Origin of the sequence: Micromonospora sp. NPDC049900, from assembly GCF_044461025.1 — a bacterium.
Taxonomy (GTDB): domain Bacteria; phylum Actinomycetota; class Actinomycetes; order Mycobacteriales; family Micromonosporaceae; genus Micromonospora.
Window position 1 is genome coordinate 281,403 of the sequence record NZ_JBITKM010000003.1, and the last position, 56,076, is coordinate 337,478.

General features: G+C 72.5%; 52 protein-coding genes, 1 tRNA gene and 2 pseudogenes (2 of these 55 running past the window's edge). 32 read left to right on the plus strand and 23 right to left on the minus strand.

The features are described from left to right. Positions 1-1,130 carry the 3' end of a type I DNA topoisomerase gene (gene topA, locus ACIBMZ_RS09610; protein WP_396692723.1) on the plus strand. The gene continues 1,723 nt to the left of window position 1, outside the view, so 1,130 of the gene's 2,853 nt are visible here — the last part of the coding sequence; the start codon falls outside the window, past its left edge; the stop codon is at positions 1,128-1,130. Between the two features lie 569 nt (positions 1,131-1,699). On the opposite strand, the gene ACIBMZ_RS09615 is transcribed toward topA, so the two are convergent. Beyond that, positions 1,700-3,022: a D-arabinono-1,4-lactone oxidase gene (locus tag ACIBMZ_RS09615; protein ID WP_396692142.1), complete on the minus strand. Its 1,323-nt coding sequence runs from the start codon at positions 3,020-3,022 to the stop codon at positions 1,700-1,702. A 223-nt stretch (positions 3,023-3,245) separates the two neighbouring features. Here ACIBMZ_RS09615 and ACIBMZ_RS09620 point away from each other — a divergent pair, with 223 nt between their 5' ends. After that, a complete protein-coding gene (locus ACIBMZ_RS09620) occupies positions 3,246-3,893 on the plus strand; it encodes a TetR family transcriptional regulator (protein ID WP_396692143.1) in 648 nt (215 codons plus the stop codon). 119 nt (positions 3,894-4,012) lie between these two features. On the opposite strand, the gene ACIBMZ_RS09625 is transcribed toward ACIBMZ_RS09620, so the two are convergent. Next, positions 4,013-5,221: an amino acid deaminase/aldolase gene (locus ACIBMZ_RS09625; protein ID WP_396692144.1), complete on the minus strand. Its 1,209-nt coding sequence runs from the start codon at positions 5,219-5,221 to the stop codon at positions 4,013-4,015. A 148-nt stretch (positions 5,222-5,369) separates the two neighbouring features. On the opposite strand from ACIBMZ_RS09625, the gene tmk reads away from it, so the two are divergent. From tmk to ACIBMZ_RS09655, 6 genes are all read left to right on the plus strand, one after another. Continuing rightward, positions 5,370-7,691: a dTMP kinase gene (gene tmk / locus ACIBMZ_RS09630; RefSeq protein ID WP_396692145.1), complete on the plus strand. Its 2,322-nt coding sequence runs from the start codon at positions 5,370-5,372 to the stop codon at positions 7,689-7,691. Then, positions 7,691-8,953 carry a DNA polymerase III subunit delta' gene (locus ACIBMZ_RS09635; RefSeq protein WP_396692146.1) on the plus strand — a complete coding sequence of 421 codons (1,263 nt, stop codon included), beginning with the start codon at positions 7,691-7,693 and terminating at the stop codon, positions 8,951-8,953. Before tmk ends, ACIBMZ_RS09635 begins: the two co-directional genes overlap by 1 nt. 159 nt (positions 8,954-9,112) lie before the next feature. Further along, positions 9,113-9,442: a YbaB/EbfC family nucleoid-associated protein gene (locus ACIBMZ_RS09640; protein WP_396692147.1), complete on the plus strand. Its 330-nt coding sequence runs from the start codon at positions 9,113-9,115 to the stop codon at positions 9,440-9,442. A gap of 1 nt (position 9,443) precedes the next feature. Further along, positions 9,444-9,749: a hypothetical protein gene (locus ACIBMZ_RS09645; RefSeq protein ID WP_396692148.1), complete on the plus strand. Its 306-nt coding sequence runs from the start codon at positions 9,444-9,446 to the stop codon at positions 9,747-9,749. Next, the gene (locus ACIBMZ_RS09650) at positions 9,749-10,444 is read left to right on the plus strand and encodes a hypothetical protein (RefSeq protein ID WP_396692149.1); all 696 of its coding nucleotides are present in this window, start codon (positions 9,749-9,751) and stop codon (positions 10,442-10,444) included. The genes ACIBMZ_RS09645 and ACIBMZ_RS09650 overlap by 1 nt, the downstream gene beginning before the upstream one ends. 340 nt (positions 10,445-10,784) lie before the next feature. Further along, positions 10,785-11,651, plus strand: coding sequence for a stage 0 sporulation family protein (locus tag ACIBMZ_RS09655; RefSeq protein WP_396692150.1), 867 nt, complete (start codon positions 10,785-10,787; stop codon positions 11,649-11,651). 125 nt (positions 11,652-11,776) lie between these two features. On the opposite strand, the gene ACIBMZ_RS09660 is transcribed toward ACIBMZ_RS09655, so the two are convergent. After that, positions 11,777-13,621 (minus strand): metallophosphoesterase family protein, encoded by a 1,845-nt coding sequence (locus ACIBMZ_RS09660; protein ID WP_396692151.1) that lies wholly within the window; start codon positions 13,619-13,621, stop codon positions 11,777-11,779. A gap of 125 nt (positions 13,622-13,746) precedes the next feature. Between ACIBMZ_RS09660 and ACIBMZ_RS09665 the strand changes: the two genes are divergently transcribed. Next, a tRNA-Thr gene (locus ACIBMZ_RS09665) sits at positions 13,747-13,820 on the plus strand. Between the two features lie 198 nt (positions 13,821-14,018). Here the strand turns inward: ACIBMZ_RS09665 and ACIBMZ_RS09670 are convergent. Next, positions 14,019-14,273 (minus strand): hypothetical protein, encoded by a 255-nt coding sequence (locus ACIBMZ_RS09670; RefSeq protein ID WP_396692152.1) that lies wholly within the window; start codon positions 14,271-14,273, stop codon positions 14,019-14,021. A gap of 302 nt (positions 14,274-14,575) precedes the next feature. On the opposite strand from ACIBMZ_RS09670, the gene ACIBMZ_RS09675 reads away from it, so the two are divergent. Next, positions 14,576-14,995 (plus strand): VOC family protein, encoded by a 420-nt coding sequence (locus ACIBMZ_RS09675; RefSeq protein WP_396692153.1) that lies wholly within the window; start codon positions 14,576-14,578, stop codon positions 14,993-14,995. Here the strand turns inward: ACIBMZ_RS09675 and ACIBMZ_RS09680 are convergent. Continuing rightward, complete coding sequence (locus ACIBMZ_RS09680) at positions 14,983-15,603, minus strand: pyridoxamine 5'-phosphate oxidase family protein (protein WP_396692154.1); 621 nt, start codon at positions 15,601-15,603, stop codon at positions 14,983-14,985. The genes ACIBMZ_RS09675 and ACIBMZ_RS09680 overlap by 13 nt on opposite strands. A gap of 168 nt (positions 15,604-15,771) precedes the next feature. On the opposite strand from ACIBMZ_RS09680, the gene ACIBMZ_RS09685 reads away from it, so the two are divergent. The 3 genes from ACIBMZ_RS09685 to ACIBMZ_RS09695 are packed head-to-tail and all read left to right on the plus strand — an operon-like array spanning position 15,772 to position 17,909. Then, complete coding sequence (locus ACIBMZ_RS09685) at positions 15,772-16,278, plus strand: DUF2231 domain-containing protein (RefSeq protein WP_396692155.1); 507 nt, start codon at positions 15,772-15,774, stop codon at positions 16,276-16,278. Further along, entirely contained in the window at positions 16,275-16,793 is a 519-nt protein-coding gene (locus ACIBMZ_RS09690; protein WP_396692156.1) for an Hsp20/alpha crystallin family protein, read from the plus strand. Before ACIBMZ_RS09685 ends, ACIBMZ_RS09690 begins: the two co-directional genes overlap by 4 nt. Positions 16,794-16,802: 9 nt before the next feature. Beyond that, entirely contained in the window at positions 16,803-17,909 is a 1,107-nt protein-coding gene (locus tag ACIBMZ_RS09695; protein WP_396692157.1) for a glycosyltransferase family 9 protein, read from the plus strand. 66 nt (positions 17,910-17,975) lie between these two features. Here ACIBMZ_RS09695 and ACIBMZ_RS09700 read toward each other — a convergent pair whose 3' ends face one another. Then, positions 17,976-18,827 carry a glycosyltransferase family 2 protein gene (locus tag ACIBMZ_RS09700; RefSeq protein WP_396692158.1) on the minus strand — a complete coding sequence of 284 codons (852 nt, stop codon included), beginning with the start codon at positions 18,825-18,827 and terminating at the stop codon, positions 17,976-17,978. After that, complete coding sequence (gene rfaE2 / locus ACIBMZ_RS09705; protein ID WP_396692159.1) at positions 18,824-20,782, minus strand: D-glycero-beta-D-manno-heptose 1-phosphate adenylyltransferase; 1,959 nt, start codon at positions 20,780-20,782, stop codon at positions 18,824-18,826. The genes ACIBMZ_RS09700 and rfaE2 overlap by 4 nt, the downstream gene beginning before the upstream one ends. 103 nt (positions 20,783-20,885) lie before the next feature. On the opposite strand from rfaE2, the pseudogene ACIBMZ_RS09710 reads away from it, so the two are divergent. Together ACIBMZ_RS09710 and ACIBMZ_RS09715 are read left to right on the plus strand one after the other, a co-directional pair. Beyond that, positions 20,886-21,082, plus strand: a pseudogene (locus ACIBMZ_RS09710) (DJ-1/PfpI family protein); the annotation flags it as partial. Between the two features lie 107 nt (positions 21,083-21,189). After that, a complete protein-coding gene (locus ACIBMZ_RS09715; RefSeq protein WP_396692160.1) occupies positions 21,190-22,866 on the plus strand; it encodes an MDR family MFS transporter in 1,677 nt (558 codons plus the stop codon). 32 nt (positions 22,867-22,898) lie between these two features. Here ACIBMZ_RS09715 and ACIBMZ_RS09720 read toward each other — a convergent pair whose 3' ends face one another. The 7 genes from ACIBMZ_RS09720 to ACIBMZ_RS09750 all read right to left on the minus strand — a co-directional run bounded on the left by ACIBMZ_RS09720 (position 22,899) and on the right by ACIBMZ_RS09750 (position 29,418). Further along, complete coding sequence (locus ACIBMZ_RS09720) at positions 22,899-23,390, minus strand: NUDIX domain-containing protein (RefSeq protein ID WP_396692161.1); 492 nt, start codon at positions 23,388-23,390, stop codon at positions 22,899-22,901. Between the two features lie 240 nt (positions 23,391-23,630). Beyond that, a complete protein-coding gene (locus ACIBMZ_RS09725) occupies positions 23,631-24,641 on the minus strand; it encodes an NADPH:quinone reductase (protein WP_396692162.1) in 1,011 nt (336 codons plus the stop codon). Between the two features lie 70 nt (positions 24,642-24,711). After that, the gene (locus tag ACIBMZ_RS09730) at positions 24,712-25,848 is read right to left on the minus strand and encodes a glutathione-independent formaldehyde dehydrogenase (RefSeq protein ID WP_396692163.1); all 1,137 of its coding nucleotides are present in this window, start codon (positions 25,846-25,848) and stop codon (positions 24,712-24,714) included. A gap of 40 nt (positions 25,849-25,888) precedes the next feature. Next, positions 25,889-26,542, minus strand: a complete 654-nt coding sequence (locus tag ACIBMZ_RS09735) for an HAD family hydrolase (RefSeq protein WP_396692164.1) — start codon at positions 26,540-26,542, stop codon at positions 25,889-25,891. A 135-nt stretch (positions 26,543-26,677) separates the two neighbouring features. Continuing rightward, positions 26,678-27,496 carry a hypothetical protein gene (locus tag ACIBMZ_RS09740; protein WP_396692725.1) on the minus strand — a complete coding sequence of 273 codons (819 nt, stop codon included), beginning with the start codon at positions 27,494-27,496 and terminating at the stop codon, positions 26,678-26,680. A 48-nt stretch (positions 27,497-27,544) separates the two neighbouring features. Further along, the gene (locus ACIBMZ_RS09745; protein WP_396692165.1) at positions 27,545-28,192 is read right to left on the minus strand and encodes an FKBP-type peptidyl-prolyl cis-trans isomerase; all 648 of its coding nucleotides are present in this window, start codon (positions 28,190-28,192) and stop codon (positions 27,545-27,547) included. A 170-nt stretch (positions 28,193-28,362) separates the two neighbouring features. Next, positions 28,363-29,418: a Ku protein gene (locus ACIBMZ_RS09750; RefSeq protein WP_396692166.1), complete on the minus strand. Its 1,056-nt coding sequence runs from the start codon at positions 29,416-29,418 to the stop codon at positions 28,363-28,365. Positions 29,419-29,504: 86 nt separating this feature from the next. Here ACIBMZ_RS09750 and ligD (ACIBMZ_RS09755) point away from each other — a divergent pair, with 86 nt between their 5' ends. From ligD (ACIBMZ_RS09755) to ACIBMZ_RS09765, 3 genes are read left to right on the plus strand one after another with little or no spacing between them, the layout of a single operon-like run. Then, complete coding sequence (ligD, locus tag ACIBMZ_RS09755) at positions 29,505-30,446, plus strand: non-homologous end-joining DNA ligase (RefSeq protein ID WP_396692167.1); 942 nt, start codon at positions 29,505-29,507, stop codon at positions 30,444-30,446. Beyond that, entirely contained in the window at positions 30,436-31,350 is a 915-nt protein-coding gene (gene ligD, locus ACIBMZ_RS09760; protein WP_396692168.1) for a non-homologous end-joining DNA ligase, read from the plus strand. Before ligD (ACIBMZ_RS09755) ends, ligD (ACIBMZ_RS09760) begins: the two co-directional genes overlap by 11 nt. 51 nt (positions 31,351-31,401) lie before the next feature. Further along, positions 31,402-32,154 (plus strand): TIGR03089 family protein, encoded by a 753-nt coding sequence (locus tag ACIBMZ_RS09765; protein ID WP_396692169.1) that lies wholly within the window; start codon positions 31,402-31,404, stop codon positions 32,152-32,154. 73 nt (positions 32,155-32,227) lie between these two features. Here the strand turns inward: ACIBMZ_RS09765 and ACIBMZ_RS09770 are convergent, their stop codons facing one another. Then, a complete protein-coding gene (locus ACIBMZ_RS09770; RefSeq protein WP_396692170.1) occupies positions 32,228-33,907 on the minus strand; it encodes a DNA repair helicase XPB in 1,680 nt (559 codons plus the stop codon). 447 nt (positions 33,908-34,354) lie between these two features. On the opposite strand from ACIBMZ_RS09770, the gene ACIBMZ_RS09775 reads away from it, so the two are divergent. Then, complete coding sequence (locus ACIBMZ_RS09775; RefSeq protein WP_396692171.1) at positions 34,355-34,594, plus strand: hypothetical protein; 240 nt, start codon at positions 34,355-34,357, stop codon at positions 34,592-34,594. A gap of 62 nt (positions 34,595-34,656) precedes the next feature. On the opposite strand, the gene ACIBMZ_RS09780 is transcribed toward ACIBMZ_RS09775, so the two are convergent. Beyond that, positions 34,657-37,128 carry a helicase-associated domain-containing protein gene (locus ACIBMZ_RS09780; protein ID WP_396692172.1) on the minus strand — a complete coding sequence of 824 codons (2,472 nt, stop codon included), beginning with the start codon at positions 37,126-37,128 and terminating at the stop codon, positions 34,657-34,659. Positions 37,129-37,211: 83 nt separating this feature from the next. Here ACIBMZ_RS09780 and ACIBMZ_RS09785 point away from each other — a divergent pair, with 83 nt between their 5' ends. Together ACIBMZ_RS09785 and ACIBMZ_RS09790 are read left to right on the plus strand one after the other, a co-directional pair. Next, positions 37,212-37,835, plus strand: a complete 624-nt coding sequence (locus ACIBMZ_RS09785; protein WP_396692173.1) for an HAD family hydrolase — start codon at positions 37,212-37,214, stop codon at positions 37,833-37,835. Positions 37,836-37,863: 28 nt separating this feature from the next. Next, positions 37,864-38,250, plus strand: a complete 387-nt coding sequence (locus tag ACIBMZ_RS09790) for a cold-shock protein (protein ID WP_131052567.1) — start codon at positions 37,864-37,866, stop codon at positions 38,248-38,250. Here ACIBMZ_RS09790 and ACIBMZ_RS09795 read toward each other — a convergent pair. After that, a complete protein-coding gene (locus ACIBMZ_RS09795; RefSeq protein ID WP_396692174.1) occupies positions 38,211-39,059 on the minus strand; it encodes a 1,4-dihydroxy-6-naphthoate synthase in 849 nt (282 codons plus the stop codon). The genes ACIBMZ_RS09790 and ACIBMZ_RS09795 overlap by 40 nt on opposite strands. Before the next feature lie 799 nt (positions 39,060-39,858). Between ACIBMZ_RS09795 and ACIBMZ_RS09800 the strand changes: the two are divergent. Both ACIBMZ_RS09800 and ACIBMZ_RS09805 read left to right on the plus strand, forming a co-directional pair. Further along, a pseudogene (locus ACIBMZ_RS09800) lies at positions 39,859-39,960 on the plus strand (helix-turn-helix transcriptional regulator); the annotation flags it as partial. A gap of 330 nt (positions 39,961-40,290) precedes the next feature. Beyond that, positions 40,291-40,944: a GNAT family N-acetyltransferase gene (locus ACIBMZ_RS09805; protein WP_396692727.1), complete on the plus strand. Its 654-nt coding sequence runs from the start codon at positions 40,291-40,293 to the stop codon at positions 40,942-40,944. A gap of 52 nt (positions 40,945-40,996) precedes the next feature. Here ACIBMZ_RS09805 and ACIBMZ_RS09810 read toward each other — a convergent pair whose 3' ends face one another. Next, positions 40,997-41,647: a futalosine hydrolase gene (locus tag ACIBMZ_RS09810; protein WP_396692175.1), complete on the minus strand. Its 651-nt coding sequence runs from the start codon at positions 41,645-41,647 to the stop codon at positions 40,997-40,999. Then, on the minus strand, positions 41,644-43,287 hold the full coding sequence (locus tag ACIBMZ_RS09815) for an MFS transporter (RefSeq protein ID WP_396692176.1): 1,644 nt from the start codon (positions 43,285-43,287) through the stop codon (positions 41,644-41,646). Before ACIBMZ_RS09815 ends, ACIBMZ_RS09810 begins: the two co-directional genes overlap by 4 nt. A gap of 87 nt (positions 43,288-43,374) precedes the next feature. Between ACIBMZ_RS09815 and ACIBMZ_RS09820 the strand changes: the two genes are divergently transcribed. After that, positions 43,375-44,211 carry a DUF3027 domain-containing protein gene (locus tag ACIBMZ_RS09820; RefSeq protein WP_396692177.1) on the plus strand — a complete coding sequence of 279 codons (837 nt, stop codon included), beginning with the start codon at positions 43,375-43,377 and terminating at the stop codon, positions 44,209-44,211. 28 nt (positions 44,212-44,239) lie between these two features. Here ACIBMZ_RS09820 and ACIBMZ_RS09825 read toward each other — a convergent pair whose 3' ends face one another. Continuing rightward, entirely contained in the window at positions 44,240-44,440 is a 201-nt protein-coding gene (locus ACIBMZ_RS09825) for a DUF2530 domain-containing protein (protein WP_396692729.1), read from the minus strand. Positions 44,441-44,568: 128 nt separating this feature from the next. Between ACIBMZ_RS09825 and ACIBMZ_RS09830 the strand changes: the two genes are divergently transcribed. The 4 genes from ACIBMZ_RS09830 (at position 44,569) to ACIBMZ_RS09845 (ending at position 48,578) form a co-directional block, all read left to right on the plus strand. After that, complete coding sequence (locus tag ACIBMZ_RS09830) at positions 44,569-46,044, plus strand: NCS2 family permease (RefSeq protein ID WP_396692178.1); 1,476 nt, start codon at positions 44,569-44,571, stop codon at positions 46,042-46,044. A 130-nt stretch (positions 46,045-46,174) separates the two neighbouring features. Then, positions 46,175-46,624 (plus strand): MarR family transcriptional regulator, encoded by a 450-nt coding sequence (locus tag ACIBMZ_RS09835; RefSeq protein ID WP_350700359.1) that lies wholly within the window; start codon positions 46,175-46,177, stop codon positions 46,622-46,624. Between the two features lie 76 nt (positions 46,625-46,700). Then, positions 46,701-47,978 (plus strand): MFS transporter, encoded by a 1,278-nt coding sequence (locus ACIBMZ_RS09840; protein ID WP_396692179.1) that lies wholly within the window; start codon positions 46,701-46,703, stop codon positions 47,976-47,978. A gap of 96 nt (positions 47,979-48,074) precedes the next feature. Continuing rightward, a complete protein-coding gene (locus ACIBMZ_RS09845) occupies positions 48,075-48,578 on the plus strand; it encodes a hypothetical protein (protein ID WP_396692180.1) in 504 nt (167 codons plus the stop codon). Positions 48,579-48,693: 115 nt separating this feature from the next. On the opposite strand, the gene sepH is transcribed toward ACIBMZ_RS09845, so the two are convergent. The 3 genes from sepH to ACIBMZ_RS09860 form a co-directional block, all read right to left on the minus strand. Next, positions 48,694-49,773, minus strand: coding sequence for a septation protein SepH (sepH, locus tag ACIBMZ_RS09850; protein ID WP_396692181.1), 1,080 nt, complete (start codon positions 49,771-49,773; stop codon positions 48,694-48,696). 260 nt (positions 49,774-50,033) lie between these two features. Next, positions 50,034-51,161 carry a phosphoserine transaminase gene (serC, locus tag ACIBMZ_RS09855; protein WP_396692182.1) on the minus strand — a complete coding sequence of 376 codons (1,128 nt, stop codon included), beginning with the start codon at positions 51,159-51,161 and terminating at the stop codon, positions 50,034-50,036. A gap of 317 nt (positions 51,162-51,478) precedes the next feature. Continuing rightward, on the minus strand, positions 51,479-52,585 hold the full coding sequence (locus ACIBMZ_RS09860) for a citrate synthase 2 (protein WP_396692183.1): 1,107 nt from the start codon (positions 52,583-52,585) through the stop codon (positions 51,479-51,481). 280 nt (positions 52,586-52,865) lie between these two features. Here ACIBMZ_RS09860 and pdxH point away from each other — a divergent pair, with 280 nt between their 5' ends. The 4 genes in view from pdxH to ACIBMZ_RS09880 are tightly spaced (at most 19 nt apart) and all read left to right on the plus strand, a layout consistent with a single transcriptional unit that may run on beyond the window. After that, positions 52,866-53,492, plus strand: coding sequence for a pyridoxamine 5'-phosphate oxidase (gene pdxH / locus ACIBMZ_RS09865; protein ID WP_396692731.1), 627 nt, complete (start codon positions 52,866-52,868; stop codon positions 53,490-53,492). Beyond that, entirely contained in the window at positions 53,489-54,829 is a 1,341-nt protein-coding gene (locus ACIBMZ_RS09870) for an MFS transporter (protein WP_396692184.1), read from the plus strand. Before pdxH ends, ACIBMZ_RS09870 begins: the two co-directional genes overlap by 4 nt. 11 nt (positions 54,830-54,840) lie before the next feature. Then, positions 54,841-55,770 carry an aldose 1-epimerase family protein gene (locus ACIBMZ_RS09875; RefSeq protein WP_396692185.1) on the plus strand — a complete coding sequence of 310 codons (930 nt, stop codon included), beginning with the start codon at positions 54,841-54,843 and terminating at the stop codon, positions 55,768-55,770. Positions 55,771-55,789: 19 nt separating this feature from the next. Next, positions 55,790-56,076 carry the start of a nitroreductase family protein gene (locus ACIBMZ_RS09880; RefSeq protein ID WP_396692186.1) on the plus strand. It continues 316 nt past the right edge of the window, so only the first 287 of its 603 coding nucleotides appear in the window; its start codon is at positions 55,790-55,792; the stop codon falls past the right edge of the window.

Consider the following 56,076-nt stretch of genomic DNA (forward strand, 5'->3'; position numbering starts at 1 on the left):
AGCTGGACGAGATCGCCGGTGGTGACCACGCGGCGGTCGACTTCCTCACCGCGTTCTACTTCGGCACCACCAACGGTGCCGGAGACCAGGACATCGCCCGTTCCGGCGGCCTCAAGAAGCTGGTCACCGAGAACCTCAGCGACATCGACGCGCGCAGCGTCAACTCGATCCCGCTGTTCACTGACGACGAGGGACGCGAGGTCGTGGTGCGGGTCGGCCGGTACGGGCCGTACCTCCAGCGTCGGGTGCCCGGCGAGGAGCAGGCACCGGTCGCCGAGGGCGAGGAGGGCGCGGCCCCGGGCGACCGGGCACCGATCCCCGAGGGCCTCGCGCCGGACGAGCTGACCCCGGAGAAGGTCCACGAGTTGTTCCTCGGCGGCGGGGGCGAGCGCAAGCTCGGCGACGACCCGGCGACCGGCGAGCCGATCGTGCTCAAGTCCGGCCGCTTCGGTCCGTACGTGGCCAGCGGCGAGCGCAAATCCTCGCTGCTGCGCTCGCAGTCGCCGGACTCGCTCACCTTCGACGAGGCGCTCAAGCTGCTCAGCCTGCCCCGGGTGATCGGCGTGGCACCGGACGGTGCCGAGGTGGTCGCCAACAACGGCCGCTACGGACCGTACGTCAAGCGCGGTGACGAGTTCCGTTCGCTGGACTCCGAAGACAAGATGTTCACCGTCACCATGGACGAGGCGTTGGCCCTGCTGGCCGCCCCGAAGAACCGGCAACGACGGGCCGCCGCGCCGCCGCTGCGGGAGATGGGCGCCGACCCGCTGACCGAGAAGCCGTTGGTCATCAAGGACGGTCGGTTCGGCCCGTACGTCACCGACGGGGAGACGAACGCATCGCTGCGACGCGGCCAGACCCCGGAGGCGCTCACTCTGGAGGAAGCCTCCGAGATGCTCGCCGAGAAGCGGGCGAAGGGTCCGGCGCCGAAGAAGAAGGCCGCCGCGAAGAAGGCGCCCGCGAAGAAGGCACCCGCCAAGGCCGGTGCCACCAAGGCCGCCGCCTCGAACTCCACCACCAAGGCCGCTGCCTCGAAGACGGCGTCGAAGGCGGCAGCCTCGAAGGCCGCACCGAGGAAGGCGGCGCCGAAGAAGGCCACCGCCGCCAAGAAAGCACCCGCGGCCGACTGACCGCGGTCCGCTGACGGACCTCGTCCCGTCGCTGATGGAGGCTGGTCGAAGGAGCAGGGCTGACCAGCCGCTTCAGACATCGCTGCCCTACCCATCCCGGCCACCTGGCCTGCCTGCCGCCGCCACTCCAGCTCACCTCGGTGGACAACCACGTGATCTCGGGGTCCGACTCGGTGGTGTGCTGGTGATCCCGGGGACGGTGGGTAGATCTGTTGTCGCTCCGACGACAACAGATCTACCCACCGCCCTTGACCAAGGAGTTTGCGCCCTCAGACGTGCTCCTCCGAGACCAAAACTCCTTGATCAACTCGGCGGGCGTCAGCGTGTGGGTGGTGTGCGTGCGCGTGGAGACGGGCAAGATCCGCGCGACGTCAGCGATGTTGCTGTCTCCGAGGGTGCCTGAGGCGAGTTGTGTGGCTCGTGATGAGCCGCGAGGGAGGGGGTGGACACGGTGGTTTCGGGCGGGATCGCAATCCACCACGTCACGTCCCGTGCAGATCGCACCTCTTCGACATCGTGAAGCGCCAGGATCGCTGGCCCGGCCAGGATCGGTCGACGGGTGAGCTCGCTCAGGTTGTGGGGTGTGGGCCCAGGAGGGTGTCCAGGTAGGGGGTGGTGAAGGTGCGGTGCGGGTCGAGTCGGGCGCGGACCTGCTGGAACTCCTGCCAGCGGGGATAGGCGTCGGCCAACGAGGCGGCCTCGCGCCAGTGCAGCTTGCCCCAGTGAGGGCGTCCGGTCAGGCCGGTCGCCACCTGCTCGAAGGCCCGGAAGTACGGCTCGTACGGCATCCCGACGTACTGGTGTACGGCGATGTACGCCGACTCGCGACCGTACGAGTGGGACAGCCAGATGTCGTCGGCGGCGGTGAAGCGGACCTCGACCGGGAACAGCACCTTGAACGGCAACCCGTCGATGATCCGGCGTAGCGCGCCGAGCGCCTCGGGAAGGGCGTCGCGGGGTAGTGCGTACTCCATCTCCGTGAAGCGGACGCGGCGCGGGGTGCAGAAGACGGTGTCGGAGCGACCGGTGTAGGCCCGCTCGCTGAGCACCCGTGCGCTGACCGCGCTGATCGGCGGGGCGAGGGCCGGTGCGGCGCGGCCGAGGCGGCAGGCGGCGGCGAAGACGCTGTTGGCCATGAAGTCGTCGTCCAGCCAGCTCCGCCAGCGGGGCAGCGGCCGGTCGTCGGCGGTGGTGCGGTCGTTGGTCTTGAGCTGCACCCGGGTGGTGTACGGGAACCAGAAGAACTCGACGTGGTCGTGCCGGTCGATCAGGTCGGGCAGTTCGGCGAGCACGTTGTCCAGGTGTGCGGGGCGTTCGTGGGCCCGCAGCACGAAGGCGTCCACGCAGCGCAGGGTGACCTCGACCAGGACGCCGAGGGCGCCGAGTGAGATCCGGGCCGCGTCGAACACGTCGGGATGCTGCTCGGCGGAGCAGTGCAGGATCTCGCCGGTTCCGGTGACCAGGGTCAACGCCTCGACGAAGGTGGCCAGTCCGCCGTGTCCGGCACCGGTGCCGTGGGTGCCGGTGGAGATCGCCCCGGCCACGGTCTGCGCGTCGACGTCGCCGAGGTTCGGCAGTGCCAGGCGGTGCGCGGCGAGCAGCGAGTTCAGTTCCCGCAGCGTCATCCCGGCCGGTACGGTGACGAGGCGTCGATCGGCGTCCACCTGTACGCCGACGGCCAGTCGGCTCAGGTCCATCCGCCGCCCGTCGGTGACCGCGACGGGCGTGAAGGAGTGTCCACTGCCGACCGGTCGGATCCGTTCGCCGGTGGCGGAGCGTACCTGCTCGGCCACCTCGGCGACGGTTGTCGGGCGCAGGACGGCGGTCGCCACGCTGTGCTGGTTGCCGCCCCAGTTGGACCAGGCGGTGGGGGTGCGTCCGGTTCCGACCATGGCGCGCTCCTCAAGATGAATATGAACCGAGTTCATATCAGGAACGTTCTTCCTGGTAAATACCGCAATCGAGGTCCGCTCGTTGTACCGGTAGTCACGAACTCGTGACGTGCAGATATGTTCATCCGTCGAAGGGGGGTGGCGAGTGTCAACTTCAGCCGCCACGACCGGCCCACTGCGTCGCGTGCCAGTGCAGGGTCGTAGTGTCGCGCGCGTTCAGCGCATGCTGGACGCCTGCGCCGAGCTCGTCGACGAGGTGGGGTACGAAGGGCTGACCACCACCTTGCTCGCCGAGCGGGCCGAGGTGGCGATCGGGTCGGTCTACCAGTTCTTTCCGGACAAGCGGGCGATCGTGCAGGCGCTCACGCTGCGCACGATGGAGTCCTACCTCCAGCGGCTCGACGAACGCTTCGCCTCGGACGACCTGACACACTGGTGGGACGGGGTCGACGCGGGCATCGACGAGTACATCACGATGCACCGTACCGTTCCCGGTTTCCGTACCCTGCACTTCGGCGACGTGGTCGACCTGCATCTGCTCGATGAGCAGCGCGACAACAACGGGGTGATCGCCGACCAGTTGGCCCGGGTGCTCACCGAGCGGTTCGGGCTCGCCGACGTCCCCGACCTGCGTTTCCACCTGGAGATCGCGGTGGAGGCGGCGGACTCGCTGATCAAGCTCGCGTTCCGGCGCAGGCCGGACGGCGACGATCGGGTGCTGGCCGAGGCGAAGGCGTTGATCCGGGAGTACCTGCACCGCCAGATGGAGGCGCGCGGCGACAGCGGCCGTCGGCCGGTCGGGCAGCCCGCGAAGCCGGGCGACGACAAGATCGCCGAATCCACCGAGGCGTCGGCCAAGCAGCCGGCCTGACCTCGCCCGGCCCGGCGACGGAGCCCGTGGGGAACCCGCACGGCCCGCCGGACCGGCAGCTCTGAGCACCATGCCGCGACCGCGGTGGAGAACCTCGCCGTGGTCCCGGCTCGGCGTGTTCAGAGGAAGGCGTGTCCCTCGCCCCGGTAGGTCGGTACGGTGCCCGCCACGTGGTCGCCGTCGACCAGGTGCAGCTCGTTGACCCGTTCGCACAGCTCGCCGGACTTGGCGTGGCGGAACCAGACCCGGTCACCGACGCGCAGGGTGGCGGCCGACGCGCCGGTCAACGGGGTCTGCACCTCACCGGCCCCCTCGGCGCCGAGCAGCTTGAGGCCGGTCGGCAGCCACGGCCGGGGCTGTCGGCTGTCGGCGGCGGAGCCGGAGGCGATCCAACCGCCGCCGAGCACGGTGGCCAGGTCGGGTGCCGGTCGGCGGACCACCGCGCAGGCGAAGAACGCCGCCGGGGTGGGGCGCCAGGCGCGGTACGCGTCGAAGAGCGTCGGCCCGTACAGGCCCGATCCCGCGGTGACCTCGGTGACCGCGGGATCGGCGCTGGTGGCGGCCACGCTGCCGGTCCCGCCGCCGTTGACGAACTCCAGGTCGGCGTGTTCGCGTACCGCGGCCACCGCCGCACCTCGGCGGGCCAGCAACTCGCGGTACGACCCGCGCTGGGCCACCCGGATCGCGGCGGCGAGCACCGCCTGCCCCGGCGGGGCGTCGCCCAGGCCGGCGATCTGTGCCTCGTACGACATCAGGCCGACCAGCCGGAATCCCGCCCGCCGGGAGACGGTGGCGGCGAGCCGCCCGGCCGCCCGGGCGGTGTGCACCGGTGAGCGACGGACCCCGACGTGCACCCGGCCGCCCAGCGGTCGCCACGAGGCGTCCAGGTCGAGGCAGACCCGCAGGTCCGGACGGCTGCCCGGAGCGGTCACCGTGTCGTAGAAGTCGAGTTGGTCGGGGTCGTCGACCATCAGCGTGACGGCTGCCGCCAGCGCCGGATCGGCGGCCAGCTCGGTCAGTGCCGCCCGGTCGGCGGTCGGGTACGCCACCAGCACGTCGGCGGTGACCCCGGTCCGGACCAGCCAGATCGCCTCGGGCAGCGTGAACGCCATCACCGACCGCCAGCCCGGGCGGGCCAGGGCGCGGGCGATCAGGTCCCGGCAGCGCAGTGACTTGCTCGCGATCCGCAGCGGCTTGCCGGCGGCCCGCGAGGTCAACGCGGCGGCGTTGGCGTCGAAGGCCCCGAGATCCACCACCGCGTACGGGGGGTCGAGGTGCGCGGTCGCCCGGTCCAGCCGGTGGCGCAGGTTATCGCTGTCGGTGGCCACGTGTGCACGCTAACTGTGAAACGGTGAATGCGAAATACCCTCGCATCTGACCGGCCGGGGGCGGGTTGGCAACCGCGTCCTAGGCTCGGCGAGCAGGTGATGCGCGACGGGGAGCGGTCCCCGTCGGGACTAGAGTGTTTCACCGGGGGTGCCCAGCGATGGGCCGGCACGTGGAGGTACGGCCATCGAAAGCCAGTTCAACGGCGAGTCGTCCGGCGTGTCGCCGTCCACGGACCAGCCCGCCGGGACATCCGGCCGGGACACGACCGGCTTATCCGGCGGCGGTGCCGCGGGCCAGACCGCCGATCCGAAGAGCCCACCCGGCGGTCCCGCCGCCCAGACCGACCTGTCCGGTTACGGCGCGATCCGCTCGGTGCTGCGCATCCGACCGTTCCGACGGCTCTGGATCGTGCTCGGCGCCGCCTCCTTCGGCGACTGGCTCGGCCTGCTCGCCACGAGTGTCTTCGCCGCCGCGCAGGTGGAGGGCAACACCGCCAAGGGAGCCGCGTTCGGTGGCGTGATCGCCATCCGGCTGCTGCCCGCGCTGGTCCTCGGCCCGTTCGCCGGGGTACTCGCCGACCGGTTCGACCGCCGCTGGACCATGGTGATCTGCGACGTGCTGCGGTTCGTGCTGTTCGCCTCCATCCCGCTGTACGCGCTCACCGGCGCCAGCGGCGCACGGGTGGTGAGCTGGGCGGCGATCGCCACGTTCCTGATCGAGACGGTCACCCTGCTCTGGATCCCGGCCAAGGAGGCCGCGGTCCCCAACCTCATCCCCCGGGCCCGGCTGGAGACCGCCAACCAGCTCACGCTGATCACCACGTACGGTCTGACCCCGATCGCCGCCGCGATCCTGCTCGCCTCGGGCGACGGCATCGTCCGGGGTGTCACCGGCGGCGAGATGCCCACCTGGGCCGAGCCGGCCCAGCTCGCGCTCTGGTTCAACGCCTTCTCCCGCCTCGCCACCGCCCTGGTGGTGGCGTTCGGCATCAAGGAGATCAGCCAGGCGCAGACCACCGAAGGGGAGCGCACCGAGCAGAGCATGCTGCGCCAGTTCGCCGAGGGCTGGCGGTTCATCGCACAGACCCCGCTGGTGCGCGGCCTGGTCCTGGGCATCCTGGGTGCCTTCGCCGGTGGCGGCATCGTGATCGGCACCGCCCGGTTCTTCGCCGCCTCGCTCGGTGCCGGTGACGCCGCGTTCTATCTGCTGTTCGGCGCGATCTTCCTGGGCCTGGGGATCGGCATCGGGCTCGGCCCGATGATCGTCCGGGACATGTCCCGGCGGCGCTGGTTCGGCATGAGCATCGTGCTGGCCAGCGCCTCGGTGATGACGCTTGCCTTCGCCTTCCACCTGTCCATGGCGCTGGTCGGCGCGATCCTGGTCGGCGCCGGGGCCGGCATGGCCTTCCTCTCCGGCACCACGCTGCTCGGTGGCGAGGTCGCCGACGAGGTACGCGGCCGGGTCTTCGCCGTGGTGCAGATCGGTACCCGGCTGGTGCTGATCCTGGCCATCGCACTGGGCAGCCTGCTCGCCGGCGTCGGCGGCTCCCGGACGTTCGAGATCGCCGACCTGGGCGTCTCGGTCTCCTCGACGCGGCTGTTGCTGCTCGTCGCCGGTGCCGCCGGGATCTTCGCCGGGATCAGCGCGTTCGGGCAGATGGACGACAAGAAGGGCGTACCGGTCCTGGCCGACCTGTGGGGGTCGATCCGGGGCCGCCCGCTGATGCCGGCCGAGCCGTTCGTCTCCGCCGGGCTCTTCGTGGTCTTCGAGGGCGGCGAGGGCGCGGGCAAGTCGACCCAGCTCGCCCAGCTCGCCGAGCGGCTGCGCGGCGACGGGCGGGACGTGGTGGTGACCCGGGAACCGGGCGCGACCGCCGTCGGTGCCCGGATCCGGTCGATGGTGCTGGACACCACCGGCGACGAGGCGCCCTCACCGCGCGCCGAGGCCCTGCTCTACGCCGCCGACCGGGCCCACCACGTGGCCACCGTGGTCCGTCCCGCCCTGGTCCGGGGCGCGGTGGTGATCAGTGACCGGTACGTCGACTCGTCCCTGGCGTACCAGGGCGCCGGGCGTACGCTGCCGGTCGACGAGGTCTCCTGGCTCTCCTCCTGGGCCACCGGCGGGCTCAAGCCCGACCTGGTGGTGCTGCTCGACGTCGACCCGCGGACCGGGCTGTCCCGGGTGGCCGCGCGGAGCCAGGCCGCCGACCGGCTGGAGGCCGAGTCGGTGACCTTCCACGAGCGGGTCCGCTACGCCTTCCTCGACCTGGCCGCCGCCGACCCCAAGCGGTACCTGGTGCTCGACGGCTCCCGGCCGGCCGAGGAGATCGCCGAGCGGGTGGCCCGCCGGGTGGAGGAGATGCTCGGTGCACCCGGCGGCGTCGACCACCCGGACCCGGCGAACGGCCCGGACACCTCGGTCCAGGCCGAGTTATCCCCATCGGAGCTGGTGACGACGGAGCGAACGTGATGCCGGACGCCTTCGCCGACCTGGTCGGGCAGGACGAGGCGGTGGAGACGCTGCGCCGGGCGGCGTCGGCCGCCGCCGCGGTGCTGCGCGCCGCCGACGGCCCGGAGGCGATCGAGCCGACGGTGTTCCCGGACGGCCCGGACGAGGGTAACGGTACGACCCCGGGGACCGACCCGGGCGCGGGCATGACCCACGCGTGGATCTTCACCGGACCGCCGGGATCGGGGCGGTCGGTGGCGGCACGCGCCTTCGCCGCCGCGTTGCAGTGCGTTCACGGCACCGGTTGCGGCACCTGCCCGGGATGCCACACCACGCTCGCCGGCACCCACGCCGACGTGCGGCTGGTGGTGCCCGAGGGCCTCTCCATCGGCGTCAACGACATGCGGGCACTGGTGCTCCGCGCGGCCAGCACCCCGTCCGGCGGGCGCTGGCAGGTGGTGATCATCGAGGATGCCGACCGGTTGACCGAGGCGGCCGGCAACGCGCTGCTCAAGGCCGTGGAGGAGCCGCCGCCACGGACCGTCTTCCTGCTCTGCGCGCCGTCCACCCACCCGGACGACATCTCGGTGACCATCCGGTCGCGCTGCCGGGTCGTACCGCTGCGGCAGCCGTCCGCCGAGGCGGTCGCCGAGGTGCTGGTACGCCGCGACGGCATCGCGCCCGACGTGGCCCGGTGGGCGGCGGCGGCCACCCAGGGTCACGTGGGCCGGGCCCGGCGGTTGGCCGGCGATCCGCAGGCCCGGTCGCGTCGGGACGCGGTGCTCGCGGTACCACGTCGACTGACCGGGGTGGGTGCCGCGTTCGACGCGGCGTCCGCACTGATCGAGGCGGCCGAGGCGGAGGCCGCGGCGTCCGTGGCCGAGCTGGACGCGACGGAGCGCGCCGCGCTGGAGACCGCGCTCGGTGCGGGCGGCACCGGTCGGGGCGCGGCGGGCGCCGCCCGGGGCTCCGCCGGCCAGTTGAAGGAGCTGGAACGGCGCCAGAAGTCCCGGGCGACCCGGGCCCAGCGGGACGCGCTGGACCGGGCCCTGGTCGACCTGGCCGCCTTCTATCGGGACGCCCTCGCCGTGGCCTGGGCGGCACCGGTGGCGCCGGTGCACACCGACACCGCCGACCTGGCCGACGCCGGTGCCCGCAAGTGGCAGGCGGAGGGGGCGCTGCGGCGTCTGGAGGCGGTGCTCGCCTGCCGGTCCGCGATCGAGGCCAACGTCAAGCCCCGGATCGCGGTCGAGTCGATGATGCTCGCCCTCTGGAAGGGCTGACCCCGACCCGCCTCCCACCGGATGCCGCTCCCTGACGCACCGGTCGGCTCCGGGATCCGCACAGGCATCGACACGCTCGATTCTGGTGCGGTACGGTCCGGTGTGCCGTGGTGACGGCGGCGGTACGCACAGTGAGGACGACTGGGGAGGAGTCCGCTGATGCCGCGGGGCGAGATCGACGAGGCGTGGATCGAGGAGGCGGTCCGACGCTACCGCCGGATCGAGTCCCTCCAGGCCGAGTTCGACCAGGCCGTGGCGACGGTCGAGGTCACCGTCCGGTCGCCGGACGGACTGGTCGAGGTGGTGGTGACCGCCGGTGGGCGGATCACCGACGTGCGTTTCCTCGGCCCCCTGCACACCCGGCAGCCGCGTGACGTCGCGGGTTCGGTGCGGGCTGCGGTGGTCGCCGCCGCGGACGCCGCCCAGTGGGCCCGGGAGAAGCTGCACAACGAGACGTTCACCGCCTACCGGCCGCTGACGGGGGCGTGAGATGGACACCCTTCGTGCCCTGGCCGCCCGCCTCGACGAGGCGAGCGCCACGCTGACCGCGCTGTCCCACTCGGTCACCGCCGCCGACCCCGCGCAGGTCTCGTTCGGCGCGGACGCGCCGGGGCGGCCCGGCGAGATCGGCCGGGCGCTGCACCGGCAGTGGACCACCGCCACCGGGGACCGGGCCCGCGAGGCGCACGCCGCCGCGGCGCAGTTGACCGCCACGGCGACCGCGCTGCGCCAGGCCGCCGACCGGTATTCCGACACCGACTCCGCCGCCTCCCGCCGGCTGGCCGGGGAGAGGTGATGGACGCGCTGGACCGGCTCGCCGAGCCCGGGATCGACCTGCTGCGCCGGGTCGACACCCTGCTCGCCGCCGGGGCTCCGGAGGGCCACCGGGTCTGGCCGTTGCTGCGTCGGATGCAGGTGCTGCCCGGTGACGCCCTGCGCAGCTTCCTCGACCTGCGGGCGGCGCCGTTGGCGGGTGCCGGGCACACGGTGCGCCGGCACGTCCACGGGTACGACCACGCCTGCGCCACGCTGACCGATCCGCTGCTCTGGTCCGGGCCGGCTGCCGCCGCGTACGGGCAGTCCCGGACGATGTTGCTGCGTCACCTCGACGACGGCCCGGAGAGCCTGGTGGGGCGGTTGGAGGCCACCGCCGGCTACGCCGACGCTCTCGCCGACTGGGTGGAGGGCAGCCGGCTCGCCGTCGCCCGCACCCTGGCCGAGGTGATCGGTTCGGCCGAGGCGGTCTCGGTGGTGGCGGCCACCTCGATCACCCGAGAGTCGCCGCACTCCGGGCCCTCGTCGCCGGGCAGCCCCGCCGCCGCCGAGATCGCGGCCCGGGTGCTGGCCGTGCTCTGCGTCGCCTACGACGGGGCGGAGACGCTGCTGCGGCAGTGGGCCCCGAGCCTGGCCGAGACCCCGATGCGCGCGGTACCGACCCGGTTCCGTCCCGGCACCGCCCCGGGCGGGCCGACCACCCGCGTCGGCTGGTAGCAGCCCCCGGACCAACCGGTGCACGGCCGTCGGCGTCGGCCCGACTCGGCCGTGGACGGGATGCGGTGGCAGCAGCACGGCGCCGCACGCGGATACCCGATCGGGCCCGCGCGGCGGCGCCGTGACTTTCCTGCACCCCCCGCAGGTCTGTCCCCACACTCAACGCTGTCCGGCCCCGTTTGTCCCGTCCGTGACGAAGGATTCAGCCGTCCGGACGCCATCGTCGTACCGGTCGGCGGCCCGGGATCGGTCGAGTCGACAATCATGGATGGTTGCGCGGTGCGGTCACCCGTCACCGCGGCCCGACGCAAATCCGTCGGCGCGTCGTAGGGTGAGGAGCATGGGCATGCTCTGCGCGGTCAGCTTCCAGCGGTACGGGCGTCTCTACTACCTCGACCCGGGTGACTTCCGACCGCAGGTCGGCGACAAGGTGCTGGTGCCCACCGACGACGGGCCCGAGGTGGCGGAATGTGTCTGGGCCGCGCAGTGGGTCAGCGACGACACCGAGGGCTTTCCCCGGATGGCGGGGCTGGCGCAGGAGGAGGACCTGCGCCGGGACGAGACGCTGCGACGCCGCAAGGCGGAGGCGAAGGTCGCGGCCAAGCGGCTGATCCGGGAGCACGGCCTGCCGATGAAGGTGGTGGCGATCGACCACGTGCTCGGCAGCGCCGACGGTGGCGGCGAGCGCAGCACCATCTACTTCACCGCGCCGCACCGGGTGGACTTCCGCTCCCTGGTCCGCGACCTCGGGGCGACCCTGCACTGCCGGGTGGAACTGCGGCAGTTGTCGGCCCGCGACTCGGCCCGGGTGCAGGGCGGCATCGGCTCCTGCGGGCGTGACCTGTGCTGCGCGACCTTCCTGAACGACTTCGAGCCGGTGACCATCCGGATGGCCAAGGACCAGGATCTGCCGCTCAACCCGCTGCGCATCTCCGGCGCCTGCGGCCGGCTGATGTGTTGTCTCAAGTACGAGCACCCGCTGTACTCGAAATTCCAGGAGTCCGCACCGGAGGTCGGCAGTCGCGTCTCCACCCCCAAGGGTGAGGGCCGGGTGGTGGGCCACAGCGTCCCCCGCGACGCCGTCACCGTACGCCTGGACGCCGACGGCTCGCGCTCCCTGTGTTCCCGTGCCGACGTGTGCGGCTCGCGCCAGGCGTACGACAGCCGTGACAAGTCCGGCCCGGAGGGCGTCGCACCCCGGCGATGACCCGGTCCCGGGACGGTGTCATTGACGGGTTTCCCGAGCCCCTGAGCACCGCGGCCCGCCGTACCGCCCTCATCCCGGACCACCGATGAGGGCGGCGCGCGCTCCTGCCGCCCTCATCGGTCCGGTCAACGCAGGACGACCGGAGGTTCGGCCAGGCGGGGACGCAGCGGACGGCCCGGAGCGAGCCAGGACGCCTCGGGGGAGCCGTCGGGGTTGACGCGCCACCGGCGGCCCACCCGGTCGACCGCGATCGGATAAAGGGTGAGCGTGCCGTCCGGGTCGATCCGCATCCGCACGAAGCCCTTGGCGTCCTCGATGCCCTGCCCCGCGAAGAGTTCGTTGACGTTGACCCCGAAGGCGCTCGCCACCAGCAGGTACCCGGCCACCAGTTGACTGGCCACCAGGCCGATCACCGGCAGGTAGACGGTTGCGGCGGCCACCGCGGGCAGCGGCCAGAGCCAGTCGTGGAACGGCAGCGACAGCCACGCCCAGGTGCCGGCGGCCCCCAACCCCACGTGGGCCAGCCCGTGCCCGACACCCAGCAGCCAGTGTCGGACGTGCCGCTTGCCGCTGGAACTGGGCGGCTTGGCGAACAGCGCCGCCGCGAGCACGGTCACCAGCACCATCATCACCAGCGGCACGCTGAACAACCGCTGCTCGGAGGCCTCCGCGCGGAAGTCGGTCACCCCGGCCATGGAGAGCATCAGCAGGGTGTGCAGGATGCCCAGCAGCGTCGAGAAGCCGGGATTGCGCAGCGGCAACCGGCCGAAGATGCCCCAGCCGTACCGGCGGGAGCGGGTCGCGTCGGGATAGCGGGCGGCCAACTCGTATTCGCGGGAGGGGCTGGAACGGCGGGCCAACGTGTCCCGGGGCGGCACCTCGATCCGCTCGGGCAACTTGTGCGTCGGGTACAGGTACGCCCCGCCGCTGCCCGAGGTGACCAGTTGCCGGCCGTCCGGCCCGGTGTAGCGGGCGTAGTGGTGCAGGTCGCCGGAGATCAACAGGCGTACCTGGGCACCGGTGGGCGCGACGATGGTCCGGATGAAATAGTCGATCGAGTCGTACGCGGTGGGCTGGTCGACGGCCTTCACCCAGGCCGGAGCCGGCACCGCCAGGATCACCCGGCTCTGCGGGCCCAGCTTCGCCGCCACCGCGTCGAAGAAGGTGAGCTGCGGGTCGTCGACGTACGAGCCGGACTGGTCGTCGAGCCCGAGCAGCCACCAGTCGGCGGGCAGCTCGGCGGCGAAGTACGAGCGGGACTGGCCGGTCCGCCAGCCGCCGAAGTGGCGGTCCCTGGTCCGGACGAACAGCCGCAGGAACGCGGTCAGCCCGTCGTACCAGTCGTGGTTGCCCGGCACCGCGAAGATCGTCGGCTGCTCGGGCGGTGTGGTCGGCAACGCCGCCTGGTACGGCCCCTTGCACCGGTCCTCGTACGCCTCGTACGCGGCCGACGGGTAGACCTGGTCGCCGCCCATCACCAGGGTCTGCGCCCGGGGCAGCCGGTGCCCGTCCACCTCCAGCTCGCGCTGCGCGAGCAGATACGCCACCGAGTACGTGGCGTTGAACCCGTCGCCCAGGTCGGCCACGTAGTCGAGCCAGAGCCCGCCGTCCGGCCCGACCTGACGGGCGACCTCCGCATCCAGCGCCTTCTGAAGCTCCCGCTTGTCCAGGTACGCCCCGAACAACATCGCCAACAACGTCCGCAGACCGGTGCTGATCAGCAGGAACGGCGCGAGCCACGGCACCGGCTTACGCGGGGTGAAGCCCAACTCCAGCGGATCGGTGCTGCGCGGCCGTCGCGCCGCCCGCCCTCCGGACGCCTCCTCGGCGTACGGCCCCAGCGGTGTCGCCCGACCGCTGGCCGTCACCGGCACCGGGCCGGTCGTCTTCTCGCTGGTGGTCTCGGCACGCGCACCGTCACCGGGCGAAGGGTCGACCGGTTCGTCGTGGGGGATCTGATCGTCGGTCACCCGGCGGAGCGTAGCGCCGCGCGGTGTGCCGTGCCGAGCCCGATCGGACCCGATGTCCGGTCCGCCGAGTCCGGGGAATCCCGCTCCGCCCCGGCGTGGTGCGTGCCGTACACTTGGCGATCGTTGCCGCCTTAGCTCAGTCGGCTAGAGCGACGCACTCGTAATGCGTAGGTCGACGGTTCGATTCCGTCAGGCGGCTCGGATGGAAAGGCCCTTGGCCTCGGGAGGGATCCCGGGAGCCAGGGGCCTTTTCCTATGCGTTCGCGGACAGGCCGGGGTGCGGTGAACTGCGGGCAGGCCGGAAGTGGAGCTTCGGCCTGCCCGCATTCGAAGCGACGTGAAGCAGGTGGCTCGCTGGGCTCCGACCCAGAGGTCACCGCTTCGAATCCGCACAGCACTACGGATTCGACACGCCCTCGTTGAAGCCCTCGTTGAAACCCTCCATGAACGCCGAGAAAGACCCGGTCAGCAGGCATCCCGCACAGCACAGCGCGATCAGCATCGCCGGCAACGCGATCCACAAGACGATCGCCCACCCTCCCAGCCCAGCTTTGTTCGGCTGCTGCTGGGCGTACATCCCCGGCGGCGGCTGAGGCGGGTACTGGTGCGGCGGATAGTGCGGCTGCTGCTGGTACGGGTCGTGAGGATGCATCCGGCCATCGTGACCATGGACAGACTCGCGCGGTACCACCGATCGGTACATCCCGGACCACCGAAGAGGGCACACCGGAAGGCGGGGAGCACAACAACGAGGGAGTCACGAATCCGCGCTGCGTTGGGGAACCGCCCAGGGCGGCCCGAACGGCGAACCCGTGAGTCGGCAAGCCGTCGGCTGCTGCCCGTGGCGGCCGGTCACCAGTGCGGCTCTCCGGCGGCGGCTCCCACCTCGTGTCACAGGTGGCGCCCATACTCGACGGCGAAACCACGATCGCGACGCCAGCCGGAGGTCCCGCCGTGCCGTACGCACCAGTCGTCGTCAGCCTGCCGATCGCCGACCGGCGGGTCTCGCACGACTTCTACCGGGACGCCCTCGGACTGGCCGCGATCGGTGAGCCGGCTGAGGACGGCCTGCCCGAGCCGTTGCAGTTCGAGGTCAACCCAGGGCTGCGCCTGATGCTGGTGCCGACTGGTGGCTTCGGCTGGGTGCTCGGCGGCCGGGAGGTGGCCGACCGCCGGCACAGCGAGTGCGTACTCGGGTTGACCCTGGCCGGTCCGGCCGAGGTCGACAGCCTGGTCTCTCGCGCGCGGGACGCCGGTGCGGAGGTGACGACCGAGCCGGGACCGCAGCCCTGGGGATACGCGGGCACGTTCGCCGACCCGGACGGCCACCTGTGGATGGTCACCGCCGCCGGTGCGGCCGGTCAGGAGGAGTAGAGCTTGCGGGCGTACTCCGGGCCGTAGTGGCGCTCCAGGTCGGCCAGGCTCTCCACCGGGTTCTGTACCTCCTTGACCAGGCGGGCCGTGCCGGGCAGCGGGTCCGTCGGCCAGCTTTCCGGCTGCCACAAGCCGGAGCGGAGGAACGCCTTCGCGCAGTGGAAGAAGATCTGCTCGATCTCCACCACCACCGCGAGCACCGGGCGGTGTCCCTTGACCACCATCTGGTCGAACCAGGGCGCGTCGCGCAGCAGCCGGGCCCGCCCGTTGATCCGCAGGGTGTCGCCCCGGCCCGGGATCAGGAAGATCAGCCCGACGTGCGGGTTCTCCAGGATGTTGCGGTAGCCGTCGGCACGCTTGTTGCCGGGGCGCTCCGGGATGGCGATGGTCCGGTCGTCCAGCACGAGGGTGAAGCCGGCCGGGTCGCCCTTGGGCGAGACGTCGCAGGCACCGTCCGCCCCGGCGGTGGCCACCAGACAGAACGGCGACGCGGCCAGCCACTGACGGTCGCGCTCGTGCAGTGTGGTGCGTTCCTTCTCGGCGGCGCGGGGTGTCGGCGTACCGAGCAACTCCCGCAACTCCGCCACCGAGGTGATCTCTGCCGTCACTGTGTGCCTCCCCGTGGAGTTGAACCCGGTGGCGGCATCCAGGCGGGAAACCGCCACGGTCAGTGTAGGCACGCCTACTGTGATGAGCTGTCCCCCCTGATGGGCGGGGGTGTGGCCGCAGCACGAGCCGGCGACGGCGAAACGACCCGAGCAGTGGAGGCCCGGAGCATGGAGAGCCGACTCAAGGTACTGGGTCATCCGGTGCATCCGATGCTGGTCATGTTCCCGGTGGCCCTGCTGGTCACCACCGTGCTGTTCGACCTGATCGACACGCTCGGCGGACCCCGGTTCCTCGGCGAGGTGGCGTACTGGAACCTCACCGTCGGGTTGGTCGGCGGCCTGTTGGCCGCGGTGGCCGGAGCCTTCGACCTGCTGGCCATCCCCGCCGGGACCCGCGCGAAGCGGGTGGGAATCACCCACGCCGTGGCGAACCTCGCGGTGATCCTGCTCTTCGCCGCCGTCTGGGTGGTACGCCTCAACGCCGAGTCCCGGGCCGCCGGTGGCGCGCTGATCGCCATCGAGGTGGTGGCGCTGGGCATCCTCGGCATCAGCGCCTGGCTGGGCGGGGAACTCGTCGACCGGCTCGGCGTCGGGGTCGACCGGGACGCTCACCTCGACGCACCGAGTTCGCTGCGGTCCTCGTCGGTCGGACAGCCGACGGGTGGTGTGCGATGACCCGGAACTGGCGCGGCGGTCAGCAGGGCTGGGACCCGATGGGCGAGTTGCAGTCGCTGCGCGCCGAGCTGAGTCGGCTGCTCGGTGGCCGCCCGGGGCCGCCCGAGGTCGAGTTGGGCGAGATCCCCGACGGCTGGGAGGTGGTGGTGCGGCTGCCCGGCGTCGCACCCGAGGAGGTGGCGGTCGAGTTGGACGACCGCGATCTGTGCGTACGGGCCCGGACGGAAGCCGAGGTGAACGCCGATCACGGCATCCCCGGCGGGTTCGAGACGCGGGGCTTCGAGTACCGCGTACCGCTGCCGTCGCGGGTGGACCCGGAAGGCATCGACGCGGTGATGGACCACGGCCTGCTGCGGGTACGGCTGCCCCGGGCGACCCGGCCCGCTCCCCGCACCATCACCGTCGGTCGTACCGGGCCGTACCCGAGCGGTGCGGGTGCGTCGCGGGGCGTCGACCCGGCGGCGGACCGGGAACTCCACCAGCCGGACGTCGTCCCCGGCGAGTACGACCGGTAGCCCCCTGCCGTGGCCGCTCCGGACCTGCTCGCCCCGGCCACCGGGCTGGTGCCCGACGTGGCCCGGATCGCCGTACTGCGGGCCAACGCGCTCGGCGACTTCATCTTCGTGCTGCCGGCGTTGGACGCGCTGCGGGCCGCGTACCCGAAGGCGGAGATCGTGCTGCTCGGCGCGCCGTGGCACGCGGAGCTGTGGACCGACCGGCCGGGCCCGGTGGACCGGGTGGAGGTGGTGCCGCCGGCGCCGGGCATCCGCGCGGCGGGCCCCGGCGAACCCGAGTCGAGCATGGTCGACTTCCTGGCCGCCGCCCGCGAGCAGCACTTCGACCTGGCGCTGCAACTGCACGGCGGCGGGGCGAACTCGAACCCCCTGGTCGCCGCGCTCGGTGCCCGGGTCACCGCCGGGCTGCGCGCCGAGGACGCCCCGCCGCTGGACCGGTGGCTGCGGTACGTCTACTACCAGCCGGAGGTGATCCGCTACCTGGAGGCGGTGGCGTTGGTGGGTGCCCCGGCGACCACGATCACCCCGACGCTGGCGGTGACCGAGACGGACCGGGCCGAGGCCCGCAGGGTGCTCGGTGAGCCCGCGCGCCCCCGGGTGGCGCTGCATCCCGGGGCCACCGACACCCGACGCCGGTGGCCCGCCGACCGGTTCGCCCGGGTGGCCCGGATGCTGCACACCGACGGGTACGAGGTGCTGGTCACCGGTACCCCCGCCGAGCAGGAGGTGGTGGACCAGGTGGTGGCGGCGGCCGGGGTCCCGGTCCGCCCACAGGTGGGCACACTCAGCCTGGGCGGGCTCGCCGGCTGCTACGCCGACTGCGAGTTGGTGATCTCCAACGACACCGGCCCGCTGCATCTCGCCGGTGCGGTCGGCACCCCCACGGTCGGCATCTTCTGGGTCGGCAACCTGATCACCACCGCCACCGGGCTGCGTGGACGGCACCGACCGATCACCTCGTGGACGGTGCACTGCCCGGTCTGCGGGGTGGACTGCACCCCCGGCATCTATCCGCACCGCCCCGGCGACGGCGACTGCCCGCACCGGGATTCGTTCGTCACCGACGTACCGGTCGTCGAGGTGCTGGAAGCCGCCCGCGAACTGCTGTTCCGCTGACGGCGCGAGCTGAGATGCAAGGAAGGGCACCCTGCTAACGCCTGGTGTATAGGAAGGGCCCCCTCCTTACATCAGGGCCTCCCACGCCTCGACGTCGCGTTCGGTGACGGTGGTCGGCGACTCCAGGTGGTAGGCCCCGCTGGGCAGGACGCCCGCGCCGCCATGGCGCGCCAGCACGGTGAGTTGGGCGGCGACGTCCTCGCCCTGGTGGCGCTCCGGCACCCGTCGCCAGAAGTCGAAACCGCCGCACTCGACCAGCTTGGCGCGGTCGTACAGGACGCAGCCGCCGATCCAGGAGACCTGGTACGCCCGCCAGCTCCCCGCCGGCACCTCCAGTGCTGTGGTGACGTGCAGCAGGTTCGCCGCCGAGTGGATCTGCGCCCGGTCCCACTCGGGGGTGCCCGGACGGATGCGCTCCGGCACCGGCCGACCGTTCCACTCCCGGTAGTGCCGGTGCGTCTGCGGGCGTACGTCGTCCAGGTACGACAGTCCGTGCACCCCGTTGCCGACGAATCCGCAGCCCAGCTCCTGGATCGCGGTGACCAGTCGGGACAGCGCGCCGGGTTCCAGCCAGACGTCGTCGTCGAGGAAGAGCACGTACCGGGCGGTGGACGCGGCGAGCAGGGCGGCCCGGTGTTCGGCCAACCCGCGTCGGGGCAGTCGACGGGTCAGCAGCACCGGATGCCCGCGATACCGCAGCGCACGGACCATGGTGGCTGCCGCCGGGTGGGCGTACCCGGGGTCGCCGTCGGACTGGTCGCTGACCACCACCCCGAACCCCGGCACCCCCTCCTGGGCGGCGAGCCCGGAGAGGGTGACGGCGAGTTCGGCGGGCCGGTCCCGGGTCGGGACCAGGACGTCGAGCAGACGGTCGGCGCGGAAGTCCGCGTGGTCGCCGGTGTCGAGCGGTCGGTTCACGGCGCCTTGCCGGTGGTCGGTGGGACGCCGGCACGGGACACCGCCACACCGTCCGGACCGGCGACAGCCTCCTGACCGGCCGCCACGGCGTCGCCCGCAGCGACCGTCCGGCCCGTCTCCACCCCGTCGACCGAGCCGACCGAGCCCGTCGAGCCGACGAAGCCGACCGAGCCCGTCGAGTCCGTCGAGCCGACGACGCCGGTCGAGTCGACCGTCCCGCTCTGGCCGTGGGCCCGGATCCGGTCGATGATCGCGGAGGTGGAGCGGTCCGGCACGTACCCGAGCGTGCGGACCTGCCCGCCCAGCCGCTGCACCAGCGGCGCCTCGGGCACCAGGTCGGGCGGGTAGTCGCCGCCCTTGACGTAGACGTCGGGGCGGATCGCCTCGATCAGTCCGGCCGGCGAGTCCTCCTCGAAGACGACCACGTGGTCGACGCAGGAGAGTGCGGCGAGCAGGGCGGTCCGGTCCTCGACCGGGTTGACCGGCCGGTCGGCGCCCTTGAGTCGGCGGACGCTGTCGTCCGAGTTGACCGCCACCACCAGCAGGTCGCCCAGGGCGCTCGCCTGTTCCAGGTACCGCACGTGGCCCCGGTGCAGCACGTCGAAGCAGCCGTTGGTGAACACGATCGAGCGCCCGTTCCGCCGATGCTCGGCGATGATCCCGGTCAGGCCCTCGGCGCCGACCAGCGCCGAGCCGCCGAGGGCCGGGCGGCCCAGCGCGGCCAGCAGGTCGTCGCGGCGGCACACGCAGGTGCCGGTACCGGCGACGGTGCTGGTCGCGGCGAGCTGGGCGAGCTGCGCGGCGGTCGGCAGCGGCGCACCGGCGGCCAACGCGAGCGTCATGGTCGCCAGGTACGCGTCACCGGCGCCCACCGCGTGGCTGGCCGGTACGGGTGTGCTGTGGCTGCGGGCGGGCCGTCCCTCGGCACCGCCCACCACCGCCCCGTCGGTGTCCAGGGTCACCGCGACCACGTCCGCGCCGGTGTGCGCGCGCAGTTCGGCGAGCCGGGACTCGGCCAGGACCGCCCGGTCGACACCGGCTCCGGCGTCGGCGTTCACGGTCACTCCGGTGCCGGTCACGCTGAGCCCGTCGCGGGTCATCGCGACCCGACCCTCACCGGGGGTGGGCTCACCGGTCGGCCCATCGGTACGCCGCAACGCGCCCGGCGCGGTGCCCACGGTCAGCTCCGACGGCCCGTCGCCCGCGTCCACCTCGGGGTGTTCCAGGTGCAGGTCGGTCGGGGTGTCGGCACCGGTCAGCCCGGCGGTGCCGGCGCGGGCGAGCAGTCGGCTCGCCTCGGCGAAGCTCGGTGTCACCACGGTCGGCGCGAGGCCACGCCAGTCGGCGAGGTCGTGCGCGTCCAGCGCGACGGTGGCGTACCGGCTGCGGTGGGCGACCAACCAGGCGCGTACCGGTGCCGGCAGCGCGCCCAGACCGTAGTCGCAGATCACCAGCGTGGGAGCCGCGCCCCCGGCGGCGGCCCGCAGCTCCTCGGTCGCACAGTCGAGGGCGGTGAGCAGGCAGTCCACGCCGACGTCGGTGAGCGGGTCGTCCGGGTCGCCGGAGTCCTCGCGGAGCAGGATCTGATCGCCGGCCAGCATGCGGCGCTTGACCGGGGTGGGACGGCCCGGCTGGCTGACGGTACGGTCCCAGACTCCCGCCCGGTCCAGACAGTCGTGCAGCTCGTCGCCGGCCACGTCGGCACCGACCGGTGCCACCAGCACCGAGCGTCCGCCCAGGGCGGCGACGTTGACCGCGGTGTTGGCCGCGCCGCCCGCCGCCGAGATACGACGCCGCAGGGTGAGGACCGGGGCCGGGGCTTCCCGACACAGTCGGTCGGAGTCGGCGAACCGCCACTCGTCGAGCATGGCGTCGCCGATCACCAGGACCGGGCGCCCGAGCCAGCTCTGCACGACGTCGGCGAGCCGGAGCTGTTCCGCTGCTGCTCGTGCCATGCCGGCGGATCCCCTTGCCGCTCCGGGTCAAACCTGCCCGGCCGCCGGCCGGGTCACGCACCTCGGGGCGTTTCGGGCGTTCGGGGTCGGGAAGGGTTCGGCGTCCAGGACGTACGACGTCGACGTCTCCGCCGCAGACCCCGACCGGTACGACGCGTTGGTGCTGCCCGGTGGGGTGGCCATCCCGGACTTCCTGCGGGCCGATCCGGTCGCGGTGCGGTTCGTGCGGTCGTCTTCGACGCAGGTAAGCCGGTCGGGGTGATCTGCCACGGCCCGTGGACCCTGATCGAGGCGAGGGTCGGCACTGACCCGACCACCGGCTCCACCCGTGGCCGGTCCGTCCGACGCCCCCGCCGGGGTTTCGGACGGACCGGGCATGTTTCCGGTGGTACGGGAAAACGGGCGCAATGACCACGGAGAGCCACCCGGAGCCGGTGCTGAGCAAGGGGCAGCTCCGGCTGCTGATGTTCGGCCTGATGACCGGCATGCTGCTGGCCGCACTCGACCAGACCATCGTCGGAACCGCCCTGCCGACCATCGTCGGCGAGCTGGGCGGGATCAGTCACTACTCCTGGGTGGTGACCGCGTACCTGCTCGCCTCCACCGCCTCGACCCCGCTGTACGGCAAGATGGCGGACCTGTACGGGCGTCGCCCGGTGTTCCTGTTCTCGATCGGTACGTTCCTGCTCGGCTCGCTGCTGGCCGGGCTCTCCCAGGACATGACCCAACTGATCGTCACCCGGGGCGTGCAGGGTCTGGGGGCGGGCGGCCTGATCACGCTCGCCTTCACCATCATCTCGGACGTGGTCTCGCCTCGGGAGCGTGGCCGTTACCAGGGCGTCTTCGGCGCGGTGTTCGGCATCGCGTCGGTGGCCGGGCCGCTGGTCGGCGGCTACTTCGCGGAGACCAACTGGCGCTGGATCTTCTATCTGAACGTGCCGCTGGCGATCCTCGCCATCGTGGTCTGCTCGCGGGTGATCCGGCTGGTGCCCTTCACCCGCCGGAAGCACTCGATCGACTGGCTCGGCGCGTTGCTGCTGGTCGCCGGGGTGAGCAGCCTGCTGCTGGCACTGAGCTGGGGCGGCAACACCTATCCGTGGGGCTCCGCCGCGATCATCGGCCTCTTCGCCGCCGGTGCCGTGCTGGCCGTCGGATTCGTGCTCCAGGAGCGCCGGGTGGCCGAGCCGATCCTGCCGCTGCGACTGTTCCGCAGCGCCACCTTCGCCCTGGCCAACGGCGCCGGGTTCGTGCTCGGTCTGGTGATGTTCGGGTCGATCATCTTCATCCCGCTCTACCTCCAGATCGTCAAGGGCGCCTCGCCGACCCGCAGTGGTCTGCTGATGCTGCCGATGATGGCCGGCATCATCGTGACCTCGGTGCTGACCGGCCGGGCGATGAGCCGGATCGGCCGGTACAAGTGGTTCCCGGTGACCGGCTCGGTGGTGCTGCTGGCCGGGATGCTGCTGTTCACCCGATTGCAGGTGGGCACCTCGCTGTGGGTGGCGTTCGGGTTCATGGCGGTGATCGGTGTGGGGCTGGGCCTGTGCATGCAGTCGCTCGTCCTGGCCGTACAGAACTCCGTCTCACTGCGGGACCTGGGTGCCGGCACCTCGTCGGCGACGTTCTTCCGCTCGCTGGGCGGGTCCTTCGGGGTGGCCATCCTCGGCGCGGTGCTCTCCGCCCGGCTGGCCGCCGAGATGTCCGACCGGCTGCCCGCAGCGGTCGCCCGACTCTCCCCCGAGCAGCAGGCCGCGGTGGGCCCCTCCGGTGGGGCCGGAGTGTCGGTCGAGGACCCGGCGACGATCCTGGCCCTGCCCGCCCCGGTACGCGAGGTTGTCCAGGTGGCCTTCGTCGAGTCTCTGCACCTGGTCTTCCTGACCACCGGGCTGATCGCGATCGTGGCGGTGCTGCTCACCCTGGCCCTGCCGAACGAGCGGCTGCGCGGCGCCGGGCCGGAGGGTGCCACCGGCGGCACCGACGGCCTGGGTGGCGAAGGACCGGCTCCCGGTGGCAAGCCGCTGGACCGCTCCTCGAAGCCCGAGGCCGCCGCCGACATGGAAGCCAAGTCCCAGACGATGCTCTGACGTGGCTCCTGGACGAGAGGTCTTCCGGCCGGTCACTTGAGGATCAGGCGGTTGGTCTGCTCGAAGACGTCCAGGTCGGCGAGGGTCTCCAGCACGCTCGTGGAGAGCGGCTGCGGCAGCGCCTCGCGGTGGAAGAAGCCGGCGTCGGTGGTCTCCTCGGTGACCCGGGCCAGCCGCCCGTCCCACTCCTCGACCCGGAACGCGGTGGTGAAGATCTGGTACGTGTGGCCGTACATGTTGGTGTGGGTGCGGTCGGGTCCGGTGTAGAGGGCGAACGCGCTGACCCGCAGGGCGCGCAGTCCGGTCTCCTCGCGTACCTCCCGCACGGCGCAGTCGGCGATGGACTCGCCCAGCTCCATCGCGCCGGCCGGCATGGCCCACTGCCCGTTGTCGGAGCGGCGGATCAGCAGGATCCGTGCGGCGCTGTCACGGACCACGGCCCGCGCGCCGACGAACATCAGTGTCCGGTCGCCGGCCAGGGCGCGGAGCTGCCCGACGTACGAATCAGCCCAGGAGATGCTCACCCGGACAAAGTACGGGGGTTGTCGCGACGGATGTGCCGGAATCGGCCACGCCGTAACGTTTCTCGGCGCATCATCGCCGTTAGGAGTGGGCGGCTCTCGAAGACCTCACTCCCGGTGGGTGGCCCCGGCGTTCGCACCGCGCCGGGGCCACCCGTTCCTTGCGGGGCGACCCGCACAGTCAGTATTGCGAAGCTTGTTCGCATCTGTCCCGGTGATGGGGAAATAATCCCAGCTCAGACGCTATTCGCTGGTGTCGACCAGGACCTTCCCGACGACCGAGTCCTCCACCGCCCGATGCGCGTCGGCGGTCGCCGACAGGGGAAACCGGTGCAGCGGCAGCCCGGCCTCCTCACCCACCCGGATCCCACCCTGGGCGGCAGCCGCCGCCACGTCCACCACCGCCTGCGCCTTCGCCGCCTTCGGCACGGTGTAGACCAGCACGAACTGCCACCGGGCGTTCGGCACCAGCAGCGGACCGACCGGCAGGGTCACCTCGGCTCCGCCGTCGTCGGCGTACACGCAGACCACCCCGCCGGGCCGCAGCAGACGTACGTCGGTGGCGGCGTTGCGGGCCGGGGAGACCTCGACGATGCCGTGGACCCCGTCGGGCGCGACCTTGCGGACCTCCTCGACCACGTCCTGCTCCCGATAGTCGATCACTATCGAGGCTCCGGCGGCTGCCGCGAGCTGCGCCTTCTCCGCGCTGCTCACCGTGGCGATCACGCAGGCATCCGCCCAGGACGCGAGCTGGATCGCCGCGTTACCGACCGCACCCGCACCGCCCTGCACCAGCACCGTGTGGTCGCTCAACGCGCCCGGTCCGAGGCTGTCCGGCAGGTACTCGCCGGAGGTCAGGCAGCGGTGCGCGGTCAGGAACGGGATGCCCAGGCAGGCGCCCAGCTCGAAGGAGGCGTCGCCGAGGCGTACCGCCTGCCGCACCGGCACCACCGTGTACTCGGCGGCGGTGCCGTACGGCCGCTGCCACGCGGCCTCCCAGACCCACACCCGCTCGCCGACCAGCTCCCGGTCGACGCCCTCGCCGACCGCCTCGACCACCCCGGCGCCGTCCTGGCCGGGTGTCTGCCAGCCCGCCGGCAACGGGCCCCGACTGCGGGCCTTCCAGTCGGTCGGGTTCACCCCGGCGCAGGCGACCCGCACCAGCACCTCGCCCCGTCCCGGCTCCGGCACCGGCCGGTCCACCACCTGGAGCACCGTCGGGTCGCCGGTGCGCTCGTACACGACCGTCCTCATCGCGCCCTCCTCGACTCGGCATGGGCGCCGTTGGCGTTACCCGGCCCGGGCGCGCCCATGCCGCCGCAGGTCAGGCGGCCGGCTTGAGCACCACCTTCGAGTAGCCCTCCTCGCGCCGGTCGAAGCGTTGGTACGCCTCCGGCGCCGCGTCCAGCGGCAGCTCCTGGCTCACCACGAAGCTCGGCTTCGCCCGGCCCGCGACGATCAGATTGCGCAGGTACTCGTTGTACGCCTTGACGTTGGCCTGGCCGGTCCCCATCCGCAGGCCCTTCTCGAAGAACTTGCCCATCTTGAACAGCAGCTCACCACGGCCGGAGTGCGCGTCCGGCGCACCCGGGTCGTGGGCCAGATAGAGCCCGACCACGCCGATCACACCGGTCGCCCGGACCACCTCGACCAGGCTGTTCAGCACCGACGCCGGATGCTCCTCGCCGCCCTTGCCGGACGCCTGGTAGCCGACCGCGTCCACGCCCCGGTCGGTGCCGGTGCCGCCGGTGCGGTCCCGGATCTGCTCCACCGGGTCACCGGCCGAGAAGTCGATCGGGATGGCGCCGATCGACTCGGCCAGCCGCAGCCGGTCCGGCACCCGGTCGACCACGAAGACCTCCGCCGCGCCCCGCAACACCGCCGAGTACGCGGCCATCAGACCCACTGGCCCGCCACCCATCACGGTGATCGTCTCGCCGGGCCGCAGCTCGCTCATGGCCACCCCGTGGTACCCGGTGGGGAAGATGTCGGCGAGCATCGCGAAGTCGTTCTCGTGCTCGGTGCCCGGCGGCAGTTTCAGGCAGTTGAAGTCGGCGAACGGCACCCGGAGGTACTCCGCCTGCCCACCCCGGTACGGCCCCATCGACACGTAGCCGTACGCGCCACCGGCGAAACCGGGATTGACGGTCAGGCAGAAGCCGGTCCTGCCCTCACGGCAGTTGCGGCAGAAACCGCAGGCGACGTTGAACGGCATGGACACCCGGTCACCCGTACGCAGGCTCACCACGCCCGGCCCGGTCTCCACGATCGTGCCCATGTTCTCGTGCCCGAGCACGATGCCCGGCTCGGCGTCCGTGCGGCCCTCGTACATGTGCAGGTCGGAACCGCAGATCGCGGTGGTCGTGATCTGCACGATCACGTCCGTCGGCGCCTCGATCGTCGGATCCGGGACCTCGGTCACCGCGACGTCGTGCGCTCCCTGGTACACCACAGCCCTCATGTCACCGACCGTAGGCGGCCGGCGGCCGATCGGTGGCGGTTCAGCCGAGCCGGTCGACGAACTCCGGGGTCAGCTCACCGATGGAGTCGAGCACCGCCGCCGCCATCCGCTGCGCGTCCGGATCCAGCGGGTACGACCCGTGCGGCACCGCCACCACGATCATTCCGGCGGCGGCGGCCGACCGGATGCCGTTGGAGGAGTCCTCCACCGCGACGCACCGGCTCGGATCCACACCGAGGCGTTCCGCCACGGTCAGGTACACGTCCGGCGCCGGTTTACCGCGGTCCGTCTCCTCGGTGGACAACGTGCTGCCGAACTCGTCGGTCAGGCCGGTGGCCGTCAGCGCCGCCGCGATCAGCCGGGTCGGCGACGAACTCGCCAGTCCCAACGGCCACCGCGCGGCCACCCGGCGCACCACGTCGTCCGCTCCGTCGATCAGCGGTACGCGCGACGCGTACCGCCGGCTCATCTCCTCGACCACCTCGGTGGCGACCTGCGCGGCGGTCCGCCGTACGCCCAGTTCACCGCTGAGGTAGTCGGCCCACTCGCCGGTGCTCATCCCCATCAGCCGACGTTGGGTGTCCGGCTGCCAGGTCCCGCCGTGCGTCGCCACGTACGCCCGGCGGACCTCCTCCCAGACCGGCTCGGAGTCCACGATCACGCCGTCCAGGTCGAAGACCACCGCATCCACCACACGAACCATCCTGCCTCACACGGGGATGCATGAAAGGAAGGGACCCCTGCTAACGCCTCGTGTATAGGAAGGGACCCTTCCTTACATCCGAGCAGCAGCGCACCCGGCGGCGTGGGTCGGTCGGGGCGCTGCGGCCTACCGGGCGGGCAGGCCGATCGGGCTGTCCGGCGGGATGACCCGGTGGGCGGCCATGGCGATCGGGTCGAGCAACTCGCTCAGCCGTTTCGTGAGCGTCGGGCCCAGCGCCTGCCAGGGGCGGGCGGCGGCGGAGTCGGTGGCCTCCTCGACGGCCCGGAAACCGGCCCGACCACGCTCGGTGGGCTGGCCGTCCGACGTCAGCCAACCCCGGGCGGCCAGCCGTTCCCGCGCCTGTGCCCACTCCTGCTCCGACCAGCCCCGGCCGAGCAGGTTCGCCGGCGGCATGTCGACCGCGACCCGCCAGGCCAGCGTCTCCACCGGATCGAGGTCGGCGGCGACCAGGGCCGCCACGTGTCCGTCACCACGATGTTCGCGCAGCGTGGTGGCGGCCTGCCAGAGCCGGGCCAGCGGGTACTCACCGCGCGGCAGCGCGGCGTTGGCCGCACCGAGTACCCGACCGGCGGTCCCGGCCTCGTCGGCGGCGGCCGACAGCAACTCTGCGGTCTCGGCCAGGTGCTGCTCGGGCAGCTCGTAGATCAACTCGGCGAGGGCCTGCACCGCCCCGGTCAGCCGGGAGCGCAGCGCCTCCTCGGGGTCGGCCAACTGCCACACCGCCGGCAGGGCACGCGCCACCATGTGCGGGGCGAAGGTGAAGAAGGCCGCGATCACCGGGGCGGGACCGGTCGGCCCGAGCGGCGCGGCACGACCCGCGAAGTACCCCCGCCAGTACCCGCGCAGCCCGGCCGCCTCGTAGGCGGCGCGGGCGCGCGGATGGAAGTAGGTGACGGCGTGCACCGGCTCGTAGTACGTCCACATCGACCGGGCCGTCCGCCCGGGCTCGTCCGCCGTCGCCACCGTCGTCTCCTACTGGGCGGCGAGGATGTCCACCACGAAACGCAGCGGACCGGCCGGACGGCCGCCCGCGGCGTCGTTGCCGTACGCCTGCTCGGCCGGGATGTCGAGCTGCACCCGGCTGCCGACCTTCACCCCGACCAGGCCCTTGTCCCAGCCCTCGATGACCTGTCCGACGCCGATCGGGAAGGTGGCCGGCTGGCCCCGCTCCCAGGAGGAGTCGAACTGCTCGCCGTTGGCGAAGAGCACACCCACGTAGTTCGTGGTGATCGACTGCCCGGCGGTGACGGCCGGTCCGGTGCCCTCGATCAGCGGAGTGACGGTGAGCTTGGTCAACTCGCCCTCGCCGGCGCTCACGGTCGGCTTGGTACCGAGCGCCGGGTCCGCGCCCTCGGGCAGTTGCGGGGCGGGCGGGGCACCCGGCGCGCCCGGCTCGGCCGGTGCGTCCGCGGGAGCCGACGGCGAGCCGGCGGCCTGCTCGGGAGCGTCGTCTCCGCCGCGCTGGCCGACGATCACGAAGACGGTGACCAGCACCGCGACCACGGCGATCCCGGCGAAACCACCGGCCCATGCCTGCCGCCGCCGCTTGGCCTCGGCCGCCTTCTGGGCCGCCAACTGTTCGGCCAGTCGCCGTCGTGCCTTGGTCTCCTGCTCGCTCACGTCCTCGACTCCCCTGCTGAGAGGTGTGGGTGCGTCCGGCTACAGACGCCGTCGCCGACACACGGTACCTGGTGGCTGACGCAGTTCCGACCGTCGATCGTGACCAGTGGGAATTGTGCGACGACTGGGACGTCGGGGCACGGGTGCGACAGGGCCGGGAACCTCGGCGGTCAGGCGGACTTGCGGGGAGTCGTCTTCTTCGCCGGGGCCTTCGCGGCCTTGGCGGTCTTCTTCTCGGCGGTCTTCCTGGCCGGCTCGGCCTTCTTCGCCGGGGCCTTCTTCGCGCCGCCGGTCGCCGTGCCGCCGGCTTTCGTACCGGTGGCCTTCTTCTCGGCGGTCTTCTTGGCCGGGGCCTTCTTCGTGGCGGTCTTCTGCTGCGCCGAGCGGGCGGAGGTGATCGGGGTGGGTGCACCGGCACCACCGCCGGAGGCCGTGCCGCCCCCCTCACCCCGGGCCGCGCGGGCCCGCTCCACCGAGGCCTTCAGCGCGGCCATCAGGTCGACGGCGGCGGGCGGCGCCTCCTCGACCTCCTCCGGCTGTACGACCTCGCGGCCCTCCACCTTCGCGTCGATGACCTCCTGGAGTGCTGCCCGGTAGTCGTCGGTGAACTCGTCCGGATGGAAGTCACCGGCCATCGAGTCGACGAGCGAGGTGGCCATCGCCAGCTCCGGCGGCCGGATCTTGAGATCCTCGTCCAGGAAGGCGAAAGCCGGCTTACGGATCTCGTCGGGCCAGAGCATGGTGTTCAACAGCAGGACGCCCTCGCGTACCCGCAGGGTGGCCAACTGCTCCCGCTGGCGCAGCGCCACCTTGACGATCGCCACCCGCTCGGAGTCGGTCAGGGCGTCCCGCAACAGCAGGTACGGCTTGGTCGCCGTGCCCTCCGGTTCCAGGAAGTACGCCTTGTTGTAGAGGATCGGGTCGACCTGCTCGGCCGGTACGAACTCCAGCACGTCGATCGCGTGGGAGGTGCTCAACGGCAGTTCGGCGAAATCCTCGTCGGTGAGGATCACCATCTCCCCGCCACCGATGTCGTACCCCTTGGCGATGTCGTCGTAGCCGACCTCCTCGCCGCAGACCTGACAGGTGCGCTTGTACCGGATCCGCCCGCCGTCGGACCGGTGCACCTGGTGGAACCGGATGTCCTTCTCCTCGGTCGCGGAGTACAGCTTCACCGCGATCGAGACAAGGCCGAACGACACGGCCCCCTTCCAGATGGCCCGCATCCTGCACCTTCCTTCCCCGATATCGACCATGCTCGCATCAGACGGAACCGGGCGCGAGGTGTTCGGCCTGCTACTACAGTCGGTTCGTGCCCGGCGCGCCACTGAAGCCGATGCTCGCGGTGACCGGGCAACTGCCTGCCGGCGCCGGGTGGGCGTACGAGTTCAAGTGGGACGGCGTACGCGCCCTGGCCGACATCGTCGCCGGGCGGCAGCGCCTGTACGCGCGCTCCGGGGTGGAGATCACCACCGCCTACCCGGAGCTGATCCCGCTCGGCGAGCAGGTCGACGACGCGCTGCTCGACGGCGAGGTGGTCCGCTTCGACCGGGCCGGTCGACCGTCGTTCACCGCCCTGGCCGAGCGGATGCACGTGCGGGATCCGGCGAAGGCGGCCCGGCTGGCGGCGAGCGGCCCCGTCACGTACATGATCTTCGACTTGTTGCGGTTGCGCGGCACGGACCTCACCGGCTGGTCGTACACCCGGCGTCGGCAGGCCCTCGACGGGCTGGGACTGGGCGCGGCGCGTTGGACGGTCCCGCCGGTCTTCCCGGACGGCCCGGCCACCTACGCCGCCGCCGGTGAGCACGGCCTGGAAGGGGTGATGGCCAAGCGGGCGGACTCGACCTACCGGCCCGGCGTGCGGTCACCGGAGTGGGTGAAGGTCAAGCTGGAGGTGACCGGGGACTTCGTGATCGGCGGCTGGCGGCCCGGTGCCCGCCGGATCGGCGGCCTGCTGGTCGGGGTGCCCGCAGCCGACGGTCGGCTGGTCTATCGGGGGCGGGTCGGCGGCGGGATCGGGGCGGCCCTGGAACGCGAACTGCTGCGGGAGTTGGAGCCGTTGCGCACCACCGCCTCGCCGTTCGGCGGCGACGTGCCCCGGGAGGATGCCCGGGGCGCGATCTGGGTGACCCCGCAGGTGGTGGTGGAGGTCAAGTACGGCCAGCGCACACCGGACGGGCGACTGCGGTTCCCCCGGCTCCTGCGGCTGCGGCCGGACAAGTCGGCGCAGGAGGTGACGGATGGCGGGTGAGCGGCTCCGGGTCGACGTCGCCGGACGCACCCTGGAGGTGTCGAACCTGGACAAGGTCCTCTACCCGAAGGCTGGCTTCACCAAGGGCGAGGTGATCGACTACTACACCCGGATCTCGCCGGTGCTGCTGCCGCACCTGCACGACCGGGCGCTGACCCGGATCCGCTACCCGAACGGGGTGGAGGGCAACTCCTTCTTCGAGAAGAACGCCCCGGCCGCCACACCCTCCTGGGTGCACGTCGAGACACTGCCCGCGCCCGGCTCGACGAAGGGCCGGGAGACCATCGACTACGTGGTCGCCGACGACCTGCCCACCCTGGTGTGGCTGGCCAACCTCGCCGCACTGGAACTGCACACCCCGCAGTGGAAGGTCGGCGGACACCCGGACCTGATGGTGGTCGACCTGGACCCCGGGCCACCGGCGACCCTGCGGCAGTGCTGCCGGGTGGCGCTGCTGCTGCGTGAACGGCTGGCCGCCGACGGGGTGGACAGCTATCCGAAGACCTCCGGCAAGAAGGGCATGCAGCTCTGCTGCCCGATCGCCGGTACGCAGTCCGCCGACGACGTGTCCGGGTACGCCCGACGGATCGCCCAGGAGTTGGAACGCGAGCACCCGAAGCTGATCGTGTCGAAGATGGCGAAGAACCTCCGGCCCGGCAAGGTGTTCATCGACTGGAGTCAGAACAGCGCGGCGAAGACCACGGTGGCCCCGTACTCGCTGCGGGCACAGCCGGTGCCGGCGGTGTCGACGCCGTTGACCTGGGACGAGGTGGAGGCTGGCGCGGCGGGCAGGCGACCGTCGTCGAAGCCGTACACGGCCGCGGAGGTGCTGGAGCGGGTCGAGGAGTACGGCGACCTGCTCGGTCCGCTGCTCGAACCCGGCCGTGCGCTGCCTTCGGCGTAAGTCCCGCGATCCTTATTTCGTCACCGTGCGTCGGCAAGGGATTATCGACGGATGGAGACTGCTCTTCCCGTACGCTCCGTCACCGGCCTCGCCGAACGGGACCGGCCGTTGATCACCTGCCTCGACCACCGGACCGGTGCCCGGCACGACCTGACCGCCGCCGAACTGGGCGAGTGGTCGGCGCGCGCGGCCGGCCTGCTGCGGGACGGGTGCGGACTGACGCCGGGCAGCCGGGTGGCGGTGCTGCTGCCGCCGCACTGGCGTACCGCTGCGGTGTTGCTCGGGGCCTGGTCGGTGGGGATGGCGGTGTCGTTCCGGCCGTGGGCCACCGCCGGGTTGCCGGTGCTGGAGCCCGGCGGCGACCGGCCGTACGACGCGGTGCTGGTCACCCCGGAACGGCTCGACGACTGGCTGGAGGACGTACCGGAGGGGCTGCACCGCTACCTCGTCGGCACCGGGTCGGAGCCGCTGGCCGAGGTGCCGGCCGGTTGGCTCGACTGGTGCGTGGAGGTGCTGCGGCACGGTGCGGCCCCGACCGATCGTCCCGTGTTGCACGCCGGTGACGCGGCCACCCCGGACGGCACCAGTTTCGCCGAGTGGGGCGCGGTCGCGAAGGTGGTCGCCGAGCAGCTCGACCTGCGGGTCGGTGACCGGCTGCTGGTCGACGTCACCGAGCACGACCAGCCGTTGACGTGGCTGCTCGCGCCGCTCTCCGCCGGTGCCTCCGTGGTGCTCTGCGCCGACCTTTACCCGGCGAACCGGGACGCGGTCGTCGCCGCCGAGCAGATCACCCGAGTCCTCTGACCGTCGCCGGCGAGATGTTAGGAAGGGACCCCTGCTATACCGGAGACGGTAGTAGGGGGCCCTTCCTTACACCTCAGTCGACGGTCGGCAGAGGGGGGCCGAGGACGTCGTCGGCGTCGACGATGGTGTACGCGTACCCCTGTTCGGCGAGGAAGCGCTGCCGATGGGCGGCGTACTCGGTGTCGATGGTGTCCCGGGACACGACGGTGTAGAAGTGCGCCTGCCGACCGTCGGCCTTCGGGCGTAGCACCCGGCCCAACCGCTGCGCCTCCTCCTGGCGGGAGCCGAAGGTGCCGGACACCTGGATCGCCACCGCCGCCTCGGGCAGGTCGATCGAGAAGTTGCCGACCTTCGAGATCACCAGCGTGCGGATCTCACCGGAGCGGAACGCGTCGAACAGCCGTTCACGTTCCTTGTTGGTGGTCGAGCCCTGCACGATCGGGGCGTCCAGGTATTCGCCGAGCTGGTGCAACTGGTCGATGTACGCGCCGATCACCAGCGTCTGCTCCGCCGCGTGCCGCTCGACCAGGGCGCGCACCACCGGCAGCTTGGTCCGGGCGGTGGCCGCCATCCGGTAGCGCTCCTCGGCCTCCGCCGTCGCGTACGACATCCGTTCGGCGTCGGTCAGGGTGACCCTGACCTCGGTGCAGTGCGCCGGGGCGATCCAGCCCTGCGACTCGATGTCCTTCCACGGCGCGTCGTACCGCTTCGGCCCGATCAGGCTGAACACGTCGCCCTCCCGGCCGTCCTCGCGGACCAGGGTGGCGGTCAGCCCGAGGCGGCGGCGGGCCTGGAGGTCGGCGGTGAACCGGAAGATCGGCGCGGGCAGCAGGTGCACCTCGTCGTAGACGACCAGACCCCAGTCGCGGGCCCCGAACAGGTCCAGGTGGGTGAAGGCGCCGCCGCGCCGCGAGGTGAGCACCTGGTACGTGGCGATGGTGACCGGCCGGATCTCCTTGCGCTCGCCCGAGTACTCGCCGATCTCCTCCTCGGTCAGCGAGGTGCGGGCGATCAGCTCCCGCTTCCACTGCCGACCGGCGACCGTGTTGGTGACCAGGATCAGCGTGGTCGCCTTCGCCTCGGCCATCGCCGCCGCGCCGACCAGCGTCTTGCCGGCACCGCAGGGCAGCACCACCACGCCCGAGCCGCCCGCCCAGAACGCCTCGACGGCCTCCCGCTGGTACGACCGCAGCGTCCACGGCCTGCCACCGTCCTCGCCGCTCTGGGCCAGCTCGATCGGGTGGGCCTCGCCGTCGACGTACCCGGCCAGGTCCTCCGCCGGCCAGCCGAGCTTGAGCAGGGCCTGCTTGAGTCGGCCGCGCTCGGACGGGTGCACCGCGATGGTGTCGTCGTCGAGCTTGTTGCCGAGCATCCCGGCGAGCTTCTTGCTCTTGGCCACCTCGACCAGCACCATCCGGTCGAGGGCGCGCAGGACCAGGCCGTGCGCCGGGTCGTTGGCGAGTTGGAGCCGGCCGTACCGGTCCATGGTCTCGGCCACGTCCACCAGCAGGGCGTGCGGCACCGGGTAGCGGGAGTACTTGATCAGGGCGTCCACCACGCCCTCGGCGTCGTGGCCGGCGGCCCGGGCGTTCCAGAGCCCGAGCGGGGTCAACCGGTACGTGTGCACGTGCTCGGGGGAGCGCTCCAGCTCCGCGAAGGGCGCGATGGCCATTCGGCAGGCCTGCGCGTCGGCGTGGTCGATCTCCAGCAGCAGTGTCTTGTCGGACTGCACGATCAGTGGTCCACCGCTCACGCGGAACCCCCTCCTCGGTACGGCTGACCGGACCGCTCCGGCAGGTGGCTGACCTGCGGGCGGGCGACCATCCAGTGTTGCACGCGCGGGCGGGTGGCAAGAAAACCGTCGACCAGCAGCAACCGAGCGGGTACCTCGGTGCGTCTTGCTCTGGGGGAGACGAGTCGGCGAGGGCCGCCAGGTGCCACGCCGACCGTCACGCCGGTCGGCGTCGGCGCGCGTTCGCGCCGCGACGAGTGGGGCCAGCGAGCGGGGGCCGGGTCCCGTCGTCGCGGACGGCCAGCGGGGGCGAGCGCGTGTCCGAGCCGCACCGGCGACCCCGTCGCCCGTTTCCCGGTCGCCTGCTCCGGGGTATGAACCCGCCGGATCGTCACGTGATGGTGCTGGTCGGTTGCGCTCCGGGGTGTCACCCTGGACGGCAGAGCCGGACCGTACGGGGGAGGGCGCATGACCGTTGACCAGGAAATGATCCTCGACCGCGAGCAGGCGCAGTCCGCAGAGCCGGTCTCCACCGCCACGGTGATCGCGTATTCGATCCTCGGGGTGGCCCTGTTCGGCTGGTTCCTGTTCGGCTGGCTCGTCCTTCAGCAGGGCTTCGTGGACTCGGTCGGCGAGGCGCTCGGCACCGGCTTCGCACTGCTGCTGGTGGTGGCGATCGTCGGATCGGTCCGGCGCAGCCTGCGCTGACCGCCCACCGCCCGAGCAGCGCGTCACCTCGGCAGCGCCGGGTCAGCTCAGCCAGCGCCGCCTCACCTCTCCAGCACGGCGGCGGTGATCCGGTGCAGCGCGAAGGTGTGCAGCATCTCCGTGCGCTCGTCCTCGGCGCGCAGGTAGCCGGCGCCCAGCGAGACGGGTCGGACCAGCCGGGACGCCGTCGCCCCGTGCGCGTCGACGTAGCCCACCCAGACCAGTGCCTTGTCGCGTACCGCCTGTTGCAGCACGGCCAGGGCCTCGCTGTGGCCGGTCGCCGGGGTGGGTCCGTCCGGCGTACCGCCGCGAACCGCTGCCGGTGCCCGCCGGGCGGCGCGGGCCGCCGCGTCACCTCGGCGGATCTGGTCCACCACGCCCAGCAGGCGCGGCAGCGGCAGCCTCGGGGTGGCCAGCGGGTCGAGGGCGCGGGTGGCGACCGAGACCCGGGCGGGTGCCCGCCGGACCTTCGGCCGGGTCAGCACCGCCGAGCCGGTGGCGTCCTCGGCCACCGGGACGTAGCCCGCCTCCCGGAGCAGGGCGAGCATCCGCCCCGCCTGGTAGGGGGTCACCAGCACGGTGGGCGCGAGTCGACGTAGCGCCAACGCCTCCACCCGCCGGTCCGCGAGCACCTCGGCCAGCAGCGCCTCGTCGTCGCTGCGCAGGTACGCCCCGGCGGAGCCGACCCGCAGCCCGCCGTGCTTGCGGGCCACGTCGTCCACCAGGTACGTCAGGCCCTGCGGCACCGACGTACGGGACCGGCGCCGGAACAGGTCGTGCAGGTCGTCGGCGGAGTACCCGGCGTCGAGGGCACGCCGGACGCTGCCGGTGGTGATCCGGTGCACGCTCGCTCCACCGGCCGACTCCGGTTCGGCGACCACCTCCAGTTCGGCGGCGAGCGCCGGCTCGGGCGGACCCGGCACCACCACGGTCAGGTCGGCCTGCACCAGGAAGTGGTCCACCGGGGCGGGCAGCAGCGCGTCCAGTGCCCGCACGGCGGTGCCTGTACCGTCCTCGGCGTCGGACCGGAGCCCGAGCGGGTCGTCCGCGTCGCGGTCCTCGCTCGCGGTCGCCTCGGCCAGCAGCAGCCGCCCGTACGAGCTGAGCGCCCCCAGCCCCGTCACGCCCAGCGTGGCCGCCTCGGTCAGCACCTCCCGGTGCGCCGCCTCCCGCCCCCGGCTGCGGCGTGGTGCCCGCCAGTCGAGCAGCGTCAACACCTCGTCGGCGGTGGGCGCGCTGCCCGGCTCCAGGTCGGCGAGTACGCCGAGCACCGCTCGGCGGGCGGCGGGCGCCCCGGCACGTTCCGCCTCGGCGGAGAGCACGGTGACCGGACGGTCCCGGTCGTCCCGCTGCCCGACCAGCCCGACCTGCCGGGTCATGGTCAGCCAGGCACGGGCCACCTGCTCCCAGCGCTGGGCCAGCGAACCGGCCCGCCACATCTCGTACCCGGCGGTCGGCATCACCTGCTGGTCGGCGCCGTACCGGCCGGCGGAACCGGGCAGCTCCACCTCACCGGTCAGCCCGGCCGCGTACGCCACCTCCAGCAGCAGCGCCGCCGTCGGCTCGTCCAGGCCGGTGGCGCGGGCCAGCCGACGCAGGTCGCGTACGCCCAGGCCACCCGAGCGGAGCACCGGCGCGGGTTCGGCGGCCAACTGTTCCAGCAGCGCCTCGGTGTGACGTACCACCTCCATGGTCTGCCCGGCCCCGGCGGAGTCGGCGGCCTTCGGCTCGCGCGGGGTGCTGGTGACCTGCGGTGGGGTGGTGCGCAACGGCCCGAGCGGCCCGGTGTCGCGCCGCAGCAACAGCCCGACCTCCCGGGGCAACTCCACCATGCCGGCGGTGCCGCCCTTGCCACCGGCGACCCGCACCAGCAGCCGATGGTCGACCAGCCAGCGGACCGGTGAGCCGGTCGCCGCGCCGCCGTTGGTGTCGTCCGGTGGCAGGTCGTCGTCGGCGCCGACGGCCGGGGCCCGCAGCGCGCCGGCCGGCACGCTGCCGACCGGCGGTCCGGCCGCCAGCCGGTCCAGGATCGCCCGCGCCGACGGCGGCGCGGAGAGCAGCGTGCGTCGCAGCTTCGCCGGGTCCGCGCAGAGTGCCGCCGTGCGCGGGTCCAGCTCGGTGGCGGGTCGGCCGAGTCCCGCCGGGTACGGGGAGATCTCGTCGACGCCACCGACCAGGCGCAACGCGTGGTCGGGGCCGTACAGCAGGAACAGGGCGCGCAACCGGTCGACGGCGGCGCGTACGGCGGCCGATGCGGGCGGATGCGGGCCGGTGGTGGCCATCGCGAGGACCCCGTCGACCGAGGTGGTGCCGTCGACCGGGTCACGGGTCAACCGGGCGGCATCCATGATCAGCAGGGTGAACTGGTCCAGCGCGTCCAGCGCCCGCGACACCGAGACCCGGGACTGTGCCCGGATGGCGAGGGCGGCGACGTCGGCGGGCACCGGCACGACGAGGTCGGGCCGCGCCTGGAGCAGCGCGGCGAGCGACTCGTCGGGCAGCGCCCGCAGGTGGTCGGCGAGTGAGGTGCTCATCGTCGTTCCACGCTAGCCCGGCCGGGGCCGCCCGCGCCCATCGGACGTCCCGGCTGGTCTGGGTGGCCGGGTAGCTTCGCAGCATGCGCCAACTGACGGTCGGTTTCGACCTCGACATGACCCTGGTCGACTCGCGTCCCGGCATCGCCGCCACCTACCGGGCGTTGACCGAACGGACCGGCGTACCCGTCGACGCCGAGGTCGCCGTGTCGCGGTTGGGCCCACCGCTGCGGACCGAGATCGCGCACTGGTTCCCGCCGGACCGGGTCGAGGAGGCGGTGCACGCCTTCCGCGAGCTCTACCCCGCGTACGCGATCACGCCGACCGTGCCGCTGCCCGGCGCGGTGGCCGCCCTCCACGCGGTACGACAGCGGGGCGGGCGGGTGCTGGTGGTCACCTCGAAGCTGGGCCGGCTGGCCCGACTGCACCTGGAACATCTGGGCCTGACGGTCGACGAGGTGGCCGGTGACCTGTTCGCCGAGGGCAAGGCGACGGCGTTGCGGGAGCACGGCGCGACCCACTACGTCGGCGACCACGTGGCCGACATGGTGGCGGCACAGGCGGCCGAGGTGCCCGGGATCGCGGTGGCGACGGGCCCCTGTTCGGCCGACGAACTGAGGGCCGCCGGGGCGGCGACCGTGCTGGCGGATCTCAGCGGATTCCCGGCGGCGCTCGACGACATGATCCGGCTAGCCTTGAGGCAGTAGACGGTTCAAGCGAAGCAGGGGTTCTCAGGTGCCTACGGGTCGAGTGAAGTGGTACGACGCGGCCAAGGGATACGGGTTCGTCACCAGCGACGAGGGTGGCGACGTGTTCCTGCCGAAGGGCGCGCTACCGGCGGGTGTCACCGACCTCAAGGGCGGCCAGCGGGTCGACTTCAGCGTGGTGGACAGCCGACGTGGCGCGCAGGCGATGGGAGTGAAGCTGCTCGACGCCCCGCCCTCCGTGGCGGAGCTGCGGCGTCGGCCCGCCGAGGAGCTGCACGGCCTGGTCGAAGACATGATCAAGGTGCTGGAGGCGAAGGTCCAGCCGGACCTGCGCCGGGGCCGCTTCCCGGATCGCAAGACCGCCCAGAAGGTCGCTCAGTTGGTCCACGCGGTCGCCCGCGAGCTGGAGGTCTGAGGCACGAGCCCGGCGTCGGCGGCCCGGCCGAGCAGCGCCTCCACGGCAGCGAACCCCGCGTCCCCCAGGTCGGCGGTGAACTCGTTGACGTAGAGGTCGATGTGCCGGTCCACCACGTCGGGCTCCATCTCCTGCGCGTGCGCCAGCACGTACTCCCGACTTGCCGCCGGGTCGGCCCAGGCCCGCTGGACGGAGTCCCGGACCCATCCGGCGGCCCGCTGCGGGTCGACCACGCCGCGCCGGGCCAGGATCGCGCCGAGCGGGATCGGCAGCCCGGTGTCGGCCTCCCACCACTCCCCGAGGTCGACCAGGGCGGTCAGCCCGTGACGCGGGTAGGTGAAACGCGCCTCGTGGATCACCAACCCGGCGTCGTACCGTCCGGCGGCCACCCCGGGCATGATCTCGTGGAACGGCACCACCTCGATGCGGCGCGGCGTCCGTCCGGTGGCCCAGAGCCGGAACAGCAGGTACGCGGTGGTCCGGTCCCCCGGCACCGCCACCGTCGCCTCACTCAGGTCGGTACGCTCCGGCCCGCCGTCGGGGTCCGCCCGGGTGAGCACCAGCGGCCCGCAGCCGCGCCCCAGCGCACCCCCGCAGGGCAGCAGGTGGTAGTCCCCCAGCAGCCAGGGCAACGCCGCGTAGCTGACCTTCACCAGGTCGAACGCGCCGCGCTCGGCGGCCGTGTTGGTGACGTCGACGTCGGCGTACGTCACCTCGACCGGCGGTGCGCCGGGCACCTGCCCGTGCACCAGCGCATGGAAGACGAACGTGTCGTTGGGGCAGGGCGAGATCGCCAGCGAGAGCGCCACGACCCCACCGTAACCCCGCCTCCGCACCCTGCCACCCGCCGGTGCCACCACCGTCACCCAGCCCACACCCGCCTTCCCCCAGCCCCCACCCGCCTTCCCCCAGCCCCCACCTCACCCCAGTCCCCCATTACCTCGGTCCTGGCCCCGGTCCCGCCTCGGTCCCGCCTCGGTCCCGCCTCGGTCCCGCCTCGGTCCCGCCTCGGTCCCGCCTCGGCCCCGCCTCGGTCCCGCCTCGGCCCCGCCTCGGCCCCGCCTCGGCTCTGGCCCCGGCCGCACTCCGGCAGCGCCGAGGGAGTTCTGTGGGCTACGCACCCGGCGGCACAGCGTTTCGTGGACCTCGACCCCGCCGGACGTCGCTCGGGTGCCGACACCATGTCCACTGAGGCGCCTGTCGAGCTGACTGCATCAACGGATCGGACCTCGCGGCGAGCCCGAACCGGTGCGGAGTCGCCGAGCGATAGCACCGACGGTTCAGCTCGACAGGCGGCCAGGTGGAGTAGGGGACGGCCCGACCTGTCGAGGCCAGGGCACCCGTTGCCACCAGGTACGGGATCCTGCCTACGAAGTTATCCACAGGCGTTGTCCACAGGTTCGCCGGGCGGGTTGAGAGGGCCGTCGGGTTAGGTCAGCATCGATGGTGCGGGGCAGTGACGGCACGGGAGACGACGCCATGGGGGACAGCGGCACGGGGGACAGCGCCATGGGGGACGACGCCATGGGGGACAGCGCTACGGGGGACGACGCCATCGGGGACAGCGTTGGTGCCGCCTCTAGCGAGCGGCTGGTCGACGTGGGAGCGATGTTGCGGACGTTGCGTCGACGGGCCGACCTGAGCCAGCGGGAACTGGCTGCGCGGTCCGGTGTGCCGCAGTCGACGGTGGCGCGGATCGAGTCGGGGCGGGGCACCGACCCGCGATTCCGGACCGTGCAGCGGCTCGTCAGCGCGGCGGGTGGCACGCTGGGCCTCCTCGCGGGCGACGCCCACGCCAGCGGGCGAGCCCGCGCGGCTGAGGCCGCTTGCGCCAATGGGGGAGCCCGCGCGGCGGGGGCTGCCTGCGACATCAAGGGAGCCCGTGCAGCACGGGCCGCTTGCGCCGTCGGAGAAGTTGGCGCTGCCGGGGATGCCTGCGCCGGTGGCGGGGGACGCGCTGTTTCGGCCGCCTGCGTCGTTCAGGGTGCCGGGGGGAACGGTCGTGCCGGCGGGGACGACCGGGGTTCGGCGGCGAGCGATGTGGATCTCGGCGACACCTGGCGGGACGCGGCGGGGCGTCGCTATCCGGCCCATCTCGACGCGCGCCGGGTCCGCACGCTCAAGGACTGGCCGGGGGCCTGGTGGGCGAGCTGGTATTCGTTGCCGCCCGAGCGGTGGCCGTTACGGGTGCCCGAGGTGACCTTCGACCTGAACCGGCGGTACCGGGACGAGCGGCGTGAGCGTGAGCGGTTGCTGGCCGAGGTGCGGATCCGTCGCGTCACCGCCGGCGTGCCTGAGACGTGCTGGCGCCTGGTCGCCGAACTGTCCGACGGTGATCTGGTCGGCGAGTTGCGCGCCCATGAGCGCAGCCTCGACCTGCTGTACGGCGAGGACTCGGGCGACCGGCGCGAGGTGGTGCTCGACGGAGTGCTGGTCGCTCCCGAGTTGCGGAGACTGGGCATCGGCCGGCGACTGGTGGACCGGCTCGTCGAGGAGACACGCGGGATGGGCCTGGACGCGGTCTGCGCCACTGCGGAGTTCGGTGGAGTGCGCTTCCTGTCGGCCTGCGGCTTCCGGATCGAGTCGAGCAGACCCCTCTCGCTGCGCCTCGAACATCAGCGGGAACAGCGGGACTGGCGGGAACACCGGGGACAGGAGGACCGGCGGGCACAGCGGACTCGTGCAGAACGGTGACGGCTGGCGCAGGGGCGCGGGCGGTGGCTGGCGTGCAGGGCGGGGGCGGCGGCTAGCGCAGGGCGGTGGCGGCGGCGGTGAGGGCCATGAGCGCCTCGCGCATCCGCCAGGCCCCGCGATCGCGGGGACCGATCGGGTTGGAGACGGTACGCAGCTCCGCGAAGGGCACGCCGGCGTGGGTGGCGGCGACCGCGACGCCGTACCCCTCCATGGCCTCGGCCACGGCGTCCGGGTGACGCCGGCTCAACTCCTCCGTGCTGGCGGCGGTGCCGGTCACGGTGCTGACGGTCAGCACCGGCCCGACGGTGGCGTCCGGCAGCGCGTCGCGCAGGTCGGCCAGCAGGGCGGGGTCGACGGGGACGGAGGTGCCGCCACCGAGCAGTTCCGCCGGCATGCCGAGGGCGTCGAGGGGGATGAAGCCGTCGGGGGACTCGGCGCCCAGGTCGGCGGCGACGGCCCGGGTGCCGAGCACGGTGCCGCCGACCGGTACGCGCCCGGAGAAGCCACCGGCCACGCCCGCGCTGACCACGCCTCGGTACGGCCGACCGGCGCCCTCGGCGAGCGCGAGGAGACGGGCGGTCGCGGCCCCGGCGACGGCCGGACCCACGCCCACCGGCACCACCGCCACGGTGGGGTCGGCGAGACCGGCCTGGATCGCCTCCGCCTCGGCGGGTACCGCGGTGACCACGAGCAGGCCGGTCACGGGATCGGCCCCGGTGAGCTGCGTCGGGTCTCGTCGTCGCTGCCGCCGGAGACCGCCGACGACGGGCGGTAGATGTGGAAGCCGGGCGGGGCGAGGTCGCGCTCGTCGGTCGTACCACCCTGGTAGGGCGCCGGTGAGGTGGGGGCGGCCTCGGCGGCTTCGGCCTGCTCGGCGGCCTTCCGGTCGCGGGCGGCCTGCTCGGTGGCGGCCTGTTCGTCGGCGGCCCGTTCCTCGCTGGCCAACTCGTCGTCGGTGAGCGGTCGGCCGCGTAGTCGCTCGGCCCGCAGCCGGCGGGCCATCACCATGCCGCGTATGGCGGCGAGCGTGCCGACCATGGCGGCGACCGCGATGCCGATCCGGCCCTCGAAGGGTACGAGCCCCAGCCCGCCACCGGCCACGAAGGCGAGCATCAGGGCGGTCTCGGAGTGCGCGAAGGAACTCGCCCGCAGCCGTTCCGGGATGCGTTCCTGGATCGAGGCGTCCACGGCCAGCTTGGCGATGCCGCTCATCATGGCCGCGACCACGCAGAGCAGGGCGACCATCGGCAGGGAGAAGTTCAGGACGGTGAGTACGCCCACCCCGGCCACGATGATCATGCCGCTGGACTGGAGTGCGGCCGGGCGGTGGATGCGTAGTCGGGTGCCGATGGCGGTGGCCAGGAAGGTGCCGACGGCCAGCGCGCCGCCGACCAGGCCGAGTGCGCCCTCGTCGCCCAGGTCACGGCCGAACACCACGGTGGTCAGGTCGCCCGCCTTGATGCTGAAGGCGAGGAAGAGCAGCAGGAAGCCGTAGACCGCGCGTAACGTGGCCGCGCCGACGAGGGTGGAGATCACCAGCCGGCCGGCGGGCCGGCCTCGGCCGAGTGGTCGGTCGCCGTCGCGGCGGAGCAGCGCGCGCAGCGGGCGGGGGACCCGCTCCGGTGGCTCCGAGTCGGCCTTCGGTGGCAGCCGGAGCGCCACCACCATGCCGACCAGGAAGATGACCGAGGCGACCCGGAGCGGCCACTGCGGCCCGAACCAGAACGCGGCCAGTCCGATCGGGGCGACCAGAGCACCGGCCACCGTGCCGTAGACGCTGGCGCGTGCGCCCACCTGGGACAGCCCGAGCCCTTCGGGCAGGAGTCTGGGTACGGCGGCGGACCGGGCCACGCCGTACGCCCGGGAGAGCGCGAGGACACCGAACGCGGCCGGGTAGAGCCCGAACCCGTGGATGTAGTCGGAGATCAGCCAGGCCAGGAACGCCCGACCCAGCATGGTCGTGGCCAGCGCGTACCGTCGGCCGTGCCGGAAGTGGTCGAGCAGCGGGCCGACCACCGGGGCGAGCATGGCGAACGGCACCATGGTCACCAGCAGGTAGAGCGCGACCTTGCTGCGCGCCTCGCCGAGCGGCACGTTGAAGAAGATCGTTCCGGCCAGGCCGATGGCGATCAGCGTGTCGCCGGCACAGGAGACGGCGTGCAGGTCGAACATGCGGACCATGCCGGTCTCGCCACCGGCGCTCCGGGTCCGGGCCCGGGCGGCACTGCGCGTCACCCAGCGTCCGCTGCTCAGCGAACCGCGCAGCAGCAGCCGGACGGCCCGGATTCCGGTGCCGACGGTCCGCCCGAGGAGGGACCTCTCGGGGCGGGAGGACAGCGGCATGGCACCCATCCTGAACCATCGGGCCGACACTTGGCGCGTCACCGCCGCAGAACACCTCTGGGGAGTGCCTCGCAGTCGGCACCGCGCATGGGTGACAATGGTTGGGTGACCAGGCCCGCCTCCGCCCGCGCCGCTCGTCTCGACCAGGTCTGCGCCGCCGCCGTCGAGGTGGCCCGCGCCGGCATCACCGAGGTGGATCCCGACGACGTCGGTGACCACCTGCAAGTCGTGGCCGAGGGTGACCGACTCGTCACCCACTACTTCGAGTGCCGTCAGGCCGGATATCGCGGTTGGCGGTGGGCGGTGACCGTCACCCGGGTGCCGCGCAGCCGGAACGTGACGATCTGCGAGACGGTGCTGCTGCCCGGGCCGGACGCGCTGCTCGCGCCCGGCTGGCTGCCCTGGCAGGAGCGACTCCAGCCGGGCGACCTGGGCCCCGGTGACCTGCTGCCGACGCCGCCGGACGACGAGCGGCTCCAGCCCGGCTACCTGCTCTCCGACGACTCGGCGGTCGAGGAGACCGCGTGGGAGTTGGGGCTCGGTCGGCCCCGGGTGCTGTCGCGCGAGGGCCGGGCCGAGGCGGCACAGCGCTGGTACGACGGCGACCACGGCCCGACCGCCCCCATCTCGACCGCCGCGCCCGCCGCCGCCCGCTGCGGCACCTGTGGCTTCTATCTGCCGCTCGCCGGCAACCTTCGGCTCTGCTTCGGGGTGTGCGGCAACTTCTACGCGCCGGACGACGGCCGGGTGGTCAGCGCCGATCACGGGTGCGGTGCCCACTCGGAGACCCTGGTCGACGCCGAGACCGCGGTGGACGAGATGCCGACGGTCTACGACGACAGCGCGATGGAGCCGATGTCGGTCAGCCGCGCGCCCGGTTCGGTGGAGGCAGGCGAGCCGGCGGAGCCGTACGGGCACTCCTGACCACAGCAGGCCCGCCTCGGCGGGTCGCTCAACCGGCGGCGCGCCGACGCCGTCGGTGGGCGTCGTGACGCATCATCACCGCGAGACCGGGGAAGCCCCACAGAAAACCGGCCAGACAGATCCAGAGCCAGTTCTCGTGGCCGCTTTCGACCAGCCGATCCCGGAACAGCAGCAGCACCAGCCCGGCGACCGCCCAGGCCGCGATCCCGGCCAGCGCGAAGGGCACCATCGGCGGGTCGACCGGCTCGGGGCGGGGCTGCTGATTCGGCACCTGGTCAGGGTACGTGACGCTTTTCCGCCGCCTCGGGTTCTGCGACGATGCGCGCGACAACCCGATGATCTGCTGTGAGGTTCCTGATGGCAGTAGCGCCGCCCGACAACGGCACCCCACCTGATTCCAGCCGTCCCCGCAACGGCTTCGACCGGTACTTCGAGATCTCGGCCCGTGGCTCGACGATGAGCCGCGAGGTACGCGGTGGCCTGGCGACCTTCTTCACGATGGCGTACATCGTGGTGCTCAACCCGCTCATCCTCGGCAGCGCTGCCGACGGCGACGGCAACACGCTGCCGATCCCGGCGATCGCGGCGGCCACCGCCCTGCTCGCCGGTCTGCTGACCATCCTGATGGGAGTGGTCGGTCGCTTCCCGCTGGCGGTGGCGGCCGGTCTCGGCGTCAACGCGCTGGTGGCGTACGAGATCGCGCCGGAGATGACCTGGGCCGACGCGATGGGCCTGGTGGTGATCGAGGGTGTGATCATCGCGGTGCTGGTGCTGACCGGGCTGCGGACCGCGGTGTTCCGCTCGGTGCCGACCCAGATGAAGACGGCGATCGGCGTCGGCATCGGGCTGTTCCTGACCATCATCGGGCTGGTCGACTCCGGTTTCGTCCGGCGCATCCCCGACGAGGCGAACACCACCGTGCCGGTCGGGCTGGGCATCGGCGGCAAACTGGTCAGTTGGCCGATGCTGGTGTTCGTGGTGGGCCTGCTGCTGACCCTGGTGCTGGTGGTGCGTCGGGTACGCGGAGCCATCCTGATCGGCATCTTCGCCTCGACGCTGCTGGCGATGGTGGTCGAGGCGCTCGGCAACATCGGACCGTCCATGGTCAACGGGGTGCCGAACCCGAAGGGCTGGTCACTGAACGTCCCGACGCTGCCCAGCAACCCGTTCGACGTGCCGGACCTGTCGCTGCTCGGCAAGTTCAACGTGCTCGGGTCGTGGGAGCGGGCCGGTTGGCTGGTCGTGCTGATGTTCATCTTCACACTGTTGATCACCGACTTCTTCGACACGATGGGCACGATGGTGGCCGTCGGTCAGGAGGGCGGCATGCTCGACGACCAGGGCACCCCGCCTCGGACGAAGGAGATCCTGCTGGTCGACTCGATCGCGGCGGCCAGTGGTGGCGCGGCCAGCGTCTCCAGCAACACGTCGTTCGTCGAGAGTGCCGCCGGGGTCGCGGAGGGCGCGCGTACCGGTGTGGCCAACCTGGTCACCGGCGTGCTGTTCCTGTTGGCGATGTTCCTCGCGCCGCTGGTCGTGGTGGTGCCGTTCGAGGCGGCGTCGGTCGCGCTGGTGGTGGTCGGCTTCCTGATGATGACCGCGGTACGCACCATCGACTGGTCCGACCACGAGATCGCCATCCCGGCGTTCCTCACTATCGTGCTGATGCCGTTCACGTACTCGATCTCCAACGGCATCGGTGCCGGACTCATCGCGTACGTGGTGATGAAGCTGGCCAAGGGCAAGGCCCGGGAGATCCACCCGCTGCTCTACGGGGTGGCGGTGCTGTTCGTGGTGTACTTCCTGCGCGGCCCGATCGAGTCGCTGTTCTGACGCCGGTCCGGGCCGGGCGTGCGTGCCGCGCACAACGCGAGCGCAGCCCGGCCCGGGGCCGGTGATCACCCCGGGTGAGTGTGGTCATATTCGCTGCCGACTCCGGGTCTCATTAGCTAGGCTAACTAACGTGACGGAGCGGACGGTGACGGCTCAGAGCATGCCACCGGCGCAGCTGGCCCATCAGCTGCGAGATGCGATCACCCGGCTCAACCGGCGGGTCCGCCAGGCCCGGCCGGTCGGTGACCTGACGGTCACCCAGTTGTCCGCGCTCACCAGCCTCAAGCTGGCGGGCGCGCTCACGCCGCGGGAACTCGCCGACGTCGAACGGGTGCAGCCACCGACGATGACCAAGATCGTCGCGAAGCTGGAGGAGCGCGGGCTCGTGCAGCGCACGCCCCACCCGACCGACGGCCGGCAGGTCATCCTCGCGACGACCGAGGGAGGCCGGGCCGTGCTCGACCAGTTCGAGCGGGTACGGGACGAATGGCTGGCCCACCGGCTGGCCGAGCTGAGCGATGCCGACCGGGAGACCCTGCACCACGCAGCGGAGATTCTGCAGCGAGTCTCCCGAGCCTGACACCGCACACCGAGTGTGCGCCGTGCCGTGCCGTCCGTCGTTGATGACGCGTACGACGCGAGGAGGCGCACCAAGAGTGCAGGCGAGGCTCAGCACGATGTTCCAGTCCCTACAGGTCCGCAACTACCGGCTCTTCGCCTCCGGGCAACTGGTCAAACTGATCGGTGTCTGGATGATGTTCATCGCCCAGGACTGGTTGGTCCTCGAACTGTCCGGCGACTCGGCCACCGCGCTCGGCGTGGTCGTCGCCCTTCAGTTCACCCCGGTGCTCCTGCTCACGCTGATCTCCGGGCGGTTGGCCGACCGGTACGACAAGCGGATGCTCCTCTTCGCCGCCAACGCCTTCTGGACGGTGTTGTCGCTGGCGATGGCGCTGCTGGTGCTCACCGGCCTGGTCCAGCTCTGGCATGTCTTCGTCTTCGCCGCCCTGCTGGGCGTGGCCAACGCGGTGGAGACCCCGGTGCGCCAGGCGTTCGTCTCCGAGCTGGTCGGCACTCCGCTGCTGCCGAACGCGCTCTCGCTCAACGCGGCCGTGTTCAACTCGGCCCGGATCGTCGGCCCGGCCGTGGCCGGTGTCGCCATCGCCCTCTTCGGTGTCGGTCCGGTCTTCCTGTTCACCGCGCTCAGCTCGATCGGCCCGCTGATCACAGTGATCCAGATGCGGACCGCCGAGCTGCACCGGGAGCCGTTGCCGCCGCGCAACGAGCGGGCCGCGGCGACCGTGCTGGACGGGTTGCGGTACGTCAGCCGGCGTGCCGACCTGGTGTTGCCGATGGTCGTGATGTCCGTGATCGGCATGTCGCTGTTCAACTTCCAGCTCACCCTCGCGGCGCTGGCCAAGACCGTGTTCCAGACCGGGGCCGCCTCGTTCGGCCTGTTCAGCACCACGCTCGCGGTGGGTGCGCTGGTGGGCGCGCTGGCCGGTACCGGGCGGCGCAGCCGTCCCTCGGTCTGGTTGGTGCTCGGTGCCGCGATCGCCTGTGCCGCCTTCGGGACGCTCGTCGGACTCGCGCCCACGTACTGGATGGTCGTGGTGCTGCTGCTGCCGACCGGCTTCTTCATGGTCTATTTCGCCCAGGCGGCCAACCAGCGGGTCCAGCTCGGCACCGACGCGGCCTTCCGGGGCCGGGTGATGGCCCTGTGGGTGCTGGTGTTCCTGGGGACCAACCCGGTCGGCGCACCGCTGATCGGGTGGATCGCCGAGACCTTCGGCGCCGGGGTCAGCATCTGGGCCGGCGGGCTGATCTCCCTGGCCACCGCCCTGCTCGCGCTGGCCTGGCAGCTCCGCCGCGACGGCGCCCGGCTGCGGTTCCGGGTCCTGCCGATGCCGCGCTTCTACGTCACCGAGGTCTGAGACCCCGGTGCCGGGTGTCCCGACGAGGTCGGGGCGCCCGGCGCGGATACCGGAAAATCGGTTACGTCACGCTGGGCATCGGCATAGCTTCGTTGCGTGGAGGTTCTGCGTTCGCTGCTGCTCGCCCTGTCGTTGGCCGGCGTGATCCTCCTGCCGGTGCTGATCGTCCTGGTGGTCGGGGCCGACGACATGGTCGGCCGGGTCACCTGCGGATACTCGCAGTGGCGTGCCCGGCGTCGGGAACGACGAGTGATCGCCCGACTGCACCGGACGCTGGCGGCCGACGGGCTCGCCGTCCGGGCCGATCTCGCCGCCCTCGACCGGCACGACCGACGTCCGCTGGAGCAGATCGCGGCCGACCTGAGGTGCCTGCGGCGGAAACGGGTCGGCGGGGCGGCGGTGGTGTGGCACAGCGCCGTCCTCGACGCGTACGACGACCGCCTCCGGCTGGCCTGCCGGGCACTCGGGATCGTCGAGCACCTGGCCGAGCTGACCGGTGTCGACCGGCAGCTCGAACGGGTCCGGGTGGAGGGCGAACTGGACGCCGCCGGGCTGCGCCTGCCGGCGACCCGCCCCGGGCAGCGCGAACGGCACCGGTAGCTGCGATCCTTCACCGGGTGCGACTCTTCACCGCGATCCATCCGTCGACCCGGGGCGGCTGGTGCTGTCCTAGCTCAGCGCCCTCGGCGGGCACCGGCGCATGGCCGGTGCCCGGTCAGGAGGACTCGCGGGCTGCGGGACCGCTGCCGAAGAGGACGTCGTCCCAACTCGGCAGTCGCTTGCGCGGCTTGGCGCCGGGCTCGGTCGACTCGTTGGTCGCGGCGGCCGGGGCACCCGTGCGGCGAGGTCGCAGCACCGCCAGCGACGGCACCGCCGGGACCTCCTTGGGCGCGTCGGCGTCGTCGTCGAAGGCGGAGCCCTGACCGCCGCCCAGCAGGGCGGCTGCGCCGCCACCGACCGCCCGGCGCGGCGTGTCCTGGCCACCGGCGAGCGCGGCCGGCGAGCGGGGTTCGAGGCCCCGGCCCGAGGTGGCGCCGAGCGGACGGTCCAGCGAGGCGAGCAGCGCGTCCCGACCGGCCCGGATCGGGTCCCGACCGGACCGGGTGGGGTCGGTCGGCGCGGGCAGTCCGTGTCCGCCCCGGCTCGGCTCACCGCGCGACGGGCCGGGCAGGGCGTGACCGCCCCGCTCCGGTGCCGGCTCCTGACCGAGGAGCGGCGCGGGCCGCTCGGCGCAGAGGTATTGCGCCATGTCGTCGTGTGGGGCCACCGACTGCCGGGTCTTGTCCAGATCCCAGACGGCCTGCGCGGTGGCCTTGCCGGACGGCCAGGTCGCGACGATCCGCCAGGTGCCGTCGTCGCGGCGCCACGCGTCCCAGGAGATCTTCTCGGTGTCGATCCCGTGCTGGGCGAGCCGGCCGTTGACCACCTCGGCGAGGGGCGTGGGCTTCTCGGCGCCCTTGAGTCGGGTACGGCGGGCGTGCTGGGCGAGCATCGCCCGCTCCTGGAGCACCGGCCCGGCGTAGCGGAGCACCCGGTCGACCGGTACGCCGGCGATCCGGGCGACGTCCTCGGCGGACTCGCCGGAGCGGATCCGGGCCTGGATGTCCCGAGGGGACAGCGACGGCACCGGGTCGACGGTGGTCGGTGCCACCGCGAGCGTGGGCGCGCCCGGCTCGGCGTGCAGTGCTCCGGCGATACGCTCGTCGATCGGCAGGGCGAGCAGGCGCCCGACCTCGTCGGCGAGCACCAGGGCCTGGCCGTCCTCGGAGAGGGCGACGAAGCGTACTGGGCGCATCGCGTTGCCTCCGTCCCGCTTCGCTGGCCGTTACGCCACGAGCCGGCCACCCGGGGCGTTGCGCTCCACGGTACGCCCATCCGGAGCCTGGTGGGAGACGCCACGCCCGGGCAAGTCGAGCTGAGCAGCCTAATTCCCCGCTGTCCAGCGCTGTGCGGCGGGTCAGTGCGGTGAGCGCGACAGTGGCGTTTGTCGCAGTACGACGCGGGCCCGGCGACCACAGTGGGTCGACCGGGCCCGCAGGGTCACCGTGGGTTCACTCAGAGTCGCTCGACCACGTAGTCGATCGAGGCGGTCAGCGCCTCCACGTCGGCCGGCTCGACGGCCGGGAAGAGCGCCACCCGGAGCTGGTTGCGGCCCAGCTTCCGGTACGGCTCGGTGTCCACGATGCCGTTGGCGCGCAGCGCCTTGGCGATCGCGGTGGCGTCCACTCCGTCGGCGAAGTCGATGGTGGCGACCACGTTGGAGCGCAGCGCCGGGTCGGTCACGAACGGGGTGGCGACGGTCGAGCGCTCGGCCCAGCCGTACACCGTCGCGGCGCTCTCGGCCGTGCGCTTGGCCGCCCAGGCCAGCCCACCCTGGGAGTTCATCCAGTCGGTCTGCTCGGCGGCGAGGAAGATCGTCGCCAGCGCCGGGGTGTTGTAGGTCTGCTCCAGCCGCGAGTTGTCGATCGCGGTGACCAGGTCGAGGAAGGCCGGGATGTACCGGCCGGACGCCTTGATCTCGGCGGCCCGCTCCAACGCGGCCGGCGACATCAGGGCCAGCCAGAGCCCGCCGTCGGAGCCGAAGCACTTCTGCGGGGCGAAGTAGTAGACGTCGGTCTCACCGACGTTGACCTCCAGGCCACCGGCGCCGGAGGTGGCGTCGACCAGCAGCAGCGAGCCCGGGTCGGCACCCGCCACCCGACTGATCGGCACCGCCACGCCGGTCGAGGTCTCGTTGTGCGGGGTGGCGTAGACGTCCACGCCGGCCTCGGCGGTGAGGGTCGGTGCACTGCCCGCGTCCGACTTGCGGATCGTCGGCTCGCCCAGGAACGGCGCGTCCTTGACGGACTTGGCGAACTTGGCGCCGAACTCGCCGAAGCTGGCGAACTGGGCCCGGTCGCGGACCAGCCCGAACGCGGCGACCTCCCAGAACGCGGTGGTGCCGCCGTTGCCGATCACCACCTCGTAGCCCTCGGGCAGCGAGAAGAATTCGGCGATGCCGGAGCGGAGCCGGGCCACCTGGTCACGGACGGTCTTCTGCCGGTGCGAGGTGCCCAGGTAGCTGGTCGCCACCTCGGCGAGCGCGGAGACCGCCGCCGGACGGACCTTGGACGGCCCGCAGCCGAAGCGGCCGTCGGCGGGCTTGATCTCGTCGGGAATCCGGATGGTCGGTGCGTCAGCCACGGTCGTAAAGATCCTTCCGCATGGGTCGGGGCCCGGGTGAGCAGGTGGGGCGGACCGACGGCGGGCGCGTGCGGGTGCACGGTCGAAGCCGGGGTCGAGCCCATCGGGCGGCGCTGCCGGAATTCATCCTTGCACCCGTCGACGCCCCGCCGCGTGCTGGTCCCAGCCCCAACCGTGAGTCGTCCGCCACAGCCCGTGGCGTCGCCCACACCACCCGCCGTCGCCGGGCGAGCCCGGACGTAAGGAAGGGACCCCTGCTCTACCGGAGACGGTAGAAGGGGTCCCTTCCTTACATCGCAGGCGTCGGGCGGGACGCCTCAGACGTCGTGCGGGACGGCGTCCCAGCCCTCGACCTCGTTGGGCTTGCGCGGGCCGTGGCCCACGTACCGGGCGGAGGGGCGGACCAGCCGCTGGAGCCGCTTCTGCTCCAGGATGTGCGCGCTCCACCCACCCATCCGGGCGCAGGTGAACATCGAGGTGAACATGTGCGCCGGCACCTCGGCGAAGTCGAGCACCACGGCGGACCAGAACTCGACGTTGGTGGCGAGCACCCGGTCCGGCCGACGGGCCTGCAACTCGGCCAGCGCGGCCCGTTCCAGCGCCTCGGCGACCTCGAAGCGCGGCGCGCCCAGCTCCTTTGCGGTGCGCCGCAGTACTCGGGCGCGCGGGTCCTCGGCGCGGTAGACGCGGTGGCCGAAGCCCATCAGCCGCTCACCCCGGTCGAGCACACCCTTGACGTAGCTCTCCGCGTCGCCGCTGCGCTCGACCGCCTCCAGCATGCTCAGCACCCGCGACGGGGCGCCGCCGTGCAACGGGCCGGAGAGCGCGCCGATGCCGGAGGAGATGCAGGCGGCGGCGTCCGCGCCGGTGGAGGCGACGATCCGTGCGGTGAAGGTGGAGGCGTTCAGGCCGTGTTCGGCGGCCGAGATGAAGTACGCGTCGACGGCCTTGACGTGCCGGGGGTCCGGCTCGCCGCGCCACCGCTTCATGAAGCGCTCGACGATCGTCTCCGCCTTGTCGATCTCCTTCTGCGGCACCGCCGGCAGCCCGAGGCCACGGGCGGACTGGGCGACGAAGGACAGCGCGGTCACCGACACCCGGGCGAGGTCCTCCCGCGCCTGCTCGTCGGAGATGTCCAGCATCTGCTGCAGGCCCCAGTACGGGGCGAGCATCGCCACCGCGGACTGCACGTCGACCCGGATGTCGCCGGAGTGCACCGGCACCGGGAACGGCTCGGCCGGCGGCAGGCCGGGGCCGAACCGGCCGTCGACCAGCAGCGCCCAGACGTTGCCGAAGGAAACCTGGCCGATCAGATCCTCGATGTCGACCCCTCGGTAGCGCAGCGCGCCACCCTCGCGGTCCGGTTCGGCGATCTTGGTTTCGAACGCGACGACGCCTTCGAGTCCGGGTTTGAAGTCGGCCATCTCACTACTCCTGGTGTGTGGTCGGTGCGCCCGCCCGGCTCGGTGCCCCGGCCCCGGCCGGGTGAGCGCCCTAGGCGACCCTCTCCGGATGTGTGTTCGTGACATCTTGCCTGCTGGTGATCGGGTATGCGACCCGCTACGGATGTGCTGCTGACGACATCCCCGGCGGCAACCGCCGCGCGGCCCTCGGTAAGACTGGGCCCGACGGGCTGGTCGCGGGGGCCGGCAGCCCGATCCAGAGGGAGGAAACGTGACGGGCGACACACCGCCACCGGCGGGAATGCGTCACGAGTACGCCGCCGACACCGGCCTGGTCGAGGCCGACCTGGCGGCCCGGTGGCACACGCAGTTCGACAGGTGGTTCGCCGACGCGGTCGCCGCCGGGCTGCCCGAACCCAACGCCATGGTGGTCGGCACCGCCGACGCGCAGGGGCGGCCGAGCGCGCGGACCGTGCTGCTCAAGGGGTACGACCCGGAGGGCTTCGTCTTCTTCACCAACTACCGGTCGCGCAAGGGCGTCGAGGCGGAGGTGAACCCGTACGCGAGCCTGGTCTTCCCGTGGTTCCCGATGCAGCGGCAGGTGATCGTCGCCGGTCGGCTGGAACGGGTCGACCGGGCGGAGACCGAGGCGTACTTCGCCAGTCGGCCGCGCGGCTCCCGACTGGGTGCCTGGGCCAGCGCCCAGTCGTCGGTCCTGCCGGACCGGGCGGCGCTGGACGAGGCGTACCGGGCGGCGGCGGAACGGTTCGCCGACGTGGATCCGATCCCGGCCCCGCCGTCCTGGGGTGGGCTGCGGGTCCGGCCCGATTCGGTGGAGTTCTGGCAGGGCCGGGCCAGCCGGCTGCATGACCGGCTGCGGTTCCGCCGCGACGCCGACGACTGGATCGTGGAGCGGCTGGCACCGTGACCTCGACCGAAACGGACCGGCCCCGCGAACGGCGGCGCTGGGCCATCGACCTGCGTCCGCTGCGGGTGACCGCGTACCGGCGGCTCTGGCTCGGCAACGGCATCGCCATGTTCGGCTTCCAGTTCACCGCGGTCGCCGTACCGGTGGAGATGTACGCCCTCACCCAGGACTCGCTCTGGGTCGGGCTGCTGGGCATCGCCGCCTTCGTGCCGCTGCTCGTGTTCGGGCTCTGGGGCGGGGCGGTGGCCGACGCCATCGACCGTCGGCTGGTGCTGACCGCCGGTTCGGTGCTGCTCTGGGTCTCGGTGGTGGGCCTGCTGGCGCAGGCGCTGCTGGGGGTGGGCAGCCCGCTGCTGCTGCTCGGGCTGGTGGCGCTCAGTTCGGTCGCGTATGCGATCAGTGGGCCGGCGCGCAGCGCGCTGGTGGCCCGGCTGGTCCCGGCCGAGTTGGTGCCCGCCGCGACCACGCTGAACTTCACCACCGCGATGGCCACCTCGGTGCTCGGGCCGTTGGCCGCCGGCCTGATCCTGGCCACCTGGCACCTCGACGTGGCGCTGCCGATCGCGTACGCGGTGGACGCGGTGCTGCTGGTCGCCCTGGTCTGGGCGGCGCTGCGGCTGCCCGCGATGCCGCCCGAGCCGGACCCGGACGGTACGCCCCGGCAGGCCGGGCTGCGCAGTGTCGTCGACGGGTTCCGGTATCTGGCCGCCAGCCCGGTGCTGCTGCTCTCCTTCGCCATCGACCTGATCGCGATGGTGTTCGCCTTCCCCCGGGCGCTCTTCCCCGAGGTCGCCGCCGAGCGGTTCGGCGGGGGCGCGGCGGTGGGCTGGCTGTACAGCTCGATCGCGATCGGCTCGTTGCTCGCCGGGCTGGTCTCCGGCTGGATCGGCCGGGTACGCCGGCAGGGGCTGGTGCTGGTGCTCGCCGTCGTGGGCTGGGGCCTGGCGGTGGCGCTGGCCGGACTGTCCCGGCAGCTCTGGCTGGTCATCGCCCTGCTGGTGCTGGCCGGGGCGGCCGACCTGATCAGCTCGGTGGTGCGGCAGTCGATCCTGCTGATCTATGCGCCGGACCGGATGCGCGGTCGGCTCCAGGGCGTCAACACCGTAGTGGTGGCCGGTGGGCCGCGCCTGGGCGACCTGCGGGCGGGTGCCATGGCGACCGGCTTCGGCAGCGGCGTGGCCTGGGTCGGCGGCGGTCTCGTGGCGGCCGGGCTGGCGGTCGTCCTGGCGGTGGCGTTCCCGGCGTTGGCCCGCTATCGACCCCCGGTCACGCCGACCGCCGAGGGGGCTTCCGAAGATCACCCGGCACGGCGAGCGGACAGCGGTTCCGGGGGCTAGGGTCTGGCGACATGAGCAGCAGCGAGCCGCGTCCCCTGTCCGGGGCACAGTGGACCATTTCCGCCGACGGTCACGAGGCGGTCATCGTCGAGGTGGGCGGCGGGGTCCGCACCTACCGGCAGGACGGGGTGGAGCACCTCGACGGGTACGCCGCCGACGAGTTGTGCCCCGGCTCGGCCGGTCAGGTGTTGGCTCCCTGGCCGAACCGGATCCGCGACGGCGTGTACCCCTTCGACGGGCAGTCGTACCAGCTCCACCTCACCGAGCCGGAGCGGCACAACGCGATCCACGGCCTGGTCAACTGGGCCCGCTGGGAGTTGGTCGAGCAGCGGCCGGACGAGGTCGTCGTCGGGCTCGACATGCCGGCGCAGCCGGGCTACCCGTGGCCGCTGCGGCTGCGTACCCGGTGGAGCGTGGGGGCCGACGGGCTGCGGGCCGCGCACGAGGTGACCAACGTCGGCGGGGAGTCGGTGCCGTTCGGCTTCTCCGTGCACCCGTACCTGCGACTGCCCGGGGTGGCGGTGGACGACGTGGTGATGCGGGTGCCGGGGGAGACCCGGCTGCTGCTGGACGGGCGGCTGCTGCCGGTGGGCGTGGCCAAGGTCGCCGGCACCGAGTACGACTACACCGAGCCGCGCCGGATCGGCGACGCGGTGCTGGACCTGGCCTTCGGGCAGGTGATCCGCAACGCCGACGGCGGTTCGGCGGTGACGCTGAGCGCACCCGACCGGTCGCACGGCATCGAGATCTGGGCCGACGCCCAGTTCGGTTGGTGGCAGGTCTACACCGGTGACACCCTGACCGGGGAGCGTTTCCGCCGGTCGGTGGCGGTGGAGCCGATGACCTGCCCGCCGGACGCCTTCCGTTCCGGCCGGGATCTGATCACGCTGGCGCCGGGTGATACCTGGCGTGGCGACTGGGGCATCCGGCCGGGCAACTGAGCCGGCGAGGAGGTACGTCGTGGAGTTCGCAGAGGTCGTCCGGCGACGGCGCATGGTGCGCAACTACGATCCGGACCGTCCGGTCCCGCCGGAGGTCGTGGACCGGCTGCTGGACCACGCGGTCCGCGCGCCGTCGGCCGGCTTCTCGCAGGGCTGGGGTTTCCTGGTGCTGGAGGAGTCGGCGGACCGGGAACGGTTCTGGGCGGCCAGCACCCCGGAGGACGGCGGTACGGGACGCTGGCTGACCGGGATGCGGCGGGCTCCGCTGATCGTGGTGCCGCACGCGAACCGCTCCGTCTACCTCGA

What these genes read in the sequence shown, in the direction of transcription:
- sepH (WP_396692181.1), bottom strand. Translation starts at nt 49,773, where the DNA reads ATGCGCCCAGTACGCTTCGTCGCCCTCTCCGAGGACGGCCAGGCCCTG.
- ACIBMZ_RS09645 (WP_396692148.1), top strand. Translation starts at nt 9,444, where the DNA reads ATGGACACCCTTCGTGCCCTGGCCGCCCGCCTCGACGAGGCGAGCGCC.
- ACIBMZ_RS09830 (WP_396692178.1), top strand. Translation starts at nt 44,569, where the DNA reads ATGGCAGTAGCGCCGCCCGACAACGGCACCCCACCTGATTCCAGCCGT.
- ACIBMZ_RS09860 (WP_396692183.1), bottom strand. Translation starts at nt 52,585, where the DNA reads ATGGCCGACTTCAAACCCGGACTCGAAGGCGTCGTCGCGTTCGAAACC.
- rfaE2 (WP_396692159.1), bottom strand. Translation starts at nt 20,782, where the DNA reads ATGGCACGAGCAGCAGCGGAACAGCTCCGGCTCGCCGACGTCGTGCAG.
- ACIBMZ_RS09640 (WP_396692147.1), top strand. Translation starts at nt 9,113, where the DNA reads ATGCCGCGGGGCGAGATCGACGAGGCGTGGATCGAGGAGGCGGTCCGA.
- ACIBMZ_RS09750 (WP_396692166.1), bottom strand. Translation starts at nt 29,418, where the DNA reads ATGCGGGCCATCTGGAAGGGGGCCGTGTCGTTCGGCCTTGTCTCGATC.
- ACIBMZ_RS09740 (WP_396692725.1), bottom strand. Translation starts at nt 27,496, where the DNA reads ATGTGGACGTACTACGAGCCGGTGCACGCCGTCACCTACTTCCATCCG.
- ACIBMZ_RS09765 (WP_396692169.1), top strand. Translation starts at nt 31,402, where the DNA reads ATGGAGACTGCTCTTCCCGTACGCTCCGTCACCGGCCTCGCCGAACGG.
- ACIBMZ_RS09820 (WP_396692177.1), top strand. Translation starts at nt 43,375, where the DNA reads ATGGGTGACAATGGTTGGGTGACCAGGCCCGCCTCCGCCCGCGCCGCT.
- pdxH (WP_396692731.1), top strand. Translation starts at nt 52,866, where the DNA reads ATGCGTCACGAGTACGCCGCCGACACCGGCCTGGTCGAGGCCGACCTG.
- ACIBMZ_RS09685 (WP_396692155.1), top strand. Translation starts at nt 15,772, where the DNA reads ATGGAGAGCCGACTCAAGGTACTGGGTCATCCGGTGCATCCGATGCTG.
- ACIBMZ_RS09650 (WP_396692149.1), top strand. Translation starts at nt 9,749, where the DNA reads ATGGACGCGCTGGACCGGCTCGCCGAGCCCGGGATCGACCTGCTGCGC.
- ACIBMZ_RS09775 (WP_396692171.1), top strand. Translation starts at nt 34,355, where the DNA reads ATGACCGTTGACCAGGAAATGATCCTCGACCGCGAGCAGGCGCAGTCC.
- ACIBMZ_RS09730 (WP_396692163.1), bottom strand. Translation starts at nt 25,848, where the DNA reads ATGAGGGCTGTGGTGTACCAGGGAGCGCACGACGTCGCGGTGACCGAG.
- ACIBMZ_RS09780 (WP_396692172.1), bottom strand. Translation starts at nt 37,128, where the DNA reads ATGAGCACCTCACTCGCCGACCACCTGCGGGCGCTGCCCGACGAGTCG.
- ACIBMZ_RS09825 (WP_396692729.1), bottom strand. Translation starts at nt 44,440, where the DNA reads ATGGTGCCCTTCGCGCTGGCCGGGATCGCGGCCTGGGCGGTCGCCGGG.
- ACIBMZ_RS09815 (WP_396692176.1), bottom strand. Translation starts at nt 43,287, where the DNA reads ATGCCGCTGTCCTCCCGCCCCGAGAGGTCCCTCCTCGGGCGGACCGTC.
- ACIBMZ_RS09875 (WP_396692185.1), top strand. Translation starts at nt 54,841, where the DNA reads ATGAGCAGCAGCGAGCCGCGTCCCCTGTCCGGGGCACAGTGGACCATT.
- ACIBMZ_RS09715 (WP_396692160.1), top strand. Translation starts at nt 21,190, where the DNA reads ATGACCACGGAGAGCCACCCGGAGCCGGTGCTGAGCAAGGGGCAGCTC.
- ligD (WP_396692168.1), top strand. Translation starts at nt 30,436, where the DNA reads ATGGCGGGTGAGCGGCTCCGGGTCGACGTCGCCGGACGCACCCTGGAG.
- ACIBMZ_RS09725 (WP_396692162.1), bottom strand. Translation starts at nt 24,641, where the DNA reads ATGAGGACGGTCGTGTACGAGCGCACCGGCGACCCGACGGTGCTCCAG.
- ACIBMZ_RS09615 (WP_396692142.1), bottom strand. Translation starts at nt 3,022, where the DNA reads ATGGTCGGAACCGGACGCACCCCCACCGCCTGGTCCAACTGGGGCGGC.
- ACIBMZ_RS09620 (WP_396692143.1), top strand. Translation starts at nt 3,246, where the DNA reads ATGCTGGACGCCTGCGCCGAGCTCGTCGACGAGGTGGGGTACGAAGGG.
- ACIBMZ_RS09655 (WP_396692150.1), top strand. Translation starts at nt 10,785, where the DNA reads ATGGGCATGCTCTGCGCGGTCAGCTTCCAGCGGTACGGGCGTCTCTAC.
- ACIBMZ_RS09690 (WP_396692156.1), top strand. Translation starts at nt 16,275, where the DNA reads ATGACCCGGAACTGGCGCGGCGGTCAGCAGGGCTGGGACCCGATGGGC.
- ACIBMZ_RS09785 (WP_396692173.1), top strand. Translation starts at nt 37,212, where the DNA reads ATGCGCCAACTGACGGTCGGTTTCGACCTCGACATGACCCTGGTCGAC.
- ACIBMZ_RS09670 (WP_396692152.1), bottom strand. Translation starts at nt 14,273, where the DNA reads ATGCATCCTCACGACCCGTACCAGCAGCAGCCGCACTATCCGCCGCAC.
- ACIBMZ_RS09635 (WP_396692146.1), top strand. Translation starts at nt 7,691, where the DNA reads ATGCCGGACGCCTTCGCCGACCTGGTCGGGCAGGACGAGGCGGTGGAG.